General features: G+C 56.2%; 44 protein-coding genes and 1 riboswitch (1 of these 45 running past the window's edge). Of the genes, 24 read left to right on the top strand and 20 right to left on the bottom strand.

What is annotated here, in order from left to right; genetic code table 11:
* The 3 genes in view from thrA to thrC are tightly spaced (at most 3 nt apart) and all read left to right on the top strand, a layout consistent with a single transcriptional unit that may run on beyond the window.
* Positions 1-2,251: the 3' portion of a bifunctional aspartate kinase/homoserine dehydrogenase I gene (thrA, locus tag AC6I8J_RS02985; RefSeq protein ID WP_161731702.1), read on the top strand. It extends 212 nt beyond the left edge of the window; the window shows 2,251 of its 2,463 coding nt (coding positions 213-2,463); the start codon falls outside the window, past its left edge; its stop codon occupies positions 2,249-2,251.
* Positions 2,252-2,253: 2 nt separating this feature from the next.
* Entirely contained in the window at positions 2,254-3,183 is a 930-nt protein-coding gene (thrB, locus tag AC6I8J_RS02990; protein ID WP_013356712.1) for a homoserine kinase, read from the top strand.
* Positions 3,184-3,186: 3 nt separating this feature from the next.
* Entirely contained in the window at positions 3,187-4,470 is a 1,284-nt protein-coding gene (thrC, locus tag AC6I8J_RS02995; protein ID WP_161731698.1) for a threonine synthase, read from the top strand.
* A gap of 62 nt (positions 4,471-4,532) precedes the next feature.
* On the opposite strand, the gene yaaA is transcribed toward thrC, so the two are convergent.
* On the bottom strand, positions 4,533-5,306 hold the full coding sequence (gene yaaA, locus AC6I8J_RS03000) for a peroxide stress protein YaaA (protein ID WP_253421047.1): 774 nt from the start codon (positions 5,304-5,306) through the stop codon (positions 4,533-4,535).
* Between the two features lie 209 nt (positions 5,307-5,515).
* Between yaaA and tal the strand changes: the two genes are divergently transcribed.
* From tal to AC6I8J_RS03015, 3 genes are all read left to right on the top strand, one after another.
* The gene (gene tal, locus AC6I8J_RS03005) at positions 5,516-6,469 is read left to right on the top strand and encodes a transaldolase (RefSeq protein ID WP_013356716.1); all 954 of its coding nucleotides are present in this window, start codon (positions 5,516-5,518) and stop codon (positions 6,467-6,469) included.
* A gap of 125 nt (positions 6,470-6,594) precedes the next feature.
* Entirely contained in the window at positions 6,595-7,182 is a 588-nt protein-coding gene (mog, locus tag AC6I8J_RS03010; protein ID WP_161731695.1) for a molybdopterin adenylyltransferase, read from the top strand.
* A gap of 106 nt (positions 7,183-7,288) precedes the next feature.
* On the top strand, positions 7,289-8,596 hold the full coding sequence (locus tag AC6I8J_RS03015; RefSeq protein ID WP_222924587.1) for an MFS transporter: 1,308 nt from the start codon (positions 7,289-7,291) through the stop codon (positions 8,594-8,596).
* Between the two features lie 51 nt (positions 8,597-8,647).
* Here AC6I8J_RS03015 and satP read toward each other — a convergent pair whose 3' ends face one another.
* The gene (satP, locus tag AC6I8J_RS03020) at positions 8,648-9,217 is read right to left on the bottom strand and encodes an acetate uptake transporter (RefSeq protein ID WP_260059151.1); all 570 of its coding nucleotides are present in this window, start codon (positions 9,215-9,217) and stop codon (positions 8,648-8,650) included.
* A 303-nt stretch (positions 9,218-9,520) separates the two neighbouring features.
* Between satP and dnaK the strand changes: the two genes are divergently transcribed.
* The 4 genes from dnaK (at position 9,521) to nhaR (ending at position 14,935) form a co-directional block, all read left to right on the top strand.
* The gene (gene dnaK / locus AC6I8J_RS03025) at positions 9,521-11,431 is read left to right on the top strand and encodes a molecular chaperone DnaK (protein WP_013356720.1); all 1,911 of its coding nucleotides are present in this window, start codon (positions 9,521-9,523) and stop codon (positions 11,429-11,431) included.
* Positions 11,432-11,535: 104 nt separating this feature from the next.
* Positions 11,536-12,681, top strand: a complete 1,146-nt coding sequence (gene dnaJ, locus AC6I8J_RS03030) for a molecular chaperone DnaJ (RefSeq protein WP_135910149.1) — start codon at positions 11,536-11,538, stop codon at positions 12,679-12,681.
* Between the two features lie 164 nt (positions 12,682-12,845).
* On the top strand, positions 12,846-14,018 hold the full coding sequence (nhaA, locus tag AC6I8J_RS03035) for a Na+/H+ antiporter NhaA (RefSeq protein WP_440829860.1): 1,173 nt from the start codon (positions 12,846-12,848) through the stop codon (positions 14,016-14,018).
* Positions 14,019-14,026: 8 nt separating this feature from the next.
* Positions 14,027-14,935: a transcriptional activator NhaR gene (gene nhaR, locus AC6I8J_RS03040; protein WP_480343747.1), complete on the top strand. Its 909-nt coding sequence runs from the start codon at positions 14,027-14,029 to the stop codon at positions 14,933-14,935.
* Between the two features lie 36 nt (positions 14,936-14,971).
* On the opposite strand, the gene rpsT is transcribed toward nhaR, so the two are convergent.
* A complete protein-coding gene (rpsT, locus tag AC6I8J_RS03045) occupies positions 14,972-15,235 on the bottom strand; it encodes a 30S ribosomal protein S20 (RefSeq protein ID WP_008925553.1) in 264 nt (87 codons plus the stop codon).
* 306 nt (positions 15,236-15,541) lie between these two features.
* On the opposite strand from rpsT, the gene ribF reads away from it, so the two are divergent.
* The 11 genes from ribF (at position 15,542) to AC6I8J_RS03100 (ending at position 31,213) form a co-directional block, all read left to right on the top strand.
* On the top strand, positions 15,542-16,471 hold the full coding sequence (ribF, locus tag AC6I8J_RS03050) for a bifunctional riboflavin kinase/FAD synthetase (RefSeq protein ID WP_013356724.1): 930 nt from the start codon (positions 15,542-15,544) through the stop codon (positions 16,469-16,471).
* A gap of 29 nt (positions 16,472-16,500) precedes the next feature.
* Positions 16,501-19,317, top strand: a complete 2,817-nt coding sequence (ileS, locus tag AC6I8J_RS03055) for an isoleucine--tRNA ligase (protein ID WP_497825079.1) — start codon at positions 16,501-16,503, stop codon at positions 19,315-19,317.
* On the top strand, positions 19,317-19,823 hold the full coding sequence (gene lspA, locus AC6I8J_RS03060; protein ID WP_003854827.1) for a signal peptidase II: 507 nt from the start codon (positions 19,317-19,319) through the stop codon (positions 19,821-19,823). Before ileS ends, lspA begins: the two co-directional genes overlap by 1 nt.
* Before the next feature lie 3 nt (positions 19,824-19,826).
* On the top strand, positions 19,827-20,297 hold the full coding sequence (fkpB, locus tag AC6I8J_RS03065) for an FKBP-type peptidyl-prolyl cis-trans isomerase (RefSeq protein ID WP_161731685.1): 471 nt from the start codon (positions 19,827-19,829) through the stop codon (positions 20,295-20,297).
* The gene (gene ispH / locus AC6I8J_RS03070; RefSeq protein ID WP_003854823.1) at positions 20,278-21,231 is read left to right on the top strand and encodes a 4-hydroxy-3-methylbut-2-enyl diphosphate reductase; all 954 of its coding nucleotides are present in this window, start codon (positions 20,278-20,280) and stop codon (positions 21,229-21,231) included. Before fkpB ends, ispH begins: the two co-directional genes overlap by 20 nt.
* A 223-nt stretch (positions 21,232-21,454) precedes the next feature.
* Positions 21,455-22,270: a 4-hydroxy-tetrahydrodipicolinate reductase gene (gene dapB / locus AC6I8J_RS03075; RefSeq protein WP_161731682.1), complete on the top strand. Its 816-nt coding sequence runs from the start codon at positions 21,455-21,457 to the stop codon at positions 22,268-22,270.
* 469 nt (positions 22,271-22,739) lie between these two features.
* Positions 22,740-23,888, top strand: a complete 1,149-nt coding sequence (carA, locus tag AC6I8J_RS03080) for a glutamine-hydrolyzing carbamoyl-phosphate synthase small subunit (protein WP_161731680.1) — start codon at positions 22,740-22,742, stop codon at positions 23,886-23,888.
* A 14-nt stretch (positions 23,889-23,902) separates the two neighbouring features.
* On the top strand, positions 23,903-27,130 hold the full coding sequence (gene carB / locus AC6I8J_RS03085; RefSeq protein ID WP_161731678.1) for a carbamoyl-phosphate synthase large subunit: 3,228 nt from the start codon (positions 23,903-23,905) through the stop codon (positions 27,128-27,130).
* Between the two features lie 252 nt (positions 27,131-27,382).
* Entirely contained in the window at positions 27,383-28,522 is a 1,140-nt protein-coding gene (locus AC6I8J_RS03090) for a porin (RefSeq protein ID WP_161731676.1), read from the top strand.
* Positions 28,523-28,756: 234 nt separating this feature from the next.
* Positions 28,757-29,239: a type 3 dihydrofolate reductase gene (gene folA / locus AC6I8J_RS03095; RefSeq protein ID WP_161731674.1), complete on the top strand. Its 483-nt coding sequence runs from the start codon at positions 28,757-28,759 to the stop codon at positions 29,237-29,239.
* Between the two features lie 90 nt (positions 29,240-29,329).
* A complete protein-coding gene (locus AC6I8J_RS03100) occupies positions 29,330-31,213 on the top strand; it encodes a PhoX family protein (RefSeq protein ID WP_161731672.1) in 1,884 nt (627 codons plus the stop codon).
* A 34-nt stretch (positions 31,214-31,247) separates the two neighbouring features.
* Here AC6I8J_RS03100 and apaH read toward each other — a convergent pair whose 3' ends face one another.
* The 6 genes from apaH to lptD are packed head-to-tail and all read right to left on the bottom strand — an operon-like array spanning position 31,248 to position 38,061.
* Positions 31,248-32,105: a bis(5'-nucleosyl)-tetraphosphatase (symmetrical) ApaH gene (apaH, locus tag AC6I8J_RS03105; protein WP_497825080.1), complete on the bottom strand. Its 858-nt coding sequence runs from the start codon at positions 32,103-32,105 to the stop codon at positions 31,248-31,250.
* 53 nt (positions 32,106-32,158) lie between these two features.
* Positions 32,159-32,536 (bottom strand): Co2+/Mg2+ efflux facilitator ApaG/CorD, encoded by a 378-nt coding sequence (gene apaG, locus AC6I8J_RS03110; RefSeq protein WP_161731668.1) that lies wholly within the window; start codon positions 32,534-32,536, stop codon positions 32,159-32,161.
* 3 nt (positions 32,537-32,539) lie between these two features.
* Positions 32,540-33,361 carry a 16S rRNA (adenine(1518)-N(6)/adenine(1519)-N(6))-dimethyltransferase RsmA gene (rsmA, locus tag AC6I8J_RS03115; RefSeq protein WP_161731666.1) on the bottom strand — a complete coding sequence of 274 codons (822 nt, stop codon included), beginning with the start codon at positions 33,359-33,361 and terminating at the stop codon, positions 32,540-32,542.
* Positions 33,354-34,346 (bottom strand): 4-hydroxythreonine-4-phosphate dehydrogenase PdxA, encoded by a 993-nt coding sequence (gene pdxA, locus AC6I8J_RS03120; RefSeq protein WP_161731664.1) that lies wholly within the window; start codon positions 34,344-34,346, stop codon positions 33,354-33,356. The genes rsmA and pdxA overlap by 8 nt, the downstream gene beginning before the upstream one ends.
* The gene (surA, locus tag AC6I8J_RS03125; RefSeq protein WP_161731662.1) at positions 34,336-35,631 is read right to left on the bottom strand and encodes a peptidylprolyl isomerase SurA; all 1,296 of its coding nucleotides are present in this window, start codon (positions 35,629-35,631) and stop codon (positions 34,336-34,338) included. Before surA ends, pdxA begins: the two co-directional genes overlap by 11 nt.
* 54 nt (positions 35,632-35,685) lie before the next feature.
* Positions 35,686-38,061, bottom strand: coding sequence for an LPS assembly protein LptD (gene lptD / locus AC6I8J_RS03130; protein ID WP_497825081.1), 2,376 nt, complete (start codon positions 38,059-38,061; stop codon positions 35,686-35,688).
* 182 nt (positions 38,062-38,243) lie between these two features.
* On the opposite strand from lptD, the gene djlA reads away from it, so the two are divergent.
* A complete protein-coding gene (gene djlA, locus AC6I8J_RS03135; protein WP_013356743.1) occupies positions 38,244-39,053 on the top strand; it encodes a co-chaperone DjlA in 810 nt (269 codons plus the stop codon).
* Between the two features lie 59 nt (positions 39,054-39,112).
* Here the strand turns inward: djlA and rluA are convergent, their stop codons facing one another.
* From rluA to polB, 3 genes are all read right to left on the bottom strand, one after another.
* On the bottom strand, positions 39,113-39,766 hold the full coding sequence (rluA, locus tag AC6I8J_RS03140; protein ID WP_161731658.1) for a bifunctional tRNA pseudouridine(32) synthase/23S rRNA pseudouridine(746) synthase RluA: 654 nt from the start codon (positions 39,764-39,766) through the stop codon (positions 39,113-39,115).
* A gap of 38 nt (positions 39,767-39,804) precedes the next feature.
* Positions 39,805-42,711 carry an RNA polymerase-associated protein RapA gene (rapA, locus tag AC6I8J_RS03145; RefSeq protein WP_161731656.1) on the bottom strand — a complete coding sequence of 969 codons (2,907 nt, stop codon included), beginning with the start codon at positions 42,709-42,711 and terminating at the stop codon, positions 39,805-39,807.
* 152 nt (positions 42,712-42,863) lie between these two features.
* Positions 42,864-45,224, bottom strand: coding sequence for a DNA polymerase II (polB, locus tag AC6I8J_RS03150; protein WP_161731741.1), 2,361 nt, complete (start codon positions 45,222-45,224; stop codon positions 42,864-42,866).
* 169 nt (positions 45,225-45,393) lie between these two features.
* On the opposite strand from polB, the gene AC6I8J_RS03155 reads away from it, so the two are divergent.
* The gene (locus AC6I8J_RS03155; RefSeq protein WP_161731654.1) at positions 45,394-46,158 is read left to right on the top strand and encodes a DedA family protein; all 765 of its coding nucleotides are present in this window, start codon (positions 45,394-45,396) and stop codon (positions 46,156-46,158) included.
* Positions 46,159-46,161: 3 nt separating this feature from the next.
* On the opposite strand, the gene thiQ is transcribed toward AC6I8J_RS03155, so the two are convergent.
* The 4 genes from thiQ to sgrR all read right to left on the bottom strand — a co-directional run bounded on the left by thiQ (position 46,162) and on the right by sgrR (position 51,265).
* Positions 46,162-46,863 carry a thiamine ABC transporter ATP-binding protein ThiQ gene (gene thiQ / locus AC6I8J_RS03160; protein ID WP_161731652.1) on the bottom strand — a complete coding sequence of 234 codons (702 nt, stop codon included), beginning with the start codon at positions 46,861-46,863 and terminating at the stop codon, positions 46,162-46,164.
* On the bottom strand, positions 46,847-48,457 hold the full coding sequence (gene thiP, locus AC6I8J_RS03165) for a thiamine/thiamine pyrophosphate ABC transporter permease ThiP (RefSeq protein WP_440829859.1): 1,611 nt from the start codon (positions 48,455-48,457) through the stop codon (positions 46,847-46,849). Before thiP ends, thiQ begins: the two co-directional genes overlap by 17 nt.
* Positions 48,433-49,419, bottom strand: a complete 987-nt coding sequence (thiB, locus tag AC6I8J_RS03170; RefSeq protein WP_161731648.1) for a thiamine ABC transporter substrate binding subunit — start codon at positions 49,417-49,419, stop codon at positions 48,433-48,435. Before thiB ends, thiP begins: the two co-directional genes overlap by 25 nt.
* A 46-nt stretch (positions 49,420-49,465) precedes the next feature.
* Positions 49,466-49,568: riboswitch (TPP riboswitch) on the bottom strand.
* 35 nt (positions 49,569-49,603) lie between these two features.
* Positions 49,604-51,265 (bottom strand): HTH-type transcriptional regulator SgrR, encoded by a 1,662-nt coding sequence (gene sgrR / locus AC6I8J_RS03175; RefSeq protein WP_497825082.1) that lies wholly within the window; start codon positions 51,263-51,265, stop codon positions 49,604-49,606.
* A gap of 253 nt (positions 51,266-51,518) precedes the next feature.
* Between sgrR and AC6I8J_RS03180 the strand changes: the two genes are divergently transcribed.
* Positions 51,519-52,697 carry an MFS transporter gene (locus tag AC6I8J_RS03180; protein WP_150010845.1) on the top strand — a complete coding sequence of 393 codons (1,179 nt, stop codon included), beginning with the start codon at positions 51,519-51,521 and terminating at the stop codon, positions 52,695-52,697.
* Positions 52,698-52,966: 269 nt separating this feature from the next.
* Here AC6I8J_RS03180 and leuD read toward each other — a convergent pair whose 3' ends face one another.
* The 4 genes from leuD to leuA are packed head-to-tail and all read right to left on the bottom strand — an operon-like array spanning position 52,967 to position 57,643.
* Complete coding sequence (gene leuD / locus AC6I8J_RS03185) at positions 52,967-53,572, bottom strand: 3-isopropylmalate dehydratase small subunit (protein WP_161731642.1); 606 nt, start codon at positions 53,570-53,572, stop codon at positions 52,967-52,969.
* A gap of 3 nt (positions 53,573-53,575) precedes the next feature.
* Positions 53,576-54,982, bottom strand: coding sequence for a 3-isopropylmalate dehydratase large subunit (gene leuC / locus AC6I8J_RS03190; protein ID WP_161731640.1), 1,407 nt, complete (start codon positions 54,980-54,982; stop codon positions 53,576-53,578).
* A 4-nt stretch (positions 54,983-54,986) separates the two neighbouring features.
* Positions 54,987-56,078, bottom strand: a complete 1,092-nt coding sequence (gene leuB / locus AC6I8J_RS03195; RefSeq protein WP_098051507.1) for a 3-isopropylmalate dehydrogenase — start codon at positions 56,076-56,078, stop codon at positions 54,987-54,989.
* A gap of 2 nt (positions 56,079-56,080) precedes the next feature.
* Positions 56,081-57,643 (bottom strand): 2-isopropylmalate synthase, encoded by a 1,563-nt coding sequence (gene leuA / locus AC6I8J_RS03200; protein WP_161731638.1) that lies wholly within the window; start codon positions 57,641-57,643, stop codon positions 56,081-56,083.
* Positions 57,644-57,671 lie beyond the last annotated feature (28 nt).

A 57,671-nucleotide genomic window follows, 5' to 3' on the forward strand; every position in this document is an offset into this window, starting at 1 on the left:
CAGCGAGCTGCTGCAGGGGCTCGCTGACGCGCAGCCGGGCTTTGAGTTCGATCGACTGAAAACCCGCGTTGATCTGGAGTTTGCTCAGCTAAAACAGGTACTGCACGGCATCAGCCTGCTGGGCCAGTGCCCGGACAGCGTCAACGCAGCGATTATCTGTCGTGGTGAAAAACTCTCGATTGCGATCATGGAAGCGCTGCTGCAGGCGCGCGGTCATGAGGTGAGCGTGATTGATCCGGTCGAGAAATTGCTGGCGGTCGGCCACTACCTCGAATCGACTGTCGACATCCCTGAATCAACCCGCCGTATTGAAGCGAGTCAAATCCCGCCGCAGAACATGATCCTGATGGCTGGCTTTACCGCCGGTAACGAGCGCGGCGAGCTGGTGGTGCTGGGCCGTAATGGCTCTGATTATTCAGCTGCCGTGCTGGCCGCCTGTCTGCGTGCCGACTGCTGCGAAATCTGGACCGATGTGGATGGCGTCTATACCTGCGATCCGCGTCAGGTGCCGGATGCACGCCTGCTGAAGTCAATGTCGTATCAGGAGGCGATGGAGCTCTCCTATTTCGGCGCCAAAGTGCTGCATCCCCGCACTATCGCGCCTATCGCCCAGTTCCAGATCCCTTGCCTGATCAAAAACACCGCTAATCCGCAGGCGCCCGGCACCCTGATTGGTGCTGAAGGCGAACAGGATGAGAGCCCGGTAAAAGGCATCACCAATCTGAATAATATGGCGATGGTCAACGTCTCCGGCCCCGGCATGAAAGGGATGGTTGGAATGGCGGCCAGAGTCTTTGCGGCGATGTCGCGCACCGGTATCTCTGTGGTGCTGATCACTCAATCCTCTTCCGAATACAGCATCAGTTTCTGCGTGCCGCAGAGCGAGCTGGCGCGGGCGCGTCATGTGCTGGAAGAAGAGTTCTACCTGGAGCTGAAAGATGGCCTGCTGGATCCGCTGGACATCATTGAAAACCTGGCGGTGATCTCGGTGGTGGGCGATGGCATGCGCACGCTGCGTGGCATCTCAGCGAAATTCTTCTCGGCGCTGGCACGCGCCAATATCAATATCGTGGCGATTGCGCAGGGCTCCTCTGAGCGCTCCATCTCGGTGGTGGTAAATAATGACGAAGTGATCACCGGCGTGCGCGTGGTGCATCAGATGCTGTTCGCCACCGATCAGGTGATCGAAGTGTTTGTGGTCGGTGTCGGCGGTGTCGGCGGTGCGCTGCTGGATCAGTTACATCGCCAGCAGGCGTGGCTGAAGCAGAAGCACATCGATCTGCGGGTCTGCGGCATTGCGAACTCGCATGCGCTGTTAACAAATGTCCACGGCATCGATTTAAGCAACTGGCAGGCGGCACTCGCCGAAGCGAAAGAGCCGTTCAATCTCGGACGCCTGACCCGTCTGGTGAAAGAGTATCACCTGCTTAATCCGGTCATTGTGGATTGTACCTCCAGCCAGGCCGTTGCCGATCAGTATGCGGATTTCCTCAGCGAAGGCTTCCATGTGGTAACGCCGAACAAAAAGGCGAATACCTCCTCCTGGAATTACTATCAGCAGATGCGCGCCGCCGCCGCCAACTCACGACGTAAATTCCTTTATGATACCAACGTCGGTGCCGGACTGCCGGTGATTGAGAACCTGCAGAACCTGATGAACGCGGGTGATGAACTGCTGCGCTTCTCCGGTATTCTTTCCGGATCGCTGTCGTTCATCTTCGGCAAGCTGGACGAAGGGATCTCGCTGTCGCAAGCCACTAACATGGCGCGTGAAATGGGCTTTACCGAACCCGATCCGCGAGACGATCTCGCCGGCACCGATGTGGCGCGTAAGCTGCTTATTCTGGCGCGTGAAGCGGGTCATCAGCTTGAGCTGAGTGATATTGAGATCGAGCCGCTGCTGCCCGCCAGCCTTGTCGAAATTCAGGATGTGGAGCAGTTTATGCAGCGTCTGCCTGAGCTGGATAACGCCTTTGCTGACCGCGTTGCACAGGCGCAGAGTGAGGGCAAAGTGCTGCGCTACGTGGGCGTGATTGAAGAGGGCGGCGTCTGCAAAGTGAAGATCGACGCCGTTGACGGCAACGATCCGCTCTATAAAGTGAAAAACGGTGAGAACGCGCTGGCGTTTTACAGCCGCTACTATCAGCCGATTCCGCTGGTGCTGCGCGGATACGGTGCAGGAAATGATGTTACAGCGGCCGGTGTCTTTGCCGACCTGCTGCGTACGCTGTCATGGAAGTTGGGAGTTTAATCATGGTAAAAATTTACGCACCGGCCTCGATTGGTAACGTCAGCGTCGGCTTCGATGTGCTGGGCGCGGCGGTTTCGCCGGTAGATGGCTCCCTGCTGGGTGACTGCGTCTCCGTGGAAGCGGCAGAGCAGTTTTCACTGACCAACGCCGGACGTTTTGTCAGTAAGCTGCCCGCCGATCCCAAAGAGAACATCGTTTATCAGTGCTGGCAGCGTTTCTGCGAGGCGATTGGCAAAGAGATCCCGGTGGCGATGACGCTGGAGAAGAATATGCCCATTGGCTCCGGGCTGGGTTCCAGCGCCTGCTCGGTGGTGGCCGGTTTAATGGCGATGAACGAGTTTTGCGGCAAGCCTCTCAGCGACAGCACGCTACTGACGCTGATGGGTGAGCTGGAAGGGCGAATCTCCGGCAGCGTACATTATGATAATGTCGCTCCCTGCTTCCTCGGCGGCATTCAACTGATGCTTCAGGAGAATGACATCATCAGCCAGGCGGTGCCAGGCTTTGACGACTGGCTGTGGGTAATGGCCTACCCGGGCATTAAAGTGTCGACCGCAGAAGCACGCGCCATTTTACCGGCGCAGTACCGTAAAGAAGACTGCATTAAGCATGGCCGCCTGCTGGCCGGCTTCATTCACGCCTGCCATACGCGTCAGCCGCAGCTGGCAGCTAAACTTATGCAGGATGTGATTGCCGAACCTTATCGGACCCGGCTGCTGCCAGGTTTCGCCGAGGCGCGGCAGGCCGCGAAAGAGATTGGCGCACTGGCGTGCGGCATCTCCGGCTCTGGTCCGACACTTTTCGCCGTTTGCAATCAGATGGAAACGGCACAGCGGATGGCTGACTGGCTGAGCCAGCACTATCTGCAGAATGATGAAGGCTTCGTCCATATCTGCCGTCTCGACACGGCTGGCGCACGACAATTGGGATAACGCATGAAACTCTACAATCTTAAGGATCACAACGAGCAGGTCAGCTTCGCCCAGGCGGTGAAACAGGGTCTGGGTTCGCAGCAGGGTCTGTTCTTTCCGCTGGAACTGCCGGAGTTTGAACTGACCGACATCGACGCGATGCTGGAGATGGATTTTGTCAGCCGCAGCAGCAAAATTCTCTCGGCTTTCATTGGTGACGAGATTCCGGCCCATCAGCTGCATGAGCGTGTTAAAGCCGCTTTTGCTTTTCCGGCCCCGGTGAAACAGGTCAGCGAAGATATCGCCTGTCTGGAGCTGTTCCACGGTCCGACGCTGGCGTTTAAAGATTTCGGCGGCCGTTTCATGGCGCAGATGCTGTCGTATGTTTCAGGCTCAGATGAGCAGATCACCATTCTGACCGCCACCTCCGGTGATACCGGCGCGGCCGTGGCGCACGCGTTCTACGGCATGAAGAACGTGCGCGTGGTGATCCTCTATCCGCAGGGCAAAATCAGTCCGTTGCAGGAGAAACTCTTCTGTACCCTGGGCGGTAACATCGAAACCATCGCTATCGACGGCGATTTTGATGCCTGCCAGTCGCTGGTCAAACAGGCGTTTGATGATGAAGAGCTGAAAAAGACGATTGGTCTGAACTCGGCAAACTCTATCAACATCAGCCGCCTGCTCGCGCAGATCTGCTACTACTTTGAAGCAGTCGCGCAGCTGCCGCAGGAAAAACGTAATCAGCTGGTGGTATCCGTGCCGAGCGGCAACTTTGGTGATTTGACCGCCGGTCTGCTGGCGAAATCGCTGGGCCTGCCGATCAAACGCTTTATCGCCGCCACCAACGCCAATGACACGGTGCCGCGCTTCCTTGGCAACGGCGAATGGCAGCCTAACCTGACGGTCTCTACGCTGTCGAATGCGATGGATGTCAGCCAGCCGAACAACTGGCCGCGTGTGGAAGAGCTGTTCCGCCGTAAAACCTGGCGCTTAACCGATCTCGCCTGTGGTGCGGTCTCTGATGAGACCACGCGCGCCGCCATGCGTGAACTGGCTCAGATTGGCTATGTTTCCGAGCCGCATGCTGCCATCGCCTGGCGTCTGCTGCGCGATCAGCTGCAGGAAGGGGAATATGGTGTGTTCCTCGGTACCGCGCACCCTGCGAAATTCCGCGAAAGCGTGGAAGCGATCCTTGAACAGACTCTGACACTGCCACCAGAGTTAGCGGAGCGCGCTGACCTGCCGCTCCTGTCGCACGAGATGACGGCGGACTTCGCCTCACTGCGGGCCTTCCTGCTGAAGTAGTTCTGTAAATGGCTTCCCGGCGGCGGGAAGCCTATTCGCGGAGAGACATTACGCGCGGGGTATTACTGCTCCGCGCGCTTAAAGACCAGCTCGCTCTCCCTGCTGCTGGCTGCATCAAAACGATAGCCATCCAGATCAAACGCTTTAAGCTGCTCCGGCTTTGTCAGGCGCTGCTGAATCACATAGCGGCTCATTAATCCACGCGCCTTTTTGGCATAGAAGCTAATCACTTTATAACTGCCGTTCTTCTCATCGAGGAACACCGGCTTAATCATTTGTGCTTTCAGCTTCTTCGGCTTAACTGCTCTGAAATATTCGTCCGAGGCGAGGTTAATCAGTACCTCATCACCCTGTTCCGCCAGCGCGGCATTCAGCCGTTCAGTGATAACATCGCCCCAGAATGTGTAGAGATCTTTGCCCGCCGGATTGGCCAGGCGAATGCCCATCTCCAGTCGATAAGGCTGCATGAGATCGAGCGGACGCAGCACGCCATAGAGGCCTGACAGCATACGCAGATGCTGCTGAGCAAAATTGAAATCCTCATCACTGAAGGTTTCGGCCTGCAGGCCCGTGTAGACATCACCTTTGAACGCCAGGATGGCCTGACGGGCATTCTGCGGGGAAAAATCGGGGTGCCAGCTGTTAAATCGTTCGGCATTGAGGTGTGCCAGTTTGTCGCTGATGCCCATTAACGAGGCGATGCTGGCGGGTGACAGCTCGCGCGCAATCTCAATCAGCTGTTGTGACTTTTCTAACAGCGCAGGCTGGGTGAAACGCGTGGTCGCCAGCGGGCTTTCATAATCGAGCGTCTTGGCAGGAGAGATCACCATCAACATTGTTGCTTCCTCGGTTAATGCCTGGTTTAACAGGGCATTGGCTGCTTATCAGGCTTTGCAGTGTACCAAAAAAGCCGCAAAGAATGACGAATCACACCTATTTGTTCGCGCTATCGTAAACGGCATTCCCTGACCTTGCGCGACCGTTGGCGCGTGATATTATCCCAACAGCCTTTTTTCACACTGACAGTTAACTAAGAGAAAAGAACATGACGGACAAACTTACCTCCCTGCGTCAGCTCACCACCGTCGTCGCCGACACCGGTGATATTGCAGCCATGAAGCTGTATCAGCCGCAGGACGCTACCACCAACCCTTCTCTGATTCTTAACGCCGCACAAATTCCTGAATACCGTAAACTGATCGATGAAGCGATCGGCTGGGCGCGTGAGCAGAGCAGCAACAAAGAAGAGCAACTGCAGCTGGTTTCTGACAAGCTGGCCGTAAACATTGGTCTGGAAATCCTGAAGCTGATCCCAGGCCGTATCTCGACTGAAGTCGATGCGCGTCTCTCTTACGACACGGAAGGCAGCATCGCTAAAGCCCGCAGCCTGATCAAACTCTACAATGATGCCGGTATCAGCAATGACCGCATCCTGATCAAACTGGCCTCTACCTGGCAGGGCATCCGTGCTGCAGAGCAGCTGGAAAAAGAGGGTATCAACTGTAACCTGACCCTGCTGTTCTCCTTTGCTCAGGCGCGTGCCTGTGCTGAAGCGGGCGTGTTCCTGATCTCTCCGTTTGTTGGCCGCATCCTCGACTGGTACAAAGCCAACACTGACAAGAAAGAGTATGCCGCGCACGAAGATCCAGGCGTGGTTTCAGTCTCTGAAATCTACAACTACTACAAGCAGCATGGCTATGAAACCGTGGTGATGGGCGCGAGCTTCCGTAACGTTGGCGAAATCATCGAGCTGGCCGGCTGTGACCGTCTGACCATTTCGCCTGCGCTGCTGAAAGAGCTGGCAGAGAGCGAAGGCACCCTGGAGCGTAAACTGAGCTACAGCGGCGAAGTGAAAGCGCGTCCGGCCCGCATGACCGAGTCTGAGTTCCTGTGGCAGCACAACCAGGATCCCATGGCGGTAGCTAAGCTGGCAGAAGGTATCCGCAACTTTGCCGTTGATCAGGGCAAACTTGAGAAAATGCTGGCAGAACTGCTGTAATCTGCTGACCGTGGCGGCACAGGCTGCCACGGTTTTCTCTTTTCCGACCCTTTCACTTTATATTATCCTTTCTGCTATTCCCCTTTTACTCCACCGCACCGCGGTAAATCACAGCGAAGCTCATCATGAATACATTACGCATTGGCCTGATCTCGGTCTCCGATCGCGCCGCGAACGGCATCTATCAGGATCAGGGGATTCCCGCACTGGAGAGCTGGCTTGGCAGCGCAATCAGCAGTCCGTTTGAGATTGAGTCCCGACTGGTACCGGACGAGCAGCCGATGATTGAGCACGCCATTTGCGAACTGGTCGATGAACGTTTTTGCCATCTGGTGTTAACCACTGGCGGCACCGGTCCGGCCCGACGCGATGTCACGCCCGACGCCACCTTAGCCGTTGCCGATCGGGAAATGCCTGGCTTTGGTGAGCAGATGCGTCAGATAAGCCTGCAGTTCGTGCCGACCGCGATTCTGTCGCGTCAGGTCGGGGTGATCCGCAAACAGTCGCTTATCCTCAATCTGCCGGGTCAGCCGAAGTCGATCAAAGAGACGCTGGAAGGGCTGAAGGATGAGCAGGGCAACGTAAAAGTGCACGGCATCTTTGCTTCTGTACCTTATTGTTTACAGCTTCTGGAAGGGCCTTACGTCGAGACGCATTCTGAGGTAGTAGCAGCATTTCGCCCTAAAAGCGCGATACGTGAGATAAATAACTAAATATTGCGCATTTCAGGCATAAGCTATAGCCCTGCTGGTGTGGCAAAAGATTGACGATATAGTAAGAGTATCTTTACAACCTTGTCTCTTTTGCCTCTGGACTATTATGAATCCGACTTACACGCAGCGTCTGACCGGTAAGGATTACAAAACTCTGGCGCTGGCCGCGCTGGGCGGCGCGCTGGAATTTTACGACTTCATCATCTTTGTCTTCTTCGCCACCGTAATTGGCGAACTCTTTTTCCCTTCAGATATTCCGGAATGGCTGCGTCAGCTGCAGACGTTTGCCATTTTTGCCGCAGGCTATCTGGCACGCCCGCTGGGCGGCATCGTGATGGCGCATTTTGGCGACAAGCTCGGACGCAAAAAGATGTTCAGCCTGAGTATTCTGCTGATGGCGCTGCCAACCCTGATGATGGGCGCTCTGCCTACCTGGCAGACGATTGGCATTGCTGCGCCACTGCTGATGCTGTTGATGCGGATGCTGCAGGGCGCAGCGATTGGCGGCGAAGTGCCGGGTGCGTGGGTGTTTGTCGCTGAGCACGTGCCTTACAAACGTATCGGCATCGCCTGTGGCACGCTGACGGCCGGGCTGACCATCGGCATTTTACTGGGGTCGCTGGTGGCGACGCTGATTAATACCTCGATGTCGCAGCAGGCGATTCATGACGGCGGCTGGCGTATTCCGTTCTTCCTCGGTGGCGTGTTTGGTCTTATCGCAATGTACCTGCGGCGCTGGCTGCATGAGACGCCGGTCTTTGTTGAGATGCAGCAGCGTAAAGCGCTGGCTGAAACCCTGCCGCTGAAGACCGTGCTGGCGGAGCATAAAAAGTCGGTTGTGATTTCCATGCTGCTGACCTGGCTGCTCTCCGCCTGCATCGTGGTCGTGATCCTGATGTCGCCGGTCTGGCTGCAGAAGCAGCTGGGCATCGCGCCCGCGCTGACCCTGCAGGCCAACAGTATCGCCACCGTGATGCTCTGCATCGGCTGCATTATTGCCGGACTCGCTGTCGATCGCGTTGGTGCCAGTCGTACCTTATGTGTCGGCAGCCTGCTGCTGGCAATCTGTAGCTGGCAGTTCTATCACCTGACCGCTCTCTATCCGCAGCAGCTGTTCCTGCTCTATGGCGTGGCGGGCCTGAGCGTCGGTATTGTCGGCGTCGTGCCCTTTGTGATGGTGCGCGCCTTCCCGGCAGAGGTGCGTTTTACCGGCCTCTCGTTTTCCTACAACCTCTCCTACGCGATCTTCGGCGGGCTGACACCCATCTTTGTGTCGCTGCTGATGAACGTCTCAGTGATGGCACCCTGCTGGTATGTGATGGCGCTGGCGCTGGTGGGATTGTTGACGGGGATCTGGCTGCGGCGTGATGTCAGCCACGAGCCTGGCCTGCAGCAGGGAATAAACTCTTTGTAATGCGGGGACGCGGAGACAGGCTCCGCGTCTTTTTCAGGCGTAAAGGCAGGCTTAAAGCGATTTCGCGCCAATCGGCAGAAGAGTGCGGCCAAAGGTGTCGTTCAGCACTTCACCCATTGCCAGATAGCAGGCGCTGGCACCACAAAGTATGCCGACCCAGCCCGCAGACACCTCCAGCGAAGGCAGGTGCATAAGGTGAGCCACGGCCAGCAGCAGAAACAGCAGCGTGAGCGAGCCAAAGACAAACTGCAGCATCCGCGCACCTGTCAGCGTGCCGATAAACATAAACAGCGTGAAGATGCCCCACAGTGCCAGCCAGGCACCCAGGAAGCGTTCATCAGGTGCTTTCGCCAGACCCATCTGCGGTAACAGCAGAATCGCCACAAAGCTTAACCAGAACATGCCGTAAGAGGTAAAGGCTGTCAGCCCAAAAGTGTTGTTCTTTTTAAATTCCAGCAGACCGGCCAGCACCTGCGCGATTCCGCCATAAAAAATCCCCATCGCTAAAATTGCCACGTCCATGTCAAACAGACCCGTGTTGTGCAGGTTCAGCAAAATGGTTGTCATGCCAAATCCCATTAAGCCCAGCGGGGCAGGATTAGCCAGCGTTGAATTTGCCATAGTTCCTCGGCAGTCAGTTGATCGTTAATGAAATAAAAGGACTTCAGCCTGCTCACAGAAAGGAGTAAGGCGACGCATCATATTCAGTGGGTTAACCGTGTTCTTTGATCCCGGCAGGGCCAGAGGTAGAAAAATTTTTTTGGTTTAGCCCTTGATGCGCATCGAAGCGGCCCCATTTACTTGTCATCGAGCGTTGTGAACGTTGGATAAAAAGCATGTGCTGGCAGGTTGAATGCAAACAACCCGCCCACATAACAGGTTCACAACCCAAATTGGCAACGAATTTAAGTGGGAGATGTTTAGATGGGTAAGATTATTGGTATTGACCTGGGTACAACCAACTCTTGTGTTGCGATCATGGATGGCACTAAAGCACGCGTGCTGGAAAATGCCGAGGGCGATCGCACCACGCCTTCAATTATTGCGTATACACAGGATGGCGAAATTCTGGTCGGTCAACCGGCTAAACGTCAGGCAGTGACTAACCCGCAGAATACCCTGTTCGCAATCAAGCGTCTGATTGGTCGTCGTTTCCAGGACGAAGAAGTGCAGCGTGATATTAAAATCATGCCGTACAAAATCACCGGCGCTGACAACGGCGACGCCTGGCTGGAAGTGAAAGGCCAAAGAATGGCACCACCGCAGATCTCTGCTGAAGTGCTGAAGAAAATGAAAAAGACCGCCGAAGATTACCTCGGTGAGCCAGTGACCGAAGCGGTCATTACCGTACCGGCTTACTTCAACGATGCGCAGCGTCAGGCGACCAAAGATGCCGGCCGTATCGCGGGTCTGGAAGTCAAACGTATCATTAACGAACCGACAGCTGCTGCACTGGCATACGGTCTGGACAAAGGCCAGGGCAACCGCACCATCGCGGTTTATGACCTGGGTGGCGGTACCTTCGATATCTCAATCATCGAGATCGACGAAGTTGACGGCGAAAAAACCTTTGAAGTTCTGGCGACCAACGGTGACACCCACCTGGGTGGTGAAGACTTTGACAGCCGCCTGATTAACTATCTGGTTGCTGAATTCAAGAAAGACCAGGGCATCGATCTGCACAACGATCCACTGGCAATGCAGCGTCTGAAAGAAGCGGCAGAGAAAGCGAAAATCGAACTTTCTTCTGCACAGCAGACCGATGTTAACCTGCCATACATCACGGCAGATGCGACCGGTCCTAAGCACCTGAACATCAAAGTGACCCGCTCTAAACTGGAGTCACTGGTTGAAGATCTGGTTGCACGCTCAATCGCGCCACTGAAAGTTGCGCTGCAGGATGCGGGCCTGTCTGTATCAGACATCAACGACGTTATCCTGGTGGGTGGTCAGACCCGTATGCCACTGGTTCAGGCGAAAGTGACCGAATTCTTCGGTAAAGAGCCGCGTAAAGACGTGAACCCGGACGAAGCCGTTGCCGTTGGTGCTGCGGTTCAGGGGGGTGTACTGGGTGGCGACGTGAAAGACGTGCTGCTGCTGGACGTTACCCCGCTGTCACTGGGTATCGAAACCATGGGTGGCGTGATGACTTCGCTGATCAGCAAGAACACCACCATCCCAACCAAGCACAGCCAGGTCTTCTCGACGGCTGAAGATAACCAGTCAGCCGTGACCATTCATGTGCTGCAGGGTGAGCGTAAGCGCGCCAATGACAACAAGTCACTGGGCCAGTTCAACCTCGACGGTATTCAGAATGCGCCACGCGGTATGCCGCAGATCGAAGTGACCTTCGACATCGATGCGGATGGTATCCTGCACGTGTCGGCGAAGGATAAGAACAGCGGTAAAGAGCAGAAGATCACCATCAAAGCCTCTTCAGGTCTGAGCGATGAAGAGATCCAGAAAATGGTGCGTGATGCAGAAGCGAACGCTGAATCTGACCGTAAGTTCGAAGAGCTGGTTCAGACGCGTAACCAGGGTGACCAGATTGCCCACAGCACACGTAAGCAGTTGGATGAAGCAGGCGACAAACTGTCAGCTGATGACAAAGCGCCAATTGAAGCCGCACTGGCCGCGCTGGAAACTGCGCTGAAAGGCGAAGACAAAGCGGAAATCGACGCCAAAATGCAGGCGCTGATGGAAGTGTCCGGCAAACTGATGGAAGCAGCACAGCAGTCTCAGGCGGGTGCAGCGGATGCCGGTGACGCGTCAGCGAAGAAAGATGATGACGTTGTCGATGCTGAATTCGAAGAAGTGAAAGACAACAAGAAATAATTGCCCCTGACCGGGCGCGACGGTTGGCCTGACAGCCGTTGAAACCAGCACGGGCGTAGGAGATCTCTCCACGCCCGTGCGATCATGTTAAGGGCTAAAAAAACATGGCGAAGAGTGATTACTACGAGATTTTAGGCGTCGCCAAATCCGCGGACGAGCGTGAAATCAAAAAGGCTTACAAACGCCTGGCAATGAAATTTCACCCGGACCGCAATCCCGGTGACAAAGAGGCCGAAGCTAAATTCAAAGAGGTCAAGGAAGCGTACGAAATCCTGACCGATGCGCAGAAGCGTGCGGCCTACGATCAGTATGGTCATGCAGCCTTTGAACAGGGCGGTATGGGTGGCGGTGGATTCGGCGGCGGCGGCTTTGGTGGCGGCGGTGCAGACTTCAGCGATATCTTTGGCGACGTATTCGGTGACATCTTTGGTGGTGGACGCCGTCAGCGCGCCTCACGTGGCGCCGATTTACGCTACAACATGGAGCTGTCGCTGGAAGAAGCGGTACGCGGCGTGACCAAAGAGATCCGCATTCCAACCCTGGAAGAGTGTGATGTCTGCCACGGCAGCGGCGCGAAAGCGGGAACGCAGCCACAAACCTGTTCAACCTGTCATGGTGCAGGCCAGGTGCAGATGCGCCAGGGCTTCTTCACTGTCCAGCAGGCCTGTCCGACCTGTCATGGTCGCGGCTCGGTGATTAAAGATCCGTGCAACGCCTGTCATGGCCATGGCCGCGTTGAGAAGTCGAAGACGCTGTCAGTGAAAATCCCTGCTGGGGTTGACACCGGCGATCGTATTCGTCTGAGTGGCGAAGGCGAAGCGGGCGAGCAGGGCGCACCAGCCGGCGATCTCTACGTTCAGGTATCGGTGAAGAAACACCCGATCTTCGAGCGTGAAGAGAACAATCTCTACTGCGAAGTGCCAATCAACTTTGCGATGGCGGCGCTGGGCGGCGAGATTGAAGTGCCGACACTGGATGGTCGCGTGAAGCTGAAAGTGCCGTCAGAAACGCAGACCGGCAAGCTGTTCCGCATGCGCGGACGTGGCGTCAAATCGGTACGTGGCGGCGCGGTCGGCGACCTGTTATGTCGCGTCGTGGTGGAAACACCGGTCAGCCTGAATGAGAAACAGAAAGCGCTGTTGCGTGAACTGGAAGAGAGTTTTGGCGGCCCGAGCGGCGAGCATAACAGCCCGCGCTCAAAGAGCTTCTTCGACGGCGTGAAAAAATTCTTTGATGACTTAACCCGTTAAGTTCATCCACGCTGAAAGCCAGCGCCTGCCGCTGGCTTTTTTTTACCTGCGATCAACGCTTCGTTATTTCCGAACAATCCCCGCTAAATAAACTGTTTTTTTCGAGCTGTTATTATCGTTACTCTTAGGGACTTTGATTGATCTCTGGATTAAGGACAACGCGTGTGAATATCAGATTAAAAAAAATAGTTGAAAGCGACGCTACCGGCGGTGTGGTGCTGATTATTGCGGCTGCGCTGGCGATGGTACTGGCCAATAGCGGAGCGACGCAGCAGGGCTATCGCGATTTGCTGGCCATTCCGGTGGAGTTTCGCTTTGGCAGTCTCGATATCAGCAAAGACCTGCTGCTGTGGATTAACGATGCGCTGATGGCGCTGTTCTTCCTGATGGTAGGACTTGAGGTCAAACGCGAACTGGTGATGGGCGCGCTGGCTAAACGTGAACAGGCGCTGTTCCCGCTGATTGCGGCGCTGGGTGGCATGATCGCCCCGGCGATCATTTTTCTGCTGTTTAACGGTGCCGATGCCGCCACCCGCAGCGGCTGGGCGATCCCGACCGCCACCGATATCGCCTTTGCGCTGGGCATCCTGGCGCTGCTGGGAAGCCGCGTGCCGCCTGCTCTGAAAATCTTCCTGATGGCGCTGGCGATCATCGACGATCTCGGGGCTATCGTGATTATCGCGCTGTTTTACACGCATCACCTTTCGATGGCCTCGCTGGGCGTTGCCGCCGCTGCCATTGCCGTGCTGGCGCTGATGAACCTGCTCAACGTGCGCAACACCGGTCTCTATCTGCTGGTGGGGCTGGTGCTATGGGTGGCGGTGCTGAAGTCGGGTGTTCATGCGACGCTGGCGGGTGTCGTGGTCGGCTTCCTGATTCCGCTGGCGAAGAAAGAGGGACACTCTCCGGCGATTCATCTTGAGCATGCGCTGCATCCCTGGGTGCGCTGGGTGATCCTGCCCCTGTTTGCCTTTGCTAATGCAGGTGTGTCGCTGACGGGTGTCTCGTTCGGTAGCCTCTTCTCGCTGCTGCCGCTGGGCATCATGGCCGGTCTGCTGATCGGTAAGCCACTGGGCATTACGCTGTTCTGCTGGCTGGCAGATAAAACCGGCATAGCCAGACTGCCGGAAAATACTCACATCAAAGATATTGCGGCGGTGGGGGTGCTGTGCGGTATTGGCTTCACCATGTCGATATTTATCGCCTCGCTGGCCTACGGCGACATCAGTGCTGAACTGATGACGCTGGCGAAGCTGGGGATTCTGTCAGGTTCGATTCTGTCGGCGGTGCTGGGCTATATGATCCTTGGCTGGCGTCTTAAGCAGCGTGCGGCGTAGGGCATCCTATGGCGCACATTAATTACAATCATCTCTACTACTTCTGGCACGCCTGCCGTGCGGGATCGATTACGGCGGCAGCAGAGGCACTCTCCCTGACGCCACAGACCATTACCGGGCAGATTAAGGCACTGGAGGAGCGCCTGCAGGGCAAGCTGTTCCGGCGTCAGGGACGGGGTCTCGTACCGACGGAACTGGGACAGTTGGTGTTCCGCTACGCTGACCGCATGTTTATGCTGGGTCAGGAGATGCTGGATATCGTTAACTACCGCAAAGAGTCTCATCTGCTGCTGGATGTTGGCGTGGCAGATGCGCTCTCTAAGCAACTGGTCAGTAAGGTACTGGAGACCGCAGTGGTTGCAGAGGAGAAGATTCACCTGCGCTGTTTTGAATCGACCCACGAAATGCTGCTGGAGCAGCTCAGTCAGCATAAGCTGGATATGATTATCTCTGACTGCTCCATCGATCCCACCCAGCAGGAAGGGCTGTTTTCGGTGAAGCTGGGGGAGTGCCCGATCAGTTTCTGGTCCGCGCAGCCGATCACCGATCTCTCTTTTCCGGCTTGTCTTGAGACGCGCCCCCTGCTGGTTCCGGGTCGCCGCTCGATGCTGGGGCGCAAAATCCTCAACTGGATCACAACCCAGGGGCTGCAGGTGGAGATTCTCGGTGAGTTTGATGATGCAGCTCTGATGAACGCATTTGGTGCGCGTCAGAAGGCGGTTTTTGTAGCAGCAGCGCTGGACAGGGATCAGCAGGAGGGGAGTTATGAAGTCGGCCGGCTCGATGCGGTGTCAGAGGAGTACCATATACTCTTCGCCGAGCGGATGATTCAGCATCCGGCGGTGCAGCGTCTCTGTCACGCTGACTTCAGCGGACTCTTTCCCCGTCAGAGTACAGACGAAAAAAAACCGGCGTAAGCCGGCTTTTTTAACAAAGCGATAAACAACGGGCGATTAAGCCAGTTTGTTGATCTGTGCAGTCAGGTTTGATTTATAACGTGCAGCTTTGTTTTTGTGGATCAGACCTTTAGCGGCCTGACGATCCACGAGTGGTTGCATTTCATTGAATGCGTTCTGCGCAGCAGCTTTGTCGCCTGAAGCGATCGCCGCGTATACTTTCTTAACGAAGGTACGCATCATTGAGCGGCGGCTAGCGTTATGCTTGCGGCGTTTCTCAGATGTTACGGCGCGTTTCTTAGCTGATTTGATATTAGCCAAGGTCCAACTCCCAAATGTGTTCTATAGAGACAAATCAAAGGCCGAGGACTATGCCCTTCTAACCTGATTTTGTCAATGGATTTGTGCAAATAAGCGTCGCTCTATGAGCAGCACTCGGTTACGTATTTGATGGCGCAAGATTCTACCAGCTTCCCCTCGCTGAATACAGTATTTCGCGACAAAATTCTTAACATGCGCATCTGCAACAGGAAATGCAGCACCTAAAGCATGAAAGGCGTGCTGACGGGTTAACCTGAGTCGCTTTCAAGGGTATAATCCGCCGATTTCCACCGGTTTGGGCCAGCCATGAAGTTTATCCGCGGTATTCATAATCTTAACGAGCAGCATCGCGGCTGCGTTCTGACCATTGGTAATTTCGATGGTGTGCACCGCGGGCATCAGGCGCTGATGTCCCGGCTGTGTGAAGAGGGGCGTAAGCGTAATCTGCCGGTCGTGGTCATGGTGTTTGAGCCACAGCCGCTGGAGCTGTTTGCCGGTGATAAAGCCCCGGCACGCCTGACGCGCCTGCGTGAAAAACTGCGCTATATGGCTGAAGCCGGCGTCGATAAAGTGCTGTGTGTGCGGTTCGACCGTCGCTTCGCAGCCCTGTCCGCCCAGCGTTTTATCAGTGACCTGCTGGTGGACAAGCTGGACGTAAAGTACCTCGCAGTAGGCGATGATTTCCGCTTCGGCGCTGGTCGCCAGGGGGATTTCCTGTTATTACAGAAAGCCGGTGCGGAGTATGGTTTTGAGGTCGTGAGCACCGAAACCTTCTGTGACGGCGGGAAGCGAATCAGCAGCACCGCCGTGCGTCAGGCGCTGGCCGCAGATGATTTAGCGCTGGCGCAGTCGCTGTTAGGTCATCCATTCACCATTTCCGGCCGCGTCGTGCACGGTGATGCACTGGGACGCACGCTGGGTTTCCCCACTGCGAACCTTCCTTTACGCCGCAGCGTCTCACCGGTGAAAGGGGTCTATGCGGTGGAGGTACAGGGTCTGACGCCTGAGCCACTGCCGGGTGTTGCCAATATCGGCACTCGCCCGACCGTAAAAGGTTTACGCCAGCAGCTTGAAGTTCACCTGCTCGACATCAATATGGATCTCTATGGTCGTCACATTGATGTGGTGCTGAAACAGAAAATACGAAACGAGCAGCGCTTTGCCTCACTGGAGGCGTTGAAAGAACAAATTGCGAACGATGTGGTAACGGCCCGGCAGTTCTTTGGGCTGCTTTAACCTGAGCGAAAAACGGAATCGAGAATCTGATGAGTGACTATAAATCTACCCTGAATTTGCCGGAAACGGGATTCCCGATGCGTGGCGATCTGGCCAAACGCGAACCGGGAATGTTGCAACGCTGGTATGCCGACAACCTGTACGGCATCATCCGCGAAGCCAAAAAAGGGAAAAAAACCTTTATCCTGCATGATGGCCCTCCGTATGCGAACGGCAGCATTCATATTGGTCACTCTGTTAACAAGATTCTGAAAGACATTATCGTTAAGTCGAAAGGCATGGCGGGTTATGACTCGCCATATGTGCCGGGCTGGGACTGTCACGGTCTGCCAATCGAACACAAAGTTGAGCAGATGATCGGCAAGCCAGGCGAGAAAGTCACCGCCGCTGAATTCCGTGCCGCGTGCCGCAAGTATGCTGCTGAACAGGTTGAAGGCCAGAAGGCCGACTTTATCCGCCTGGGCGTGCTGGGCGACTGGGATCGTCCTTACCTGACCATGGATTTCGGCACCGAAGCCAACATCATCCGTGCGCTGGGTAAAATCATCGGCAACGGCCACCTTCATAAAGGCGCGAAGCCAGTGCACTGGTGCCTGGATTGCCGTTCAGCCTTAGCAGAAGCGGAAGTGGAGTATTACGACAAAACGTCACCGTCAATTGATGTGATGTTCAACGCCATCGATGCCGACGCGGTGCGTCAGGCATTTGGCGTAGCACAGGTCAATGGCCCAATCTCACTGGTGATCTGGACAACGACGCCGTGGACATTACCAGCTAACCGCGCCATCTCTCTGCATCCTGAATTTGAGTACCAGTTGATCCAGATCGAGGGCCGTGCCCTGATCCTGGCGAAAGAGCTGGTTGAGAGCGTCATGAAGCGCGCCGGTGTCAGCGAATGGCAGGTACTGGGCGAATGTCAGGGCGCTGCGCTGGAGCTGCAGAAATTCCAGCATCCGTTCCTGGCGCTGGCGTCGCTGGTGGTGCTGGGCGATCACGTGACGCTGGACGCGGGTACTGGTGCAGTTCACACCGCTCCAGGCCACGGTCCGGATGACTATGTCATCGGTCAGAAATATGGCATCGAAACGGCGAATCCGGTCGGACCGGATGGCACTTATCTGCCAGGCACATATCCGACGCTGGATGGGATTAACGTTTTTAAAGCCAACGACATGATCGTTGAGCTGCTGAAAGAGAAGGGCGCGCTGCTGCACGTTGAGAAACTGCTGCACAGCTACCCGCACTGCTGGCGCCATAAAACGCCGATCATCTTCCGCGCCACGCCGCAATGGTTCATCAGCATGGATCAGAAAGGACTGCGTGCGCAGTCGCTGAAAGAGATCAAAGGCGTACAGTGGATCCCGGACTGGGGCCAGGCGCGTATCGAATCGATGGTAGCGAACCGTCCTGACTGGTGTATCTCCCGTCAGCGTACGTGGGGCGTCCCAATGGCGCTGTTCGTTCATAAAGAGAGCGAAGAGCTGCACCCGGACACGCTGGCGCTGATGGAGAAAGTGGCGCAGCGCGTTGAGCAGGATGGGATTCAGGCCTGGTGGGATCTCGACCCGCGCGAACTGATGGGCGACGATGCCGATCATTACGTTAAAGTGCCGGATACGCTGGATGTCTGGTTTGACTCCGGTTCTACCAGCTACTCCGTGGTGGATGCGCGTCCTGAATTTGGCGGACATGCGCCTGATCTCTATCTGGAAGGCTCCGATCAGCATCGCGGCTGGTTTATGTCCTCGCTGATGATCTCCACGGCGATGAAGGGCAAAGCGCCTTATCGTCAGGTACTGACGCACGGTTTCACCGTGGATGGTCAGGGCCGCAAGATGTCGAAGTCGATCGGCAACACCGTTGCACCGCAGGATGTGATGAACAAACTGGGCGCCGATATTCTGCGTCTGTGGGTGGCCTCAACCGACTACTCGGGTGAAATGGCGGTCTCCGATGAGATCCTCAAGCGCTCTGCCGATGCCTATCGTCGTATCCGTAACACCGCGCGTTTCCTGCTGGCTAACCTCAGCGGCTTCAACCCGGCCACCGATCTGGTGAAACCGGAAGAGATGGTGGTGGTGGATCGCTGGGCAGTGGGTCGCGCACAGGCGGCACAGGCCGATATCATTGCCTCTTACGAGAACTACGATTTCCACGAAGTGATCCAGCGTCTGATGCAGTTCTGCTCAATTGAGATGGGCAGCTTCTATCTCGACATCATCAAGGATCGTCAGTACACCGCGAAAGGCGATGGCCTGGCGCGTCGCAGCTGTCAGACCGCGCTGTGGCATATCGTCGAAGCGCTGGTACGCTGGATGGCACCGATCATGTCCTTTACAGCGGATGAGATCTGGGGCTACCTGCCAGGCGAACGTGCACAGTATGTCTTCACCGAAGAGTGGTATCAGGGTCTGTTTGGCCTGGCAGAAGATGAAGCGCTGAATGACGCCTACTGGGCTGAGCTGCTGAAAGTGCGTGGCGAAGTGAACAAGGTGATCGAGCAGGCGCGTGCGGATAAACGTATCGGTGGCGCACTGGAAGCGACGGTGACGCTCTATGCCGATCCGGAACTGGCTGCTAAGCTGCAGGCGCTGGGCAATGAGCTGCGTTTTGTGCTGCTGACCTCTGGCGCACAGGTAGCGGATTACGCACTGGCGAATGACGAAGCGCAGCAGAGTGAGCTGCTGAAAGGTCTGAAAATCGCGCTGCACAAGGCGGAAGGCGAGAAATGTCAGCGCTGCTGGCATTACACTACCGACGTCGGACAGAATCCTGAGCATGCTGAGGTCTGTGGTCGTTGTTACACTAACGTAGCCGGTGACGGCGAACAGCGTGAATTTGCCTGATGCGTAAACCTATTTTATCAACCGGATTGCGCTGGCTGTGGCTGGTGCTGGTGGTGATTGTTGTCGACTTCGCCAGTAAGCAGTGGGTGATGAACAACATGATGCTGCATGAAACCCAGCCGCTGATGCCTTATCTGAATCTGTTCTACGCGCACAACTATGGCGCGGCGTTCAGTTTCCTGGCGGACAAAGGCGGCTGGCAGCGCTGGTTCTTTGCCGGTATTGCGCTGGCTATCGTGATCTCGCTGGTGGTGATGATGTACCGCAATCACGCCAGCCAGAAGATGGCTAACATCGCCTATGCTCTGATCATCGGCGGCGCGATAGGCAATTTGTTCGATCGCTCATACCATGGCTTTGTGGTCGATTTTATCGATTTCTATGTCGGTAACTGGCACTTCGCTACATTTAATATCGCTGACTGCGGCATCTGTATCGGTGCGGCATTGGTGGTGCTGGAGGGCTTTTTCAGCCCGAACGGCAAACAGGCTAAACAGAAAGGGTAAGTGATGACTGAGTGCGTACAGCGCGAAAGCGCGGTGTTGGTGCATTTTACGCTGAAGCTGGAAGATGGCTCGACGGCGGAATCGACCCGTGCAAACGGCAAGCCCGCGCTGTTCCGTCTCGGTGATGGCAGCCTCTCTGCAGCACTTGAGCAGGCACTGCTGGGGCTGAAAGCGGGTGAAACTAAACAGTTTACCCTGGAACCGGACGACGCCTTTGGCGGCGTCAGCCCTGACCTGATCCAGTATTTCTCGCGTCGGGACTTTATCGATGCGGGTGAGCCGGAAGTGGGAGCCATCATGCTGTTCAGCGGCATGGGCGGCAGTGAAATGCCTGGCGTGATCCGTGAAATCTCCGGTGACTCTATCACTGTGGATTTCAACCATCCGCTGGCAGGTCGTCGTATTCAGTTTGATGTAGAGGTGCTGGAAATCGATCCCGCACTGGAGGCCAACGATGCAAATCCTGTTAGCTAATCCGCGCGGCTTCTGCGCTGGCGTTGATCGTGCCATCAGTATTGTTGAGCGCGCGCTGGAGATGTATGGCGCGCCCATCTACGTCCGTCACGAAGTGGTGCATAACCGTTATGTGGTAAACAGCCTGCGTGAGCGCGGTGCCATCTTCATTGAAGAGATCAGTGAAGTGCCGGATAACGCGATTCTGATCTTCTCCGCGCACGGTGTTTCTCAGGCAGTGCGTGCCGAAGCTAAAGCGCGCAATCTGACTATGCTTTTCGACGCCACCTGTCCGCTGGTGACCAAGGTGCATATGGAAGTGGCACGCGCCAGCCGTAAAGGCGTTGAGGCAATACTGATTGGTCATGCGGGGCATCCGGAAGTCGAAGGCACCATGGGGCAGTACAACAACCCTAATGGCGGCATGTATCTGGTGGAGTCACCGGAAGATGTCTTCAGACTGACCGTCAAAGACGAAAACAATCTGAGCTTCATGACGCAGACCACGCTGTCGGTGGATGACACCTCTGACATCATTGATGCTTTGCGCCAGCGCTTCCCGGCGATTATCGGGCCGCGTAAAGATGATATCTGCTACGCCACCACCAACCGTCAGGAAGCCGTTCGTACGCTGGCGAAAGATGCGGAAGTGGTGCTGGTGGTAGGGTCGAAGAACTCCTCGAACTCCAACCGCCTGGCCGAACTGGCACAGCGTGCCGGTAAGCTGGCGAAGCTGATCGACTCTGCGGATGATATTCAGGAAGAGTGGGTAAAAGGCGTAGCCTGTATTGGTGTAACCGCGGGTGCCTCAGCCCCCGATATTCTGGTGCAGCAGGTGATCCAGCGACTGCGTGAGCTGGGTGGCGAAGCGGCGATTGAGCTGATTGGTCGTGAAGAGAATATCGTCTTCGAAGTGCCAAAAGAGCTACGTGTCGACGTACGCAACGTGCAGTAGCGTTCTGATTTACCTGCTAAAAAGGCCGACTCTGTTCGGCCTTTTTTGTTTTTTTGGTCAGACAGAAAAGACTGTTTTTTGCGGGCGTAATTGCTTTTACTGATAATCACAGGCGGCTGGCATAAAATTCTTATTATCACGGATTAATAGTGGCGTGACTGTTAACTCGTCGTTAACCTGATGACGCTTTGTATGCATAGATTTGCTTTAGGAATGAATAAATATGAACACTATCCGGATTGCTATTGTGGGCGCGCCGGGCCGAATGGGCCGTAATCTGATTCAGGCGACACAGCAGGCAGAGGGCGTAGAACTGGGTGCAGCACTGGTACGCCCGGGTTCATCGCTGACGGGCAGCGACGCTGGTGAATTAGCAGGCATCGGGAAGAATGGCATCCTCATCGCAGACGATTTACGCGCGGTGATTAACGACTTTGATGTGTTGATCGACTTCACCCGGCCGGAAGGCACGCTGGAGTATATGGCGATCTGCCGTGAGCAGGGTAAAGCGATGGTCATTGGCACCACCGGTTTTGATGAGGCAGGCAAAGCGGCCATTCGTGCGGCGGCGGAAGATATCGCCATCGTGTTCGCCGCTAACTTCAGTGTGGGGGTTAACCTGGTGCTGAAGCTGCTGGAGAAGGCCGCTAAAGTGATGGGCGAGTATGCGGACATTGAGATCGTTGAAGCGCACCACCGTCATAAAGTGGATGCGCCGTCTGGCACCGCGCTGGCGATGGGGGAGGCAATAGCCGACGCGATGCAGTGGAAACTGGATGAGCATGCAGTCTATACACGTGAAGGCCATACGGGTGAACGCCAGCCACAGACCATCGGTTTTGCGACGGTGCGCGCAGGTGACATCGTCGGTGAGCATACGGCGATGTTTGCAGATATTGGCGAGCGAGTAGAGATTACCCACAAGGCTTCGAGCCGTATGACCTTTGCAAATGGCGCAGTTAAGTCGGCTTTATGGTTGAAAGATAAGAAATCAGGGCTTTACGATATGCGCGATGTGCTGGATTTGTCGATGTTGTAAGTGTTGTGAACCATCGTGATGTGGTTATTTCAATCGTTAATAACTTGATTGAAAAGGGGCAATGATTTTATTGCCCTTAATTTTATCTAAAAACCAGGGTTAGGGTGTAATATTCTGCTCTGACGCTTATTTTTATCCATTTATGTCCTTTTATTACCCGGCTGGATGCTATTTTTGACCATTTGGTCAAAAATAAAGAGGCGGTTGCGCTAATTTAGTTTTTAGGCTGCCTGGCAAACGATTATTTAGCCGAGTTTTCCCCTCTTTTTGCCGCTCATGCCCGTTTTTTTCCTCATAAGGCAGATAAGTATGAAAAAATTCCACTGCAGGGTAGACAATGACCAGGGCGATCATTAGAATGCGCGCAATTTGCCAAAAATCGACAATTCAGGCGGTTTTTGCATTGATTCAGGCGGCTATTTTGAATTAATATGCAGATATATTGACTGTTTATTCCCTGGAGGATGTTTTGATCAAGTCAGCAATCCTGGTTCTGGAAGACGGAACCCAATTCCACGGTCGGGCCATAGGGGCAACAGGATCGGCAGTGGGAGAAGTCGTTTTCAACACTTCAATGACCGGTTATCAAGAAATCCTCACTGATCCTTCCTATTCCCGCCAAATCGTCACTCTCACTTATCCCCATATCGGTAATGTCGGTGCTAATGCCGCCGACGAAGAATCCAGCCAGATTCATGCGCAGGGCCTGGTTATTCGTGACCTGCCGCTGATTGCCAGCAACTTCCGTAGCGAAGAGGGCTTATCTGCTTACCTGCAGCGCAACAACATCGTGGCGATTGCCGATATTGATACCCGCAAGCTGACGCGCCTGCTGCGTGAGAAAGGGGCGCAGAACGGCTGCATCATTGCGGGCGATAATCCGGATGCTGCGCTGGCGCTGCAAAAAGCCCAGGCGTTTCCGGGACTGAAAGGAATGGATCTGGCGAAAGAGGTCTGCACTACGGAGACTTACAGCTGGCAGCAGGGCAGCTGGACGCTGGACGCGGGTCTGCCAGAGCAGGCTACTGCGGAGTCGCTGCCTTATCATGTAGTGGCTTACGATTACGGCGCTAAGCGCAACATCCTGCGCATGCTAGTCGATCGCGGCTGTCGTCTGACCGTGGTTCCGGCACAGACACCTGCCGAAGAGGTTCTGAAGCTGAGTCCTGACGGCATTTTCCTCTCCAACGGTCCCGGTGACCCGGAGCCGTGCGACTACGCGATCAGCGCGATTCAGTCCTTCCTGAAGACAGAGATTCCGGTGTTCGGTATCTGCCTGGGGCATCAGCTGCTGGCGCTGGCCAGCGGGGCTAAGACCGTGAAGATGAAGCTCGGCCACCACGGCGGCAACCATCCGGTGAAAGATCTCGAAAAAAACCGCGTGATGATTACCGCGCAGAACCACGGTTTTGCGGTCGATGAGAACAATCTGCCTGCGAACCTGCGTGTCACCCACATTTCGTTGTTCGATAAAACGGTGCAGGGCATTCATCGCACTGATAAGCCTGCATTCAGCTTCCAGGGACACCCGGAAGCCAGCCCGGGTCCGGGTGATGCCGCACCGCTGTTTGACCACTTTATTGAATTGATTGACGCATTCCGTCTGCAAGCGAAGTAATCAGGAGCTAATACATGCCAAAACGTACAGACCTAAAATCCATCCTGATTCTTGGTGCCGGTCCGATTGTGATCGGCCAGGCCTGCGAATTTGACTATTCCGGTGCGCAGGCGTGTAAAGCGCTGCGTGAAGAGGGTTACCGCGTCATTCTGGTAAACTCGAACCCGGCGACGATCATGACCGACCCGGAAATGGCCGATGCGACCTACATTGAGCCGATTCACTGGGAAGTGGTGCGCAAAATCATCGAAAAAGAGCGCCCGGATGCGGTATTGCCAACGATGGGCGGACAGACAGCGCTGAACTGTGCGCTGGAGCTGGAGCGTCATGGCGTGCTGGAAGAGTTTGGCGTCACGATGATTGGCGCGACGGCTGATGCGATCGACAAAGCGGAAGATCGTCGTCGCTTCGACGTGGCGATGAAAAGCATCGGTCTGGATACCGCGCGCTCCGGCATTGCGCACACCATGGAAGAAGCGCTGGCCGTGGCAGAAGATGTTGGCTTCCCGTGCATTATCCGTCCCTCATTTACTATGGGCGGAACCGGTGGCGGCATCGCCTACAACCGCGAAGAGTTTGAAGAGATTTGCGAACGTGGTCTCGACCTCTCACCAACCAATGAGCTGCTGATTGATGAGTCGCTGATTGGCTGGAAAGAGTATGAGATGGAAGTAGTGCGCGATAAAAACGACAACTGCATCATCGTCTGCTCAATTGAAAACTTCGATGCGATGGGGATCCACACCGGTGACTCCATCACGGTGGCGCCTGCCCAGACGCTGACCGACAAAGAGTATCAGATCATGCGTAACGCCTCGCTGGCGGTACTGCGTGAAATCGGTGTTGAGACCGGTGGCTCCAACGTGCAGTTCTCAGTTAACCCGAAAGATGGTCGCCTGATTGTCATCGAGATGAACCCACGCGTGTCGCGCTCTTCGGCGCTGGCGTCAAAAGCGACTGGCTTCCCGATTGCTAAAGTGGCGGCCAAACTGGCAGTCGGCTACACCCTCGACGAGCTGATGAACGATATCACTGGCGGTTTAACACCAGCCTCGTTTGAACCGTCAATCGACTACGTCGTCACCAAGATCCCGCGTTTCAACTTTGAGAAATTTGCCGGTGCCAACGATCGCCTGACCACGCAGATGAAATCGGTGGGTGAAGTGATGGCGATTGGCCGTACTTTCCAGGAGTCCATGCAGAAAGCGCTGCGCGGCCTGGAAGTCGGCGCTAACGGTTTTGACCCGAAAGTGCACCTTGATGACCCGGAAGCGTTAACCCGCATCCGCCGCGAGCTGAAAGATGCCGGTTCAGACCGCATCTGGTACATCGCTGATGCATTCCGTGCCGGTATGTCAGTAGATGGCGTGTTCAATCTGACCAACATTGACCGCTGGTTCCTGGTGCAGATTGAAGAGCTGGTACGGCTGGAAGATCAGGTGGCAAGCGAAGGGGTGAATAGCCTGGATGCCACGTTCCTGCGTACTCTGAAGCGTAAAGGCTTTGCCGATGCGCGGCTGGCGACGCTGGCAGGTGTGGCTGAGAGCGAAATCCGCAAGCTGCGTCAGCAGTTTAACCTGCATCCGGTTTATAAGCGGGTGGATACCTGTGCCGCCGAGTTCGCGACGAATACGGCCTATATGTACTCCACCTATGAGGAGGAGTGCGAAGCCAACCCGAGTCCGGATCGTGAAAAAATCATGATTCTGGGTGGTGGGCCAAACCGTATCGGTCAGGGTATCGAATTCGACTACTGCTGCGTTCATGCCGCTCTGGCGCTGCGTGAAGATGGTTACCAGACCATTATGGTGAACTGTAACCCGGAAACGGTCTCGACCGATTACGACACCTCTGACCGCCTCTACTTTGAGCCGGTCACGCTGGAAGATGTGCTGGAGATTGTGCGCATCGAGCAGCCAAAAGGCGTCATCGTACAGTATGGCGGTCAGACCCCGCTGAAACTGGCGCGTGCACTGGAAGCCGCAGGCGTACCGGTTATCGGCACCAGCCCGGATTCTATTGACCGTGCGGAAGACCGTGAACGTTTCCAGCAGGCGGTTGATCGCCTGAAACTGAAGCAACCAGCTAACGCCACGGTAGCGACGCTGGAGCAGGCAGTCGAGAAAGCGGCTGGCCTGGGTTATCCGCTGGTGGTGCGTCCTTCCTATGTACTGGGTGGCCGTGCCATGGAGATCGTCTACGACGAGATCGACCTCAGACGTTACTTCCAGACGGCAGTCTCGGTTTCCAATGATGCGCCGGTACTGCTGGATCGCTTCCTGGATGATGCTGTCGAAGTGGATGTGGATGCGATTTGCGACGGTGAGCGGGTGCTGATTGGCGGCATTATGGAACACATTGAGCAGGCTGGTGTTCACTCCGGTGACTCCGCCTGTTCACTGCCGGCCTACACGCTGAATCAGGAGATTCAGAATGTGATGCGCCAGCAGGTTGAGAAACTGGCGTTTGAGCTGAACGTTCGTGGCCTGATGAACGTTCAGTTCGCGGTGAAAGACAACGAAGTCTATCTGATCGAAGTGAACCCACGTGCAGCGCGTACCGTTCCGTTCGTCTCTAAAGCGACCGGTGTACCGCTGGCGAAAGTGGCTGCGCGCGTGATGGCAGGTAAAACACTGGCAGAGCAGGGCGTGACGGAAGAGGTGATCCCGCCTTACTACTCGGTCAAAGAAGTGGTGCTGCCGTTCAACAAGTTCCAGGGCGTTGACCCGATTCTGGGTCCAGAAATGCGCTCCACTGGTGAAGTCATGGGTGTGGGCCGCACATTCGCTGAGGCGTTCTCCAAAGCGATGCTGGGTGCCCAGAGCAATATGAAGAAGTCAGGCCGTGCGCTGCTGTCTGTGCGTGAAGGCGACAAGAAACGTATCGTCGACCTGGCCGCGAAGCTGCAGAAGTTTGGTTTCGAACTGGATGCGACTCACGGCACCGCGGTGGTGCTGGGCGAAGCGGGCATCAACCCGCGCCTGGTCAACAAGGTGCATGAAGGACGTCCGCACATTCAGGACCGCCTGAAGAATGGCGAGTATAGCTACATCGTCAATACAACGGCGGGTCGTCAGGCGATTGAAGATTCGAAGCTGATTCGCCGCAGCGCACTGCAGTATAAAGTGCATTACGACACCACGCTGAACGGCGGCTTCGCCACCGCGATGGCGCTGAATGCAGACCCGACGGAACAGGTTATCTCCGTTCAGGAAATGCATGCCCAGATAAAGGCGATGTAAGGTAATGTAATGTGAAAAACGGCTCCTTCGGGAGCCGTTTTTTTTGCCACTTCTCTGGCGATAATCCGAAATTGAGGTCCAGGAAGAGTCTGGAGTTTGCGTTAAAGTAACTGATTTGGCTTAATTTTTTAGCTATAGGTGCGAATAACGCCGGTTCGCACAAATTTATAAGATAAACACTTCCTGTGCGGATTTTTCGCCAGTACTATGCCTGCCGCTCATCACTGGAGCGTATCAGGACATAAATAAAAAATGAAAATGCGTACTTTTTCTCTGAGTGCAGTGGCTGCACTGATGGCTATTCTTCCTTTCGCCAGCCAGGCGGAAATTACCCTGTTGAAACAGGATCCGCAGGCGGGCGATCCACTTAGCCGTCTTACCCTGAATGTTGGCGGCAGCATCCGTGCTCAGGTCAATCATCAGACCGGCGTGGATGACAAATCCTACAAGCGCGACGGTTTCGATGGTGGCACCCGTTTCCGTTTTGGCGCTGACTATTACCTGTTTGATGACGTGAGCTGGATCAGCTACTACGAGCTGGGTGTTAACGTACCGGCGGTGTTCAGCTGGGATCGTCACTATGCCGATGGTGCCAATAACACCACGCGTCGCCAGCTCTACACCGGTCTGAAAAGCAAAACCTGGGGTCAGCTTACCTTTGGTCAGCAGAACAGCGTCTATTATGACACCGTGGGCGCCAAAACGGATATCTGGGATTACGACATGATCGGCCAGGCACCGGGCAACGGAATCAACGGCGACTACGATGGATCTTACCGTTCACGTAAGCAGCTGAAGTACAAAAACAGCTTCGGCGACGCGGATATCTACGCTTCTTATCTGTTCGAAGATAACGAGTATCTGCCAGGCAACGGCCTGCGCTATAAGCGCAAAGGCGGCGGCTCACTGGGCGTGGATTACCACATCACTGAGGATCTGAGCTGGGGCACGGCGTGGAACTACACTCGCGCGGCGATGCGTAATCCGAACAACGGCGACAGCCGCGATTACGACCAGAACATCTACGGCACCGCTCTGAGCTGGACACCAGGCAACTGGACGCTGTCAGCCGGTGGCGGCTGGTATCAGAACTTCATGACCACCAAACGCAAAGATGTGCATGACTACTTTGCTGGCGATGCGTGGGGCATTGAATATTTCGCCGGTTACAAGATCCCGGTGGCGCAGTACGGTCTGAAAGCCATCCAGCCTTATGTCATGGGTGACCGCATCGAGTATGCGACTGGCCGTGATTACCAGCGCATCGACAACGGTCTGGGTGTGACGCTGTTCCTCGACTACGGTTTCCGTGTTGATTACGAACATGTCTTTACCTCCAGCACCGATAACCTGGGTGATATGAATCTGGTGCGTCTGCGCTACGACTTCTGATAACCCTGACGGCTCCTGCGGGAGCCGTTTTCTTTTGCGCACGCTTTTTGTGCCAGCCTGAGGCCAGTCGCTGGCGCGCTGCGGCAAACTGACGCGATTACGCGGTGAAAAACGCTGCACAGGCCGCGAAAAACGGCATCATGAAAAGCTTTACGCAAATAGACCTTTCCCCCTATCGACGAAAGTTTCACCTTTACGTATCATGGCGCCAATTTTTTTCAGTGAGTGGTTAACATGATTAGTCTTATCGCGGCATTAGCAGCAGATCGCATTATTGGAATGGAGAACGCCATGCCGTGGGACCTGCCTGCAGATCTGGCGTGGTTCAAGTGCAATACGCTGAAGAAACCGGTGATTATGGGGCGATTGACCTTTGAATCCATTGGCCGTCCGTTACCTGGACGACTGAACATTGTTGTCAGCAGTAAGCCAGGCACCACAGAAGGCGTGACCTGGGTTACGTCGCTGGATGAGGCGTTACAGGCAGCCGGAGACGCTGAGGAGATCATGGTGATTGGCGGTGGCCGCGTCTATGAGCAGATGCTGAAGCGTGCCGATCGTCTTTATCTGACGCACATTGATGCGGAAGTAGAAGGTGATACGCAGTTCCCGGATTACGAGCCGGACGAATGGCAGTCCACTTTCAGCGAATTCCACGACGCTGATGAGCAGAACTCTCACAGCTACTGTTTTGAGATCCTCGACCGTCGCCGTTAATCCTCTTTCCGCCTGGCTGTAACCTGGCTGTCATCTCTGTTCATTAGCATTGCTTCTTTTCTGGGATCGTCATAAAGGAAGCAATCAATAATGAAAACCGAACTCTCCGCATTAAGCACTGACCGCCTTCGTGATCCACATCGTCGTAAATTTCTTGCCGGTTCCGGCGCGATAGGGCTGACCGGCTTTCTCAGCGGCAGCCTCACGCTTTCAGGAAACGTACTGGCGCAGACAAAGCCTGCCGGCAGCCCACTGCTGGGCTTTCAGGCGATTGCCGCATCTACGGCCGATGAGGTTGTGGTCGCACCGGGCTATCGTGCTGACGTGCTGATCTCCTGGGGTGATCCGCTGGTGAATGGCGCGGTCGCGTTTGACCCGCACGGCAACAATAGCGCAGAAGATCAGGAAAAGCAGTTCGGTGACAACAACGATGGGATGAGCTTCTTCGCGATTAATGACCAGCGTGGCGTGATGGCGATTAACAATGAATACGTGAACGAGCCGACGCTATTTGCCCACGGCGGCAGTAAAGCGACCAGCCTGGAAGATGTCAAAAAGTCGCAGGCGGCGCACGGTATCTCCATCGTTGAAGTCAAACGGGGTGAGGACAATCGCTGGCAGGTGGTACGTCCTTCTGACTATAACCGCCGCATTACCGCCAATACCCCGATGCGCTTCTCCGGTCCGGCCGCAGGGGATAAAGCGCTGCAGACTGCGGCCGATCCGCAGGGAATGAATGTCCTGGGCACCTTTGGTAACTGCGCCAACGGCAAAACGCCGTGGGGCACCTATCTCACCTGTGAAGAGAACTACGATACCTACTTTGGTACCCATCAGGCCGACTTTACCCCGACCCCACAGCAGAAGCGCTATACCCTGAATGCCGCCGAGCCGGAGCGCAACTGGTCTGACTTTGATCCCCGCTTCGATATCGCTAAGAATCCCAACGAATTCAACCGTCACGGCTGGATCGTCGAAATCGATCCTTTCGATCCTCACTCCGTGCCGGTAAAGCGGACCGCGCTGGGCCGCTTTAAGCACGAGAATGCCGCCGTGACGGTCGCGAAAACCGGCCAGCTGGTGGTTTATATGGGCGACGACGAGCGCGGCGAATATATCTATAAATATGTCTCCGACGACAAGGTCATCCCGGATGATGCTAAAGCCAATCACGGACTGCTGGATAAGGGCACGCTCTATGTGGCGCAGTTCAACGGTGATGCGCAGGGCACACCGCTGAAAGGCACCGGGCGCTGGCTGGCGCTGAAGTGGGGCGAAAATGGACTCACCGCTGAAAAGGGATTCAATAGCCAGGCAGATGTTTTGATCAATGCGCGTGCGGCGGCCGATGTCGTTAACGCCACGCGGATGGATCGGCCCGAGTGGATTGCCGTTAACCCACACGATGGTCGTGCCTACTGCACGCTGACCAACAACAACAAGCGCGGGAATGAAGGCATGCCGGTCAATGCAGCGAATCCGCGGCCAAAAAATATTTACGGTCAGATTATCCGCTGGGATGAGAAGGGCGATGCCACTGCACAGACCTTTGAGTGGGATATCTATGCCTTGTGCGGCAACCCGATAGCACATCCTGAAGGGGTTTATCGCGGCACACCTAACATCACGGCGGAGAACACCTTCAACAGCCCGGATGGCCTGGGATTTGATGCGCAGGGGCGCTTGTGGATCCTGACCGACGGCAAGTACAGTAACAAAGAGGATTATCAGGGGCAGGGGAATAATCAGATGCTGGTGGGAGATCCTGACAGTGGAGAGATCCGCCGGTTTATGGTCGGCCCCAAATCGTGCGAGCTTACCGGTATTACCTTCACGCCCGACTACAAAACGCTGTTCGTGAATGTGCAGCATCCCGGTGAAGAGGGTGACTCACACTTTCCCAATAACAGCCCGCGTCCACGTTCGTCGGTGATCATGATCACCCGCGAAGATGGCGGCATTATCGGTGCATAAAACAGGATGCTGGCCTGACTGACCAGCATCGCCGTTATAACGCAGGCGGTGCGAGACTGTCGCTGGAGGCCAGCGCTTGTTCGCGATTGGAAGGCTGCACGACATAACGCTGATCTTCCCAGTGCAGCAGGGTTAGCGTTCCGCCCCAGCAGCAGCCGGTATCCAGACCGATAATGCCGTCTGGTGCCCCTTTGCCTTCCAGTGATGCCCAGTGACCAAACACGATGGTGTAGTCACGTGCAACCGGCCCCTCGATGTTAAACCAGGGTTTCAGCGGCGGAAGGGCGGATTCAGGGGCATCTTTGCAGATCATGTCCAGCTGACCGTTGGGGAAGCAGTAACGCATGCGCGTCAGGGCGTTGGTGCTAAAGCGCAGACGCGCCAGGCCGGTCAAATCCTCACTCCAGTTGTTCGGCATATCGCCATACATGGCATCCAGGAACAGCGGATAACTGTCGCTGGCGAGAACCGCTTCCACTTCACGCGCACACTTTTTCGCGGTTTCGATATCCCACTGCGGTGTGATACCGGCGTGGCCCATCACCAGTTTTTTCTCTTCATCAACCTGTAATAGCGGCTGACGACGTAGCCAGTTGATCAGCTCATCTGCATCGTCCGCTTCGAGCAGGGGGGTCAGGCGATCTTTAGGCTTGTTACGGCTGATCCCGGCGTAAACCGCCAGCAGATGCAAATCGTGATTGCCCAGCACCAGACGTACCGCGTCACCCAGCGATTTCACGTAGCGCAGGACGTCAAGGGAGCCTGGACCGCGTGCCACCAGGTCGCCGGTCAGCCACAGCGTATCCTGCTCAGGATTGAAATCGACCTGTTGCAGCAACGCACGTAATTCATCGTAGCAACCGTGAACATCGCCAATCAGGTATGTGCTCATAACGTTTTATCCATCAGGAAGGTGCCCGATTTAACGGGCAAAAAGCGTGTAAATCAATGAATGTGGGTCTGAATGGCGAGGCGGAACACCGGGATCTCGACGTGGAAGGTATCACCCTGTTCGTCGACCATCACGTAATGTCCCTGCATGGTGCCCATCGGCGTTTCGATCACCGCACCGCTGGTGTACTGAAATTCATTACCAGGCGCAATACATGGCTGTTCACCGACCACGCCTTCACCCTGAACCTCCGTTTCGCGGCCGTTACCATTGGTAATCAGCCAGTAACGTCCCAGCAGTTGCACAGCGGAACGGCCCAGATTGCGTATCGTAATGGTATAGGCGAAGACGTAGCGATCGTCATCCGGTGAGGATTGTGAGGCGACGTACTGGCTTTGCACATGGACGGAGACGCGGGCCGTTTCACTCATGACTTACTCCTGCGATTTTCCCTGATGATTGGCCAGCCAGTTCGCCAGCTGACAATATTGCGCGACGGAGACGTTCTCGGCACGCAGGGTTGGATCTATGGATAACTCTTCCAGCGCACCGGCAGCCACCATGTGGCTCAGGCTGTTGCGCAGCGTTTTACGTCGCTGGCCGAACGCTTCAGTGGTAATGCGGCTCAGAATACGCACATCGCTGACCGGATATGGTGGCTCGGCATACGGCACCAGACGCACCACGGCAGAGTCTACTTTCGGTGGCGGTGTAAAAGAGTGCGGAGGCACTTCCAGCACCGGAATGACCTGGCAGTAATATTGCGCCATCACCGTCAGACGACCGTAGGTCTTACTACCCGGACCGGCGACCAGACGATTGACCACTTCTTTCTGCAGCATGAAGTGCATATCTTTGATCGAACCAGTATAGCTGAAAAGGTGGAACATCAGCGGGGTCGAAATATTGTACGGCAGGTTACCAAATACCCGCAGCGGCTGGCCTCTCTCCTGCGCCAGCGCGGCGAAGTCGAAGGTCATGGCATCCTGCTGGAAGATAGTCAGTTTAGGGCCAAGGAACGGATGCGTTTCCAGACGCGCAGCGAGGTCGCGGTCCAGCTCTATCACCGTTAATTTATCGAGGCGTTCGCCGACCGGTTCGGTCAGGGCACCCAGGCCCGGACCGATCTCTACCAGCGCTTCATCGCGCTGTGGATGGATGGCGGAGACAATGCTGTCGATAATGTACTGATCGTTCAGGAAGTTCTGCCCGAAACGTTTACGGGCATAGTGCCCCTGATGGACGCGATTATTCATTACTGCTCTTGATCATAGTGATGGCGAGGTTAAGCGCCGTGATGAAGCTGCCCGGTTCAGCCTGACCCAGACCGGCGAGTTCAAGCGCAGTGCCATGGTCAACTGAAGTCCGGATAAAGGGCAGGCCCAGGGTGATATTCACCGCCCGGCCAAACCCCTGGAATTTGAGTACCGGCAGGCCCTGGTCGTGATACATCGCCAGCACCGCATCGGCATATTGCAGATATTTAGGCTGAAAAAGGGTATCCGCAGGCAGCGGGCCGGTCAGGTTAATGCCCTGCTGACGCAGTTCATTGAGTGCCGGCGTGATGGTCTCGATCTCTTCCCGACCCATGTGGCCGCTTTCGCCCGCATGAGGATTAAGACCACAGACGTAAATATGCGGCTCGGCAATGGCAAACTTCTGCTGCAGATCACGATGCAGAATCGTAATCACTTCATGCAGACAGTCGCGGGTTACCGCAGCGGGGACATCTTTCAGCGGCAGATGGGTAGTTGCCAGTGCGACGCGCAGCTCTTCTGTCGCCAGCATCATCACGACACGATGGCCGCCCGCGCGATCGGCGAAGAATTCGGTATGGCCGGTAAAGGCGATGCCGGCATCATTGATGACGCCTTTGTGCACCGGGCCGGTAATCAGGGCAGTGAACTCACCATCGAGACAACCGTCACAGGCGCGCGCCAGGGTGGCCAGCACATAGTCGCTGTTGGCGACGCAAAGCTCGCCGGGCGTGACCGGCGCTGCCGTTTCGATGGGCAGGATAGTCAGCGTACCCGCCTGCTGCGGCAATGCTGCCATGCCAGGCTGATAGGGACGCAGGGTCAGCGGCAAACCGAGTTGTGCCGCACGCTGCTGCAACAGGGCAGGTGAGGCGCAGACTACCAGTTCAACCGGCCACGACTGCTGGGCCAGCTGAACAGTAAGATCGGGACCAATCCCGGCAGGTTCGCCGGGGGTGATCACTACACGGGCATTACTGCGCATTGCCATCCAGAATCTTCACGTAGGCACTGGCGCGTTGTTCCTGCATCCAGGTCTGTGCTTCTTCTGCGAACTTACGGTTAAACAGCATACGGTAAGCACGCTCTTTCTGGGCTGCATCGGTTTTATCCACCTGACGGGTATCCAGCAACTGAATCAGATGCCAGCCGAAAGAGGAGTGAACTGGCTGACTCGTCTGACCTTTTTTCAGGCGCAGCAGTGCGTCACGAAACGCCGGATCAAAGACTTCCGGAGAGGTCCAGCCGAGATCGCCGCCCTGGTTCGCCGAACCCGGGTCATCAGAGTACTGTTTGGCCGCCGCGGCGAAAGTGGTTTTGCCACTGCGGATGTCAGCCGCGATCTGTTCCAGCTGCGCGCGTGCCTGTTCATCTGTGAGAATCGGCGATGGCTTCAGCAGAATGTGACGCGAATGCACTTCGGTGACAGAGACATTTTTGCTCTCGCCACGCAGGTCATTCACTTTCAGGATATGGAAGCCGACACCTGAGCGAACGGGTCCGACGATATCGCCTTTTTTCGCGGTCGCCAGCGCCTGCGCAAACAGGGTTGGTAACTCTTCGATTTTGCCCCAGCCCATGTTGCCGCCTTTCAGCGCTTGAGAGTCAGCAGAGTAGGTTACGGCCATCTTGCCGAAGTCCGCGCCATTTTTCAGTTCGCCAACCAGCTGTTTCGCCAGTGTTTCCTGCTCATCAACCTGCTGCTGCGTCGGGTTTTCCGGCAGCGGCAGCAGAATATGGCTGACGTTCAGTTCTGTCCCCTGACTGTTCTGAGAACCGATCTGGTTAGCCAGCGTATCGACTTCCTGCGGCAGAATGGTGACGCGACGACGCACTTCGTTATTGCGCACTTCAGCAATGGTCATCTCTTTACGGATCTGAGAACGATAAACGCTGTAATTCATGCCGTCATAAGCCAGACGACTGCGCAACTGATCAAGGCTCATCCTGTTCTGCGCAGCGATGTTCTGAATCGCCTGGTCCAGTTGCTCGTCGCTGATCTGGATCCCCGCTTTTTCACCCATCTGCAGAATGATGTTGTCCATGATCTGACGTTCCAGAATCTGATGGCGCAACGTTTTATCATCCGGCAACTGCTGACCTGCCTGCTGGGCCTGAGATTTAACCGTGCCCATCATGCCGTCCACGTCACTCTCAAGAACCACGCCGTTATTGACCACGGCTGCAACTTTATCAACGACTTGTGGTGCTGCGAACGCGGTGTTAGCACTGATTGCCACACCAAGAATCAGCATTCTCCAGTTCTTCATACTTTATCCATTGTTGGTTCCGCACTGCGGGATTGCCTGTCAAACATCACAACATCAGAAAGCGGGCTGGTAAGGGATAATGCCCTGACGCAGCATATCGTTGGTGCCTAAGCCATAGTTAGAACTCAGACCACGCAGCTCAATGTTGAATGAGATTTGGTTGTCATATTTACTGTCGTTGTTTTCCCAGCCGTTAATTTTGCGTTCGTAACCGACCCGGATCGCGTAACAGCATGAACTGTATTGCAGTCCAACCAGCTGCGACGCCGGACGCGTGTTGCGGGTATCGTAGTAGTAAGCGCCTACCACGGACCATGCATCCGCAATCGGCCAGCTGGCCGTAGTGCCCACCTGTGAAATCCCGTTTTTAAAGATAGGATTTGTCACCAGCGCACTGTTGTTCAGCGCCGTTGCCACATATTCCGGGCTGCTGTAACGGTAGCTCAGTTGCACCATACGGTCGGCATCACGACGGTATTCCAGTACGGTATTGCCCTGGGAGACGTTGTCGAGTTTGGTGTCATATTGCAGCCCACCTCTGACGCCCCAGCGATCGCTGATTTTCCAGTATGTATCACCAGCCCAAATCAGGCTGCCGGTATCATCTTCTTTACTGGTTTGATTCACACCAGTACGAGAAGGGGTAAACGAGTAGATTTGACCCACAGAAACGTTAAAACGTTCAACCAGATCGGTATCATAAATACGCGAGGTGACACCGGTAGCCACTTCATTGGCTGACGCGATGCGATCCAGCCCGCTATAAGTACGGTCGCGGAACAGACCGGTGTAGTCGGTTTGCAGCAATGTTGAGTCGTAGGGATAGATATTGCTTTGATTGCGGTACGGGATATAGAGGTACTGTACGCGCGGTTCCAGCGTCTGGGTATAGCCCGCAGCCGAGTTCATATCGCGGTCAAACACCAGCCGTCCATCCACTTTAAACTGCGGCAGGGTACGGTTGACCGACTCATCCAGCTCGCCGCTCTGATCACCCCTGAGGCCATTGGCCGCATTATTATAGTAATCAACGTCAGTCTGCTGATAGTGGGTCGCCAGGAACTTCGCTTCGGTATCCAGACTGGCCCAGCCGTTTGACAGCGGCAGGTTCAGCGTCGGCTCAATGTGCAAACGGGTCGCTTCAGGGTAGTGATCGCTGACGTTGGTAAATTTCACCGCCTGAGCATAGATCCGGCCATCAAACGGGCCAATATCGTTCTGATAGAGATTAACGTCCAGCTGCGGCATCGCGCGGTAAACGTTATCGCTGCTGCTATTGCCGAATACCTGGAAATCTTTAGTGGAGAGCGTCGCGTCCCAGTTAGTGTCGGCATAGCCTATGCTGAATTTCTGCGTGGCGTAGTTATCAGTCGAGCTGTAGTACTTCGAGTCGAGATCGTTGAAGTAATATTTGTCGCTGACCTTAGTGTAGTCCGCGTTGAAACGCCAGTGCTGGTCATAAACACCCGCATGACGCCAGTAGAACAGCCAGCGATCGGAGCTGTCATCGTCGGCGATGCCGCGCAGCGCTTTGTCGTTGTCATACTGTTTATCGGAGCCGAGGTAGTCAAATTCCATCAGACCGGCACCCAGCGTGGTCAGATAACGGAATTCATTTTCAAACTTCATGCCGCGCTTACTGATGTAGTGCGGCGTGATGGTCGCATCGGCCTGCGGCGCGATGTTCCAGTAATAGGGCAGAATGAACTCTAAGCCATTATTGCTGCCATATTTTGCGTTCGGGATCAGGAAACCGGACCGGCGACGATCGCCAATCGGTAACTGCAGATAGGGGCTGTAGAACACCGGAACGGAACCGAGCTTAAAGCGGGCGTTCCAGATCTCCGCCACTTCCTCTTCGCGATCCTGGATCACTTCTGAACCCACTACGCTCCAGCTGTTGGAGCCAGGCAGACAGGACGTAAATGTACCGTTTTCCAGGATGGTATAGCGGTTATCGCCGCGCAGCTTCATCTGGTCTGCAGTCCCGCGTCCCTGACGATCCACCATCTGGTATTGGCCATTCCAGACGTTGGTATCTTTGCTGTTGAGGTTTGACCAGGCTTTCGGACCTTTCAGGATGACCTGATTGTCATCGTAGTGCACATTACCCAGGGCATCGACGGTACGCACTGGCGCGGTCTGGCCTTCCTGCTGACGCTGATGAAGCTGAACTTCATCCGCCTGCATACGGCTGTTGCCCTGCTCAATGTTTACATTGCCGGTGAAGACCGCATCATCGGGATAGTTCCCTTTCGCGGCATCAGAGTGAATGGTGACAGGCAGCTGGTTCGTATTACCGTTCACCAGCGGGCGGTTATAACTCGGCACGCCTAACATACACTGCGACATCAAATCGTCGGCAAAGGCTTGCTGGCTAATGGCTGCGCCGATCAGTGTGGCCAGCAGGGTAGGTATATGTTTTTTCATACGCGGTATCGAGAATTCCATGAAAACTGGCATCATGCCGACAATCGGGTCAGAGACTAACTTACTGCCCGGCGTTGTGCCAGTGTTAATCCTGGTCTGTCAGCGTTGCCGTTAGGCGCTGAGATAAATGACAGGTATGATAATGCAATTTTCAGCCGCAAGCATGGCGAATTGAGGAGTTTATGCGCTACTGGGGAAAAGTTATGGGTCTGGCGGTGGGATTACTTTCCGGCGCAGGCTTTTGGGGTATTGTGATTGGCTTGATCATTGGCCATATGATTGACAAAGTACGCGGTGCGCAAGGCAAGGCTTACTTCTCAAATAATCAGACCCGACAGACGCTGTTTTTCAGCACCACCTTTCAGGTGATGGGCCATCTGACCAAGTCAAAAGGGCGCGTCACGGAAGCGGATATTCAGATTGCTTCGCTGCTAATGGAACGGATGCAGCTGCATGGTGACTCCCGCAGTGCAGCCCAGCGCGCGTTCCGCGAAGGCAAGCAGGCGGATTACCCGTTACGCAGTAAATTGCGTGAACTGCGCAGCGCCTGTTTTGGCCGGTTCGATCTGATCCGGATGTTCCTGGAGATCCAGATTCAGGCCGCCTTTGCCGACGGCTCACTGCATCCCAACGAGCGTCAGGTGCTCTATGTGATTGCTGAAGAGCTGGGCATTTCGCGTGTCCAGTTCGATCAGTTTCTGCGCATGATGGAGGGTGGCCAGCAGTTTGGCGGTGGTCAGCGCAGTTCGGGCGGTTTCCAGCAGGCGCAACGCGGCCCAACGCTGGAAGATGCCTGTAGCGTGCTGGGCGTGAAGAGCAGCGATGACGCCACCACGATTAAACGCGCGTACCGTAAACTCATGAGCGAGCATCATCCTGACAAGCTGGTGGCGAAAGGGCTGCCGCCAGAGATGATGGAGATGGCGAAGCAGAAAGCGCAGGAAATTCAGGCAGCGTACGATCTGATTCGCAAAGAGAAAGGCTTTAAGTAATCACTATGTCTCCTGGCCTCTTCTGCAACAGAGGAGGCCACGGTGACAGGCAGTAGATTTCAAAAATCGGCGGGCTGGCGAAACGTCATGGCATTACCAAATGCCGGATGGGTAATGGTCAGTGACTCTGCATGCAGCAGCAAACGGGCTGCCATCGCTTTAGCCTCCGGATGCGCATAGAAGTTATCCCCCAGAATCGGATGGCCCAGCGCCAGCATATGCACCCGCAGCTGGTGTGAACGGCCGGTAATCGGCTTCAGCAACAGGCGCGCACAGTTATCCGCACGATATTCCAGCACCTGATACTCCGTCTGCGCGGCTTTGCCGGTCTCGAAGCAAACCATCTGCTTTGGACGATTTGGCCAGTCACAAATCAGCGGCAGATCAACCAGTCCTTCTTCCTTCTCCGGATGCCCCCAGATGCAGGCCACGTAGGTTTTGGAAGGCTCGCGCTCACGGAACTGGCGCTTCAGCTCGCGTTCAGCCGCTTTGGTCAGCGCCACCACCATTACGCCGCTGGTCGCCATATCGAGCCGGTGAACGGATTCTGCTTGCGGGAAATCACGCTGTATCCGCGTCATCACGCTATCTTTGTGCTCATCCAGACGACCGGGTACCGAGAGCAGACCGCTGGGTTTGTTCACGACCATGATGTGTGCATCCTGATAAAGGATGTGCAGCCAGGGTTCACGCGGTGGGTTGTAAGGTTCCATGGGGCTTTCCAAAAATAAGGGGCCAGTGGCCCCTGAGCTTACTGGTGCGTCACCACAATCAGGCGCAGCGCGTCGAGACGCCAGTTAGCCTGATCGAGACTTTCCAGCACCTGTTCGCGATTGCTTTCCAGTGCCTCGACTTCATCGTCGCGGATGTTCGGGTTGACGGCTTTCAGCGCGTTAAGACGCGAAAGCTCGGCACCCAGCTTCTCGTTCGCTTCAGCACGTGCCGCATCGATCACCGCGCGCGCTTCGCTGACCACACTCTCTTCGGCCTGCGTCAGAATCGCATGCACATCCTGCTGCACCGCATTCACCAGTTTACTGGCGGTATGACGGTTAACGGCATTCAGCTGACGGTTAAAGCTTTCGAACTCCACTTTTCCCGCCAGGTTGGTGCCTTTGGTATCCATCAGCAGACGGATTGGCGTCGGTGGCAGGAAACGGGTCAGTTGCAGATGCTTCGGTGCCTGCGCTTCAACGACATAGATCAGCTCAACCAGCAGGGTCCCCACCGGCAGCGCCTTGTTCTTAAGCAGTGACAGTGCGCTGCTGCCGGTATCACCTGACAGGATCAGATCCAGTCCGTTACGAATCAGCGGGTGTTCCCAGGTAATAAACTGGGTATCCTCGCGCGACAGCGCCTGATCGCGGTTAAAGGTGATGGTGCAGCCATCTTCCGGCAAACCAGGGAAATCAGGCACCAGCATGTGGTCGGAAGGGGTCAGCACAATCAGATTATCGCTGCGATCTTCCTGATTGATGCCGACGATATCAAAGAGGTTGAGCGCGAAGTTCACCAGGCCGGTGTCGTTATCCTGCTCGCTGATGGCATTGGCCAGCAACTGCGCCGATTCACCCCCGTTAGAGTTCAGCTCCAGCAGGCGATCACGACCCTGTTCCAGCTGCGATTTCAGCGTGTCGTGCTGTTTACGGCAGTCAGTGATAAACGCATCGAAGCCTTCATTGTTTTCCGGCGCGGCCAGATAGCCGATCAGCTGTGAATGAACGCTGTCATAGATGGTGCGGCCGGTCGGGCAGGTGTGTTCAAACGCGTCCAGCCCTTCGTGGTACCAGCGCAGCAGCACCGCCTGTGCGGTCTGCTCCAGCCACGGTACCAGAACCTGAATGTCGTGCGCCTGACCGATACGATCCAGACGACCGATACGCTGTTCCAGCAGGTCCGGGTTAAACGGCAGGTCGAACATCACCAGACGGCTGGCAAACTGGAAGTTGCGGCCCTCTGAACCGATCTCAGAGCAAAGCAGCACCTGAGCGCCGTTCTCTTCTGAGGCAAACCAGGCCGCGGCGCGGTCGCGCTCAATGATCGACAGCCCCTCGTGGAACACCGCGGCGCGGATACCTTCGCGCTCGCGCAGTACCTGCTCCAGCTGCAGCGCGGTGGCCGCTTTGGCACAGATCACCAGCACCTTCTCTTTACGGTTAGTGGTGAGATAGCCCATCAGCCATTCCACGCGCGGATCGAAGTTCCACCAGGTGCCGCTGTCACCTTCAAATTCCTGATAAATCTGTTCCGGGTAGAGCAGGTCACGCGCCCGCTCTTCTGCGCTTTTGCGCGCGCCCATGATGCCGGAAACTTTAATCGCCGTCTGATACTGCGCTGGCAGCGGCAGGCGGATCTGATGCAGTTCGCGTTTCGGGAAGCCTTTAACCCCATTACGGGTGTTTCGGAACAGTACGCGACTGGTGCCGTGGCGGTCCATCAGCATGGAGATCAGCTCCTGACGCGCTTCCAGCTTGCCGTCACGATCGCTGTTGGCGACCTGTAGCAGCGGCTCAATGTCCTGCTCGCCGACCAGATCGTTGATTCGGTTCATCTCCTCCTGGGAGATTGCCTTGTCTGCCAGCAGTGCTGTGACAGCATCGGCAATCGGGCGGAAATGCTGCTGCTCTTCAACAAAGGCGGCAAAGTCATGGAAACGGTCCGGGTCGAGCAGGCGCAGACGGGCGAAGTGGCTCTCCATACCCAGCTGTTCTGGTGTTGCAGTCAGCAGCAGAACGCCAGCAGTTTTCTCCGCCAGCTTTTCGATAACCTGATATTCGCGGCTTGGCTCGCCTTCTGACCAGGCCAGATGGTGCGCTTCATCCACCACCAGCAGATCCCATTCGGCATCGGCCAGCATCTCAAGGCGCTGTTTGTTACGGCGCACAAAGTCCAGCGAGCAGATAATCAGCTGCTCCGTTTCAAACGGGTTGTCACTGTCGTGCTGCGCTTCGGTATAGCGATCGTCATCAAACAGCGCAAAGCGCAGGTTGAAGCGGCGCAGCATTTCGACCAGCCACTGGTGCTGTAAGGTTTCAGGCACCACGATCAGGACACGCTCAGCACGACCCGCCAGCAGCTGCTGCTGGATGATCATTCCGGCTTCAATGGTTTTACCCAGGCCAACTTCATCGGCCAGCAGCACGCGCGGCGCATGGCGGCGACCCACATCATGGGCGATATGCAACTGGTGAGGGATCAGGTTGGTGCGCATACCGCGTAAGCCGCTGATAGGCAGACGATATTGCTCGCTCTGGTATTTACGGGCGCGGAAGCGGAGGGCGAAACGATCCATCCGGTCAAGCTGGCCGGCAAACAGACGATCCTGCGGCTTACTGAACACCAGCTTGCTGTCGAGCATGACTTCGCGCAGCATCACGTCGCTTTCTTCGGTGTCCAGCCGGGTACCGATATAGGTCATCAGGTCATTTTCGTTGCGTACTTCATCGACGCGCATCTGCCAGCCTTCGTGACTGGTGATGGTATCACCCGGATTAAAGATGACGCGGGTAACCGGCGAATCGTTGCGGGCGTAGAGGCGGTTTTCCCCCGTGGCCGGAAACAGCAGGGTGATCATGCGGGTATCGATCGCCACCACGGTGCCCAGTCCCAGTTCACTTTCCGTATCACTAATCCAGCGCTGACCTAATGTAAAAACCATATTTTTTTGCTCAAATTTTAACGTTTTTAGAGGTGTTCCCAAAGCTCAGGCAATAGCGCTACCGCCAGACAAACGAGATCTGGAGCGGGAGTAAGAGCGGTGAGTTTCAGGAAGGGCGCTATGGTACTGGATGGCAGGGCGTTCGTCACCTGTCAAAAAAGCCCCAGTTGCCCTGTAATCAGTGTAGCAAAATCCCCTTCAACAAAGGGCAGAATCCCCTCTGCGATCGGCTGAAGTTGCTTCGTCACGTAGTGGTCATAGTCCAGTGGCGTGCGGCGCGCTTCCAGTGGTTCCGGACCTGCCGTCGCCATAACGTAACGAATACGGCCTCCCTTCTGGTACTGCAATGGCCGGTTTAATTTACGATTCTGCTCATCGGCCAGCCGGGCGGCACGCACATGCGGGGGCACGTTTCGTTCATATTCATTCAGCGGCCGCCGCAGACGCTTTTTGTAGATCAGCTGATCGTCGAGTTCACCGGCCAGCAACTGCGCTACGGTCGTGCGGATGTAGTCCTGCCACGGCTCACGGTGAAAAATGCGATGGTAGAGCTGCTGCTGAAACTGTTTGGCCAGCGGCGTCCAGTCGGTTCGTACCGATTCCAGCCCCTTGAAGACCATGCGCTCACCGGCAGCGTCACGAATCAGTCCGGCGTAGCGTTTCTTGCTGCCCTGTTCCGCGCCGCGAATGGTTGGCATCAGGAAGCGGCAGAAGTGGCTTTCATACTCCAGTTCCAGTGCGCTGGTCAGCCCCTGGGTTTGCTGCAGGTGGGCTCGCCACCAGGCATTCACTTTCTGCACCAGCTGCTGACCAATCGCGGCGGCCTGCTCTTCGCTGTGGGCGGACTTCAGCCAGACAAACGTGGAGTCGGTGTCGCCATAGATAACGTCGTAGCCTTCCGCCTCAATCAGTGCGCGGGTCTGCTGCATGATGGCGTGACCGCGCAGGGTAATTGAGGAGGCGAGACGCGGATCAAAGAAGCGGCAGGCGCTGGTGCCCAGCACGCCGTAAAAGGCATTCATGATGATCTTCAGTGCCTGAGACAGCGGCTGGTTGTTCTGCTTTTTCGCCGCTTCACGACCCAGCCAGATCTGCTCAACAATCGCGGGCAGACAGTGGGTATGCCGTGAGAAACGCGCTTCGCGGAAACCTTCGACTGAATCGGCATCATCAGGATGGGCCAGTCCCTCTACCAGACCCACCGGGTCGATCAGGAAGGTGCGGATAATCGACGGATAGAGGCTTTTGTAATCCAGCACCAGCACCGAGTCATACAGGCCGGGGCGCGAATCCATCACATAGCCGCCCGGACTCGCTTCCGGGGCGACATCACCCATGTTCGGGGCGACAAATCCGGCGCGATGCATCCGCGGAATATAAAGATGACCAAAGGCCGCCACCGAACCGCCGTGGCGATCGACCGCAAGGCCATTCACCGCCGCGCGTTCCAGCAGAAACGGCATAATCGCGGTTTTGTGAAAAATGCGCGTCACCAGCTCGCAGTCTTTCAGGTTATAGCGTGCCAGCGCCGGTTTATCGTTGGCAAAGCGCCAGTTGATCTCCTCCATTCGCTGCCAGGGATTATCAATCGCTTTCCCTTCACCCAGCAGCTGTTGCGACACCGACTCCAGGCTGAACGACGGGAAATCCCAGAACGCCGATTTCAGTGCGTCGATGCCATCGATAATTAACCGACCGCTGGCCTGAGCGAAAAAAACGCCGGGCTTGAAGCCATGTTCACGCCACTCCAGCGCGGCCTGCTGGCGGCCAAGACGCAACGGAATACCGTAGCGATCGGCATGCTTTTGCAGCACCCGCAGGTCAAACTGCACCACGTTCCAGCCAATCAACACGTCCGGGTCATGCTCTGCAAACCACTGGTTCAGTGCTTCAAGCAGTTGCGGGCGGCTGTCGAGATAGATCAGCTCAAAATCCAGCATGCTGGCATCACCGTTTGGCGGGCCGAGCATAAAGACCTGGCGCTGACCGCACCCCTCCAGCCCGATGCAGTAAAGCTCGCCGTGCTGCGTGGTTTCAATGTCCAGCGAGACCCATTTCAGCGGCGGGCGATAGTCGGGATGAGGTTTGAGCCGCGCATTAATCATGCTGTCGCCGTGCTGCTCGCCGTCAAACCAGACCGGGGCGGTAATAAAACGCTCCATCAGGTAGCGCTCCGGCGGACGGATATCCGCCTCATAGACCGGAATGCCCTGTTCACGCAGCCGTTTTTCGATGCGCTGTAGCTGACGATTCTGCGGGCAATAGAGACCAAAAACCGGACGGCGGCGGAAATCTTTCAGCGCTAGCGACTGAATCCGAAACTGACGTTCATCTTTAAGTAATTCGCTGACCTGCGCCTGAAATTCTTCAGGAATAAACGCGACAGACTCCTGCACCGGCAGCACCACGCGCTGCGCGCCGGCATCGGTGGCAAGCCAGAGGATAATTTCGCTGCCATGCGGGCTGTCGCGCCAGTGGCGGGTGAGCAGAAAACCTGCGCGGGGCATATTCAGATGGTCTCCGGACTCAGCAATTCAGGGGTGAGAAAACCGCTTAAGTATACCATGGATATTTATACAGTTCCCGTTACTGAGTTTTGTCAACATTGTCCTACAATTCTTGCCTTGACGCTGTGTGGCTGGCCCTGGACAATCCAGCCTTCTGCTTTTACTAAGGATGATTATGGAAGCCTGGATTCAACAACTGATTACGCAGTCTCTGGAGTGGGCGCTGTTTGCCGTTGCGCTGGTGACATTTCTGGAGTCGCTGGCGCTGGTCGGGCTGTTGCTGCCAGGTACGGTAATGATGGCCAGTCTGGGCGCGCTGGTCGGCAGTGGCGAACTTGGCCTTTACCCTGCCTGGGCTGCGGGCTTTGCCGGCTGTCTGATTGGTGATTGGGTCTCTTACGGCATCGGCTGGAAATTCCAGGGGCCGCTGCATCGCTGGAAGTATCTGCAAAAATATAAAGGCCTGCTGGATAAAACCGAGCACGCCCTGCATCAGCACAGCATGTTTACGATTCTGGTCGGTCGATTTGTAGGCCCTACGCGTCCGCTGATCCCGCTGGCGGCCGGTATGCTGGAGCTGCCGGTGCGTAAATTTCTGCCGCCAAACATTATTGGCTGCATTCTCTGGCCGCCGCTCTATCTGCTGCCCGGTATTCTGGCGGGGGTAGCGATCGATGTGCCCAAAGCCGCGCAGGGGAGCAGCTTTAAATGGCTGTTACTCGGCGCAGCACTGCTGATCTGGCTGGGTGGCTGGTTATGCTGGCGCTGGTGGCGCAGCGGCAAGAGCCGCGACTGGGCCACGGCCTGGCTGCCGCCTGAGCGTTTGCGCTGGGCAGGACCGCTGGGTCTGGTGGTCGCCGTCTCGGCGTTCGTCGGCATTCAGTTCCATCCGATGATGCCGGTTTTCCGGCATCTGCTGTGGCAGGTTTTCTTCGCCTGATGCTTAACGATGCGGGATACCGAGTACCTCGGCCTCCCGCGTCTCGCCCGACAGCAGCTGTCGGGTTTCGCCATCCCAGTACACCCGTCCATCCACAATCACCACGCTGCGCGGCGCAATCTGCTGGGCATCTTCCAGACTGTGCGACACCATCAGCAGCGTGATGCTGCGCGCTTCACACACCGAACGTACCAGTTGCAGCATCTCTCCGCGCAGCGCCGGGTCCAGCGCAGAAAAAGGCTCATCCAGCAGTAATACCGGACGATCACGCAACAGGCAGCGTGCCAGCGCCACGCGCTGTCGCTGTCCGCCCGACAGTTCGCCCGGCAGACGGGTAAGCAGATCGCCTAATCCCACCTGATCGGCCAGCGCAGCCAATTGCTGACGCTGCTCAGTGCTGAGTTTTAATCCCGGATGCAGCCCCAGCGCCATATTCTGCTGCACGCTGAGGTGCGGAAACAGGTTGTTCTCCTGAAACAGCATCGACACGGGCCGTCTGGCCGGCACGCTGTGGGTGTGCTCCTGGCCGTCAATCATCAGGGTGCCCTGTTTCACCGGCAGGAAACCGGCAATCAGGCTCAGCAGCGTGCTTTTACCGGCCCCGCTGGGGCCGAGGATCGCGATGCGCTCGCCGCGAGTGGCGTTGAGACTAAAGCGCATCGGCAGATGCTGATAAAGGTACGTGAGGTTATTCAGTGTCAGCATGGCGGTCTGGTAATTTTTCCATCAGGGTGAACAGCAACAAACAGAGCAGCAGCAGCAGCAGGGCAGTGACCGCGCCATCTGCGCCGCGATAGGCGCCGATCTGCTGATAAAGGTAGAACGGCAGCGTGCGGAAGTCGGCGCTGCCAAACAGCGCCACCACGCCAAAATCACCAATCGACAGCACGCAGGCAAAGGCCAGTGCCTGAGCCAGCGGACGCTTCAGCGCCCGCAGCTCAATCAGCCGCAGCCGGTTCCAGCCGTGGATATCCAGAGAATCGCAGAGTCTGCCATAGCGCTCTGCGACATCCCGCATCGGGTTTTCCAGCACTTTCAGCGCATAGGGAATGGCGATCAGCGCATTGGTAAAGATCACCAGCCCGTCGGCCGACTCGGGCAGGCCGATGGTGGCGTTGAACAACAGGAAAAAGCCGGTGGCGAGCACGATGCCTGGCATCGCCAGAATCAGCATGCCGCTGGTGTCGATAAGGGTTGCCGCCGCCGGGCGCTGACGCAGGCGCAGCTCGCGGCTGCTCCACAGCAGCATCATGGTCAGCACCACACAGAGCAGACCGGCGCCGGTGGCGATGCGCAATGAAGTCAACGTGGCCTGCCACAGTGCAGGCTGTGCCAGCGCGCCTCGCACTCCGCCGTGCAGACCATCGACGATGACCGCCGCCAGTGGAGGCAGCAGCAGGATCAGCGCCAGCAGGATCAGCAGCGCATCAACCAGCTGCGCCCCGCGCGAATCCTGCGGATCGCGCCAGCCGTTCAACTGACTGGTTCCGGCGGGAATCGCCTTGCTGAAGCGCTGGCTGAGCAGCACCAGCGTTACGCAGCAGCCAAGCTGGATCAGCGCCAGCAGTGCAGCGCGTCCGGGATCGTAGTCATAACTCAGCGCCTGGAATATCGCCAGCTCAATGGTCGTCGCCTGCGGGCCGCCGCCCAGCGAGAGCACGGTAGCAAAGCTGGCGAAACAGAGCATGAAGATCAGCGCGCCGGTCGGCAGCAGCTGACGCCGCAGCCATGGCCACTCCAGCAGACGAAAATGGTGCCAGCCGCGCAGGTCGAGCTGTGCCGCCAGCTGACGCTGTTCCGCCGGAATGCTCTCGAGCGCCTGCAGCATCAGGCGGGTCGCCAGCGGCAGGTTAAAGAAGACGTGCGCCAGCAAAATGCCCGATAAACCGTAGGGAGAGAAGTGGTAATCGATCCCTGCCAGCTGGCACAGCTGCGCCAGCCAGCCATTGCTACCGTAGACGGTTAGCAGCCCAAATACCGCCACCAGTACTGGCAGCACCAGCGTCATGGCGCACAAGCGCAGCAGCAGCTGGCGGCCTGGGAAACGACGTCGATAGAGCGCCCGCGCCAGCGGCACCGCAGGCAGCAGCGACAGCAGGGCGGAGAGCAGCGCCTGAGCAAACGAGAATGCGATAACGTGATGCAGATAGTCATCCTGCAGCACGCCGTGTAAGTCCGTGTCCGGCGCGGCGCGCCAGAGTGCACCGAAGGCCAGAAACGCCACAAGTGTCAGTAATGCTGTGGCGAGGGAACCGGGAATCAGCCAGCGCGGCATCAGCGGCTGACGGCGCGTTGCCACTGGCTAATCCAGCCCGAGCGCTGGCTGGCAACCTCTTCCGGCGAGAACTGCAGGGCGGTGGAAGGCACGTCGAGCGCCGCGAAACCGGCAGGCAGCGGCGTGTCGATCACCGGGTACATCCAGTTGCCGGTGGGTATGGTGCGCTGGAAGTCAGGCGAGACCATAAACTTCATGAACTGCTGCGCCAGCGCTGGCTGTTTGCTGCTGGCTAACTGCGCGGCAACTTCAACCTGCAGATAGTGGCCCTCTGCAAACGGCGCGGCGGCATAGTTCTCTTTCTTCTCTTCGATGATGTGGTAAGCCGGAGAGGTGGTGTAGCTCAGCACCAGATCACCTTCGCCCTTGAGGAACAGGCCATAGGCTTCACTCCAGCCTTTGGTGACCGTCACTGTCTTCTGTGCCAGCTTTTGCCATGCCTGCGGTGCCTGATCGCCATAGACTTTCTGCATCCACAGCAATAGACCTAATCCGGGCGTGCTGGTGCGGGGATCTTCGTAGATCACGCGCCACTTCTCCGGGCTGTCGACCAGCTCTTTCAGGCTTTTTGGCGGATTCTTCAGCCGGGTTTTGTCATAGACAAACGCGAAGTAGCCATAATCAAACGGCACGAAGGTGGTGTTGTGCCAGCCATCGGGCAGTTTCAATGTCGAGGTGTCGACCTGACTTTCGGCAAACAGGCCGGTTTTCTGCGCCGACTGCACCAGATTGTTATCCAGCCCCAGCACCACATCCGCTTTACTGTTTTTGCCTTCCATGCGCACGCGGTTCAGCAGCGAGACGCCATCTTCCAGCGTGACGAATTTCAGCTCGCAATTGCACTGGGCTTCAAAGGCTTTTTTAACCGCCGGGCCAGGGCCCCAGTCGGCGGAGAAGGCGTCGTAGGTGTAGACCGTGAGAACCGGCTTGGCCGCCAGAACGGGGGCGGAGAGTAACAGCAGCACCGGCAGAACTTTGTTTAACACTTTGCGCTCCTTCAGGAGAATAGGGGATGAGTCGCAAAGGATCTGAGCACAGAGGCCTCTCAAATCCCTACGTCGGTATTAACCGAATCAGGTTCGACGGGTCTCTCTCAGCTGCTTGCTTGTGGCAGGCCGCACCCCGTTGAGAACGTCACATTCTAGTCATTTCAGCGCCAGGGCGAAAGCGTCACAGCGCCGGTGGCGCGAACCAGGCCGATTTAAAATCAAACCAGCCCAGGGTATTCATCCGCACACCGCGCATGCTGCGCTGGCCTTCCAGCAGCAGCCAGTGGTGAAACAGCGGATGCAGACCGGCTTCTTCGACCAGCTGTTTGCTCCATTCGGCCAGCGGCAGCGTTTTTTCGCGCCAGCGGGCCGCATCGCCGTGCCAGTCGATCGGCAGACAGTGATGCAGTAGCGGAATCTCATAAAGCTGCGCGAACAGCGAATAATTCAGCGGCAGGGTGAAGTTCACGCTGCCCAGCCAGATATCACTTTCCGCGTCGCCCTGATACCAGCTTTCGTAGCTAATCTCACGGGTCTCCAGCGTGACGCCATGCGCTGCCAGCAGCGGACGCAGCGCATTAGCGATGCCTTCATGCTCCACGTGCTGGCTGTACCAGGTCAGCGTCAGGTGCGTTAAGCCAGGCGGTTTTTCCACTGGCGTCAGGTCACGCCGGTGATGCCAGCGCGGCAGCAGGCCATACGCCGGAAACCAGTAACGCTGATAACCGACACCGGCATGATTGAGCAGGGCGATGGGGTTAAAGAGGTAACTGACCCAGCGGCGGACCGCCTCGTTGCTACCCTGCTCTGAACGCTGATCGAACAGCAGATAGTAGCAGCCCTCTTCAAGGCGGCTCTCCTCCTGAATCTCATCAATGCTGTCACCCTGCAGACGGACACCGGCATAGACCAGTTCATCGCTGATGTCGGGCAGTACCCAGATAGAGACATCATCAATCAGGGCGCGAAAACCGAAGTAGTCATCAAACGCTTCGATTTTCAGCTGGCTCTCCTGATTGCGTATCACCCGGTAAGGACCTGTGCCAACCGGCTGGCGGGCAAAATCACGCAGCGTCGGCCATTCGCGCGGCAGGATCATCGCACTGACGCTGCCCAGCAGCCAAGGCAAACCCTCGTCGGGCTGGCTTAAACGAATGTCCAGCGTCCAGGGGGCAGGTAAGTCAATCTGCTCTATATGGGAAAAGAGGGGATGGGTGCGCTGACGCTCCAGCGTGGCGAGCACATCCTCCATCTCCAGTTCTCTGCCGTGATGGAAGCGAATCGCCGGACGCACAAAGAAGCGCCAGTGAAGCGGAGAGGTCTGCTGCCAGTGGTGTGCAATATCAGGTTCAATTTCCCCGTTTTCCTCATTTATGCGCGTCAGGCCGTTGAAAATCTGTCGGGCAATATGCGTTTCCGAGCGCCGCAGCGCCGAACCGGGCAGCAGGTTAAGCAGCGGACGATAGTAGAGCACCCGCAGGATATGCTTGCCCTGCCGGAAACTGCGCCCCAGGTGTGCCCCAATCATCTGCCGCACCTGATTCTTATCGCCCACTAACTGGACCAGTTGATCGATGCGATCCTGTTCCAGCAAATCCTCGGCACGCTGCTGTTGTAAAGCCAGTCCGGTATAGCAGAAGGAGAGCTGTGAACGCTTGCCGCGTCCGGCTTCCGCCTGCCAGATCAGCCAGCCCGCGGCCTGCATCCGGTTGAGCAGATTGCGCATATGGCGGCGCGAGCAGTGCAGCAGGTCAGCCAGTTCGCTGAGGGTAATCTCCTGCGTTTGCCCCTGGCAGCTCTGCCACAGGCGAATGAACTGCTGCTTCAGACGTGATGAGGACATAAAAGGGGAACTCCCGGTGAAAAGCGCTCTGTTTTTTCTGCCCCATTTTAAGAGCAAACTTTGCGCTATGGGAAGAGCGGGAGGCATTCAGCACTGAATGGCGTTCGACCCTCACTTCGCTGTTCAGTGGAGTGCTTTTCTGAGTAGGGTGCATTTACACCGCCAGCAGATGATCTCTGCTGGCTTTTTTCATGTTGCGCGGTATCGTCTACCCTTCTTTTTCCCCTCTGTTTGTTCTGAAAGGGATTTCGCTATGAAATCGCTGTTAACGCGGCAGCGCCGCATCAATCCGGTTTACCTCGCTTTTATGGTCGCCTCGTTCATGCTGGGCATCGCAGGCGCACTACAGGCACCAACACTTAGCCTGTTTCTGACGCGCGAGGTACAGGCGCGGCCCTTCTGGGTCGGGCTGTTTTTCACCATCAATGCGGTGGCCGGTATCGTGGTGAGTATGCTGGTGGCTAAGCGCTCAGACAGTGTTGGCGATCGTCGGCATATTATTCTTTTTTGTTGCCTGATGGCGCTGGTGAATGCGCTGCTGTTTGCCTTTACCCGCCATTATCTGACCCTGCTGACGCTGGGTGTGCTGCTGTCGGCGCTGGCCAGCGTCTCTATGCCTCAGCTGTTTGCGCTGGCGCGGGAGTATGCCGATCAGTCGGCGCGTGAAGCGGTGATGTTCAGTTCGGTGATGCGTGCCCAGCTGTCGCTGGCATGGGTAATCGGGCCACCGTTGTCGTTCGCGCTGGCGCTGAACTACGGTTTTGTGACGCTGTTTATGGTGGCTGCCGCGCTGTTTCTGATCTGTATCCTGCTGGTCTGGTTTACGCTGCCGTCTGTGCCACGCACGCAGCCGCTGATGCAAAGCGGCGGGCTGCCGATAAGCGGCTGGCGCGATCGGGATGTGCGGTTGCTGTTCATCGCTTCCGTCGTGATGTGGACCTGCAACACGATGTATATCATCGATATGCCGCTCTATATCAGCACAACGCTGGGACTGCCGGAGAAGCTGGCCGGTCTGCTGATGGGGACGGCGGCCGGGCTGGAGATTCCGGTGATGCTGCTGGCGGGACATTACGCGCGTCGCATCGGTAAGCGCAGGTTAATGCTGATTGCGGTGGCGGCTGGCGTCCTGTTTTATCTGGGGCTGGTGCTGTTCAACTCCCGCACCTCGCTGATGGTGTTGCAGCTGTTCAACGCGGTGTTTGTCGGAATTATTGCGGGTATCGGGATGCTGTGGTTCCAGGATCTGATGCCCGGGCGGCCCGGTGCGGCGACAACAATGTTTACTAACTCGATCTCGACCGGCATGATTCTGGCAGGGGTGATTCAGGGAACGCTGAGTGAGCGGCTGGGGCATGAGGCGGTTTACTGGCTGGCATTCGGGCTGGCGATTGTGGCGCTGGTGATGTCGGCGCGGGTGCGCGACGTATAAAAGAGAAAGGCGACAGGATGTCACTCCTGGATTTCTGACAAACTCCGATTCGAGGGAGTCTGACCGCAACAACACGCTTTACACGAAGGCAACACGGGCAGAGGAGAAAAGCGTCCCGCGCCATGGACGGCGCGGGACGAGCGGCCAGGGAAGGTTTAATCGACTTTCCGATCTGACCGTGTTGCCTTCGCAGGCTCGATCTCATAGCGGGCCAGAACCGAGATTGCCTGCAACCTCAGGCGACGGGATGTCGCCCTGTTTTAACTCAATCAGCGCAGGAAAGCGGGCTGATTCTGCTCGTACTGAGAAATCGAGGCTTCGTGCTGCAGTGTCAGGCCGATGCTGTCGAGGCCGTTAATCATGCAGTGGCGGCGGAAGCTGTCGAGCTCAAACGGATAGACTTTATCACCTGCGGTGACCGTCTGCGCTTCCAGATCAACCGTGAAGCTGATGCCCGGCTGGGCCGCAACCAGTCTGAACAGCTCATCCACTTCCTCTTCGCTTAATTTCACCGGCAGCAGCTGGTTGTTAAAGCTGTTGCCGTAAAAGATATCGGCGAAGCTCGGCGCAATCACCACGTGAAAACCGAAATCGGTCAGCGCCCAGGGGGCATGCTCACGTGATGAGCCGCAGCCAAAGTTCTCGCGTGCCAGCAGGATGCTGGTGCCTTTGAACGCCGGCTTGTTCAGCACAAAGCCGGGCGTTGGCACGGTGCCCGCGTCATCTTCAAAGCGCCAGTCGTGGAACAGGTGCTGACCGAAACCGGTACGGGTCACCTTCTGTAAAAACTGCTTGGGAATGATGGCATCCGTATCGACGTTCGCGGCGTCCAGCGGCGCAACAATGCCGGTGTGCTGAGTAAATTTATTCGCCATGACTTAAGCTCCTGTCGTCAGTTCACGGATGTCGGCAAAGTGGCCGGTCACGGCAGCCGCCGCGGCCATCGCGGGGCTGACCAGATGGGTACGTCCACCACGGCCCTGGCGACCTTCAAAGTTACGGTTGCTGGTAGATGCGCAACGCTCGCCCGGATTCAAACGGTCATTGTTCATCGCCAGGCACATTGAGCAGCCAGGCAGACGCCATTCAAAGCCCGCTTCCAGGAAGATTTTATCCAGACCTTCCGCTTCAGCCTGCGCTTTTACCGGGCCGGAACCTGGCACCACCATGGCGACCACGCCAGGCGCGACTTTGCGGCCTTTGGCGATGGCGGCGGCGGCACGCAGATCTTCAATACGCGAGTTGGTGCAGGAGCCGATAAAGACTTTATCAATCGCGACATCGGTCAGTCTGATGCCCGGCTGCAGGTTCATGTAGGCCAGCGCTTTTTCCGCGGAGGCACGCTCAACCGGATCGGCGAATGAGGCCGGGTTCGGGATCAGCTGATCAACGGCAATCACCTGACCCGGGTTAGTGCCCCAGGTGACCTGCGGTGCGATCTCTTCAGCATGCAGCGTCACTACCGCATCATACTTCGCGCCTTCATCAGATTTCAGGGTGCGCCAGTATTCAACGGCCTGCTCCCATTTCTCACCCTGGGGTGAGAACTGACGACCTTTCAGGTAGTTGAAGGTAGTGTCATCCGGTGCCACCAGGCCCGCTTTCGCGCCCATCTCAATCGCCATATTGCACAGGGTCATACGACCTTCCATGCTCAGCGCCTGAATAGCCGGGCCGCAGAATTCAACCACATAGCCGGTGCCGCCTGCGCTGCCGGTTTTGCCGATGATCGCCAACACGATATCTTTTGCTGTAATGCCGGTTGACGCCTGGCCCAGCACTTCAATCTTCATGGTTTTCGCGCGACCCTGTTTCAGGGTCTGAGTGGCAAACACATGCTCCACTTCAGAGGTGCCGATACCAAAGGCCAGCGAGCCGAACGCGCCGTGCGTCGCGGTGTGCGAGTCGCCGCAGACAATCGTCATGCCCGGCAGCGTCATGCCCTGCTCAGGGCCGATAACGTGGACGATGCCCTGGAATGGGTGATTCAGGTCATACAGCTGTACGCCAAATTCTTCGCAGTTCTTCATCAGCTCCTGCATCTGAATACGCGCCATCTCGCCCGACGCATTGATATCTTTGGTCTGTGTCGAAACGTTGTGATCCATGGTGGCGAAGGTTTTACCTGGCTGACGGACTTTGCGTCCGTGCGCACGCAGACCATCAAAGGCCTGTGGCGAGGTCACTTCATGAATCAGGTGACGATCGATGTAGAGTAACGGCGTTTCGTTCGGCGCTTCGTGGACGACATGTGCATCAAATAACTTCTGGTATAAGGTTTTCATTTTTTTATTTTTCCTCGGCGATAAAGCGGGCAATGATGCTGCCCATCTCATCTGTGCTGACTGCAGGGCCATCACCGGCTAAATCTTTGGTGCGGTAACCCTGTTCCAGCGCACGGCTGATGGCGCGTTCGATGCTGTCGGCAGCGGCATCGGCATTCAGGCTGTAACGCAGCAGCAGCGACAGCGACAGGATCTGAGCGACCGGGTTGGCAATATTCTGACCGGCGATGTCAGGGGCTGAACCACCCGCGGGTTCAAACAGGCCAAAGCCCGCTTCATTCAGGCTGGCGGACGGCAGCATACCCATTGAGCCGGTGATCATGGCGCACTCATCAGACAGAATGTCACCGAACAGGTTAGAGCAGAGCAGCACGTCAAACTGCGACGGGTCTTTGATCAGCTGCATAGTCGCGTTGTCGATATAGATGTGGCTCAGCTGCACGTCCGGGTACTCTTTTGCTACTTCGTTGACGATTTCACGCCACATGACTGAGGTCTGCAGCACGTTAGCTTTGTCAACCGAGGTGACTTTGTTACGACGTTTGCGCGCCGATTCAAACGCGATACGGGCGATGCGTTCAATTTCGAAACGGTGGTAGACCTCGGTATCAAAAGCACGCTCTTCCGGGCCGCTGCCTTCGCGTCCTTTAGGCTGACCAAAATAGATACCGCCGGTCAGTTCACGCACGCACAGAATGTCAAAGCCTTTCGCGGCAATGTCGGCGCGCAGTGGGCAGAAGGCTTCCAGTCCGCTGTAGAGCGCTGCCGGACGCAGGTTACTGAACAGCTTAAAATGCTTGCGCAGCGGCAGCAGCGCACCGCGTTCCGGCTGTGATGCCGGGGGTAAATGCTCCCACTTCGGACCGCCAACGGAGCCAAACAGGATCGCGTCGGCCTGCTCGCAGCCTGCAACAGTTGCGGGCGGCAGGGGTTCGCCGTGCTGATCGATAGCAATGCCGCCGACCGCATATTCCTGGGTGGTAATCTGCATATCAAAGCGCTGACGAATGGCATCCAGCACTTTCATTGCCTGGGCCATCACTTCCGGGCCGATACCGTCGCCGGGTAAAACTGCGATATGAGAAGAGGTGGACATGGTTATACGGTTTCCTTCTGATCTTTAAATTTGCGCTGCAATTCTTGTTCAACCTGACGGGCACGCCAGATATTGTTCAGAGCGTTGACCATCGCTTTCGCAGAGGACTCGACGATATCGGTCGCCAGACCAATACCGTGGAATTTACGGCCGTTGTAGCTCACAACGATATCCACCTGTCCCAGCGCGTTTTCGCCGTGGCCTTTCGCGGTCAGCTTGTAGTTAACCAGCTCAGCGTCAAACTGCGTGATGCGGTTAATCGCCTGATAGACCGCGTCAACCGGACCGTTACCGGTAGCGGCATCCGATTTAGCGACATCACCGCAGCCCAGATTTACAGAGGCGGTAGCAGTCATGCTGGAACCGGTCTGGACGTTAAATTCGTGCAGCTGGAAATGCTCCGGCTCTTCATTCTGTTTGTTGATGAAGGCCAGCGCTTCCAGGTCGTAATCAAAGACCTGACCTTTTTTGTCGGCCAGCTTCAGGAAGGCGTCATACAGCGTATCCAGATTGTAATCCTGCTCGGCATAGCCCATCTCTTCCATACGATGTTTAACCGCCGCACGGCCTGAACGTGAGGTCAGGTTCAGCTGGATTTTGTGTAAGCCAATTGACTCTGGCGTCAGGATTTCATAGTTCTCGCGATTCTTCAGTACGCCATCCTGATGAATACCGGAGGAGTGGGCGAAGGCGTTGGAGCCGACCACCGCTTTGTTAGCCGGAATCGGCATGTTGCAGATCTGGCTGACCATCTGGCTGGTGCGATAGATTTCCTGATGATTGATAGTGGTGTGAACATTCATGATCTGCTGACGGGTTTTAATCGCCATGATCACCTCTTCCAGCGCACAGTTACCGGCACGTTCACCCAGGCCATTCATCGTGCCTTCAACCTGACGCGCGCCTGCCTGAACGGCAGCCAGTGCGTTACCGGTGGCCATCCCCAGGTCGTCGTGGGTGTGGACAGAGATAATCGCTTTGTCGATATTGGGAACGCGATTCATCAGCTCACTGATGATATGTGCGTACTCGCCTGGCAGGGTGTAGCCAACGGTATCCGGGATGTTGATGGTGGTCGCACCGGCGTTAATCGTCGCTTCAACCATCCGGCACAGGTCATCAATTGGCGTACGGCCGCCATCTTCACAGGAGAACTCAACGTCACTGGTGTAGTTACGTGCACGCTTCACCATATGCACCGCACGCTCAATCACTTCCGGCAGCGTACTGCGCAGTTTTGTAGCGATGTGCATGGGTGACGTCGCGATAAAGGTATGGATACGGAAGGCTTCGGCAACGCGCAGTGATTCGTACGCCGCGTCGATGTCTTTCTCCACACAACGCGCCAGCCCGCAGACCCGGCTATTTTTGATGGTGCGGGCAATGGTCTGTACTGATTCAAAGTCGCCTGGTGAAGAGACCGGGAAACCCACTTCCATCACATCCACGCCCATACGCTCCAGCGCTAAGGCAATCTGCAATTTTTCTTTCACACTCAGGCTGGCCTGTAATGCCTGCTCACCATCGCGCAGAGTGGTATCGAAAATAATGACTTGCTGGCTCATCGTATTCATCCTTTTGCTTTTTCGGGCC

It is taken from the genome of Pantoea sp. X-Soil-ISGK-355 (assembly GCF_059730805.1).

Bases quoted from the DNA above. Each gene is read 5' to 3' on its own strand.
- thrB (WP_013356712.1), top strand. From the start codon at position 2,254: ATGGTAAAAATTTACGCACCGGCCTCGATTGGTAACGTCAGCGTCGGC.
- thrC (WP_161731698.1), top strand. From the start codon at position 3,187: ATGAAACTCTACAATCTTAAGGATCACAACGAGCAGGTCAGCTTCGCC.
- yaaA (WP_253421047.1), bottom strand. From the start codon at position 5,306: ATGTTGATGGTGATCTCTCCTGCCAAGACGCTCGATTATGAAAGCCCG.
- tal (WP_013356716.1), top strand. From the start codon at position 5,516: ATGACGGACAAACTTACCTCCCTGCGTCAGCTCACCACCGTCGTCGCC.
- mog (WP_161731695.1), top strand. From the start codon at position 6,595: ATGAATACATTACGCATTGGCCTGATCTCGGTCTCCGATCGCGCCGCG.
- AC6I8J_RS03015 (WP_222924587.1), top strand. From the start codon at position 7,289: ATGAATCCGACTTACACGCAGCGTCTGACCGGTAAGGATTACAAAACT.
- satP (WP_260059151.1), bottom strand. From the start codon at position 9,217: ATGGCAAATTCAACGCTGGCTAATCCTGCCCCGCTGGGCTTAATGGGA.
- dnaK (WP_013356720.1), top strand. From the start codon at position 9,521: ATGGGTAAGATTATTGGTATTGACCTGGGTACAACCAACTCTTGTGTT.
- dnaJ (WP_135910149.1), top strand. From the start codon at position 11,536: ATGGCGAAGAGTGATTACTACGAGATTTTAGGCGTCGCCAAATCCGCG.
- nhaR (WP_480343747.1), top strand. From the start codon at position 14,027: ATGGCGCACATTAATTACAATCATCTCTACTACTTCTGGCACGCCTGC.
- ribF (WP_013356724.1), top strand. From the start codon at position 15,542: ATGAAGTTTATCCGCGGTATTCATAATCTTAACGAGCAGCATCGCGGC.
- ileS (WP_497825079.1), top strand. From the start codon at position 16,501: ATGAGTGACTATAAATCTACCCTGAATTTGCCGGAAACGGGATTCCCG.
- lspA (WP_003854827.1), top strand. From the start codon at position 19,317: ATGCGTAAACCTATTTTATCAACCGGATTGCGCTGGCTGTGGCTGGTG.
- fkpB (WP_161731685.1), top strand. From the start codon at position 19,827: ATGACTGAGTGCGTACAGCGCGAAAGCGCGGTGTTGGTGCATTTTACG.
- ispH (WP_003854823.1), top strand. From the start codon at position 20,278: ATGCAAATCCTGTTAGCTAATCCGCGCGGCTTCTGCGCTGGCGTTGAT.
- dapB (WP_161731682.1), top strand. From the start codon at position 21,455: ATGAACACTATCCGGATTGCTATTGTGGGCGCGCCGGGCCGAATGGGC.
- carB (WP_161731678.1), top strand. From the start codon at position 23,903: ATGCCAAAACGTACAGACCTAAAATCCATCCTGATTCTTGGTGCCGGT.
- AC6I8J_RS03090 (WP_161731676.1), top strand. From the start codon at position 27,383: ATGAAAATGCGTACTTTTTCTCTGAGTGCAGTGGCTGCACTGATGGCT.
- folA (WP_161731674.1), top strand. From the start codon at position 28,757: ATGATTAGTCTTATCGCGGCATTAGCAGCAGATCGCATTATTGGAATG.
- AC6I8J_RS03100 (WP_161731672.1), top strand. From the start codon at position 29,330: ATGAAAACCGAACTCTCCGCATTAAGCACTGACCGCCTTCGTGATCCA.
- apaH (WP_497825080.1), bottom strand. From the start codon at position 32,105: ATGAGCACATACCTGATTGGCGATGTTCACGGTTGCTACGATGAATTA.
- apaG (WP_161731668.1), bottom strand. From the start codon at position 32,536: ATGAGTGAAACGGCCCGCGTCTCCGTCCATGTGCAAAGCCAGTACGTC.
- rsmA (WP_161731666.1), bottom strand. From the start codon at position 33,361: ATGAATAATCGCGTCCATCAGGGGCACTATGCCCGTAAACGTTTCGGG.
- pdxA (WP_161731664.1), bottom strand. From the start codon at position 34,346: ATGCGCAGTAATGCCCGTGTAGTGATCACCCCCGGCGAACCTGCCGGG.
- surA (WP_161731662.1), bottom strand. From the start codon at position 35,631: ATGAAGAACTGGAGAATGCTGATTCTTGGTGTGGCAATCAGTGCTAAC.
- lptD (WP_497825081.1), bottom strand. From the start codon at position 38,061: ATGAAAAAACATATACCTACCCTGCTGGCCACACTGATCGGCGCAGCC.
- djlA (WP_013356743.1), top strand. From the start codon at position 38,244: ATGCGCTACTGGGGAAAAGTTATGGGTCTGGCGGTGGGATTACTTTCC.
- rluA (WP_161731658.1), bottom strand. From the start codon at position 39,766: ATGGAACCTTACAACCCACCGCGTGAACCCTGGCTGCACATCCTTTAT.
- rapA (WP_161731656.1), bottom strand. From the start codon at position 42,711: ATGGTTTTTACATTAGGTCAGCGCTGGATTAGTGATACGGAAAGTGAA.
- AC6I8J_RS03155 (WP_161731654.1), top strand. From the start codon at position 45,394: ATGGAAGCCTGGATTCAACAACTGATTACGCAGTCTCTGGAGTGGGCG.
- thiQ (WP_161731652.1), bottom strand. From the start codon at position 46,863: ATGCTGACACTGAATAACCTCACGTACCTTTATCAGCATCTGCCGATG.
- sgrR (WP_497825082.1), bottom strand. From the start codon at position 51,265: ATGTCCTCATCACGTCTGAAGCAGCAGTTCATTCGCCTGTGGCAGAGC.
- AC6I8J_RS03180 (WP_150010845.1), top strand. From the start codon at position 51,519: ATGAAATCGCTGTTAACGCGGCAGCGCCGCATCAATCCGGTTTACCTC.
- leuD (WP_161731642.1), bottom strand. From the start codon at position 53,572: ATGGCGAATAAATTTACTCAGCACACCGGCATTGTTGCGCCGCTGGAC.
- leuC (WP_161731640.1), bottom strand. From the start codon at position 54,982: ATGAAAACCTTATACCAGAAGTTATTTGATGCACATGTCGTCCACGAA.
- leuB (WP_098051507.1), bottom strand. From the start codon at position 56,078: ATGTCCACCTCTTCTCATATCGCAGTTTTACCCGGCGACGGTATCGGC.
- leuA (WP_161731638.1), bottom strand. From the start codon at position 57,643: ATGAGCCAGCAAGTCATTATTTTCGATACCACTCTGCGCGATGGTGAG.